The organism is Lentzea kristufekii (assembly GCF_033949925.1).
In the GTDB taxonomy this organism is placed as follows: domain Bacteria; phylum Actinomycetota; class Actinomycetes; order Mycobacteriales; family Pseudonocardiaceae; genus Lentzea; species Lentzea kristufekii.
Map to the genome: position 1 here is coordinate 1 of NZ_JAXAVV010000030.1, position 57,671 is coordinate 57,671.

Below are 57,671 nucleotides of genomic sequence, written 5' to 3' on the forward strand. Positions count from 1 at the left end.
TCACCGGTTCCAATCTCCGTTTCCGGAGACTTTCTCTCGGGGCTTGTGTTGAAAGCTTAGCTCGTTCGTTTTCGCTTTGTCAAATCGGCCGTTTCGGCTTCTTTAGCTCGGCGCAAACTCGCTTCGCATTCAGTTTTTCGCTTGGTTCAGAAGTTATCTGAGTGGCTTTCCCGGTGTCAAATCGGGGTCATTCTCAGATCCCGGACAGCACGTTAGGCCGTTCATTTACTTCTGGGGGTTTGACGCCGTGAGACTCTACTCGGCCCGATCCGCGGTGTCAACCGCTCGTTCCGTGGTCTCGCTTGCGACCTGGAGAAAGTTACTCACGGGGACGATCGATGTCAAATCGCCTGGTCAGCGGGCTGCTTGATCGGCACGGACGGCGAAGGAGCAGCCGGCTTGGCCCCGACGGGACGCGGTCGCAGCCACAGGGTGATGGAACGAAGTCCCTCCATCGCCCGCACGATCTGGTCCGGCGCGGCGGGCTGACGCGTCGCCACCGGTACCAGGTCGTAGCCCCAGACGCCGAACTCCTTGAGCACCGTCACCGGATCGTCACCGAAGTCCGCCGTCGCGGTCGCGGAGAACTCGAGGAACACGTGCGGCCTGTCGCGACGCAACAGCCGGACGAGTCCCGCAAGAGCGCGATGTCCGCGTCCCGGCGTGTCCACCTTTACGACGGAAAGCTTCATGCCCTGCACCAAGGCGATCTCTTCGAGTGCCTTGTCCAGGCGCACCGCCTTCACGCGCGCGACCTCGGCGGGGGCATCGGCGGCCAGCGGCGACACGGACACACCACCGGTCAGCGTCGGCGACACCGCCAACTCCCCCGCGCTCTCCCAGGCCGCACCCTCGACCACGGTCATCCGGTCGGCGACGGCGGCGGGCAGGTTCGCCGAGACGTTGTGCCTCAGCAGAGCGGCTGCGGACGCGTCCGGCTCCACGGCGACAACAGCGCCCATCAGCCCGAGCCGCGACAACACCCGAATCGAGTGGTAGCCGACGTACGCGCCGACGTCGAGGAAGATCCCGTCCGGCTCCAGCACGGAGTCGAGCAGTTCCGCGAGCTCCGGTTCCCACACGCCGTTGGACGACAACAGCGGAAGCATGAACGCGTCGTCGGAGGGCAGCCGCATCATGCCCGCGTCGCACAACACCAGCGACGAACGCACCGCAGGCGCGTCACCGGCGTTCTCGTGCTGACGAACGACCACGCGCCGCAACGCGTCCGCGGTCTGTTGTGCCTGGTGAGCGGTGCGAAGTGCGGCGTCCAGGCGCGAGTCGCGCTCGCGGAAGACCTCGACGACCTTGGACTCCAGGGTGTCGATCCGGTCCAGCGTGCGATCGAGCGCGACGGTCAGCTTGTCGATCCGCTCGGCGAGCACCTCGTCCGACTTCGCGCGCTTGGCCGCCTCGGCGACGACCGCGTCCTCGACGTCGCGCTGCCGGCGGCCCTGACCCGCCATGTCCGCGCGCACGCGCACGACCCCGTCGTCGACGCCGACCAACTGGTCGACGAAGTGCGACTGCCGTTGCGCGACCTGCTCGATCTCGGCGCGGAGAAGTTCCAGTTCACCGGCACCGACGCCGGCTTTCAGCGCGTCCTGCCGGTTGACCAGCTCGGACACCGTGCGCTCGACCCCGTCGATCAGGGTGTGCAGCACCTGGCGCATGTGGTTGTCGTAGTGGTCCAACGCGCGCAGCACGACCTTGCGCAGCGCGGGTGCCATCGGCGTCCGATGAGGGCCGTCCACGGTCGGTTGGCGCAGTAAAGCGTGCTTGGCCGACTGCAGGGCGAGCATCGGGTCGACTTCGGTCTTCTGCTTCGGCCTGCGCGCCCGCCATCCGCGGTACGCGTGCTCGACGCGCTCACGGAGAACTTCGGCGACTCGTGCGACCGACCGCACGGACAGCACGTGCTGACGTCCGGCCGCACCGAGGGCCGCGGCCGTGGGCAGGTCATCGGCCAATGAACGCAGCAGCTTCGCGGCGGCCTGCACGTCCGGTTCGGCGCCTTGGTGACACGGCACGAGAACGGCCGTCTTGCCGAACAGCTCGGCAACGGCACCGTGGTCCGACGCGACGACGGGGACTCCCCGCACGGCGAGCTCGGCCAGGCGCAGCGCGATCCGGTCGTCCGCCCCGCCGCGGTGCAGCGACACCACGGCGTCGGCGGTCGCGGCCACGTCGAGGTCGTCCACCAGCGAGATCCGCGGGTCGGAGGACGTGGCCAGGCGCAGTCGCTCGGCCGCCTCCGGATGTTCGAGCGCACCGGACACCGCGATCTTGAGCTCGACGTCCGTCCGGTCCGGGAACGCGGTCAAGAAGGCGGACACGGCACCCAGCACGTTGCCGGGCCTGTCGAGGTCGTGGTCCGCGAGCGCCGCGAACACCACCACTTCGCCGGACTCGTGGTCACGCGCACCAACGTCCGGCACGGGTACGGGCACCACACGCACGATGGGCCCGCCGATGCGTTCGGCGGCGGCACGCGACACCTCAGAGGAAAGCCACAGTTCGTTCACGCCCGCGCGGTCGTCCGCAGCCGTGGCGTCCAATGCGACATCGACGACGAACCGTCCGGAGGGCACCTCGGCCGAAGAAGAGGCGCGCACCACGACGGGATATCCGGCGGCGGCCGACACCGGCAGCCCGGACGCACGCGCGGCGGCGAGCATCCGTTCCGCCAGCGGCCCTGAGCCGATGACGGACACGCCGAGCTGGTCGAGCAGCGCAGGACCCTCCGAACGGGGCTGCGGCACGGCGGGCGCGGGCAACCGCCCGGAGGCGACACCGACTCCGGCACACCACTCGCGCCAGGCGTCCGCGTCCGCACCGAAGGGCGCCGGGAACTGCTGTTGCAGCGAGGTGTCCGCACGCCACACGGCGTCGGCCCATCGCGTGCCACCGGCCTCGGTCTGCTCGCACGCCCACATGAGGAACCCGCCGCCACCGTCCTCACCGAACGCCGGCGGCGGCGTCGGCTCGGAGGCCCGGTAGTCGGCGCGCAGCTCGGACGGGATCTGCGTCCCGTCGATCAGGGAGTCGAACCGGTACGGCACAGGCGCCACGGACCAGCCGTTTCGCACCAGCTCCGCGCGATAGGCCTGGCAGAGCTCGGCGACCTCCGCGTGCTCCGAGAGCAGCACACGGGGACGTTCGGCGAAATCGGCGGACAGCAACCAGGGCCGACGCGGGTCGAACCCGCGGAAGTGCACGGTCAGCAGGTCCTGGCCGACCACGGCCAACGAACCGGACTCGGTGCGGTGCAACGGCCGGTCCGCGACGTTCCACACGGACAAACCGATCCGTGCGTCGCGCACGACGTGGTGCGGCACGATCGCGGGCATGTCCAAAGAGGTCAGGTAGGGCTCGGAGCCCGGTCCGACGGCGATGAACCCGGGGTCGAAGGCACCTTGGTCGTGCAGGTCGGCGGGACCGGGCTGCAGACCGTCGGACGCCAACGGCCGCAACGTGCGCGGCAGCATCACGACCGGTGCGGTGCGCAACGCCTCCAGCACGACCTTCGTGAGCGACCCGAACACTCGCACCCACGGGTCGAGGTACAGCACGGGCATGCCCTGCGGCAGCAACGCCTCCAGCAGCCGCGGCATCATCGCGGCCTTCAGACCGGCGGCGTCCAGCGACGTCGCGAGGACGTGCAGCTCGGCCTCGGGGATGCCGATGTCCACCGGCGTCATCAGCCCCGGCCCCGCGTGCTCCGGCTGCGCGTCGACGACCAGCGCGACGAACCGGCCCTCGGGGTGCTCCGCGAGGAACGAGCTGGACAGGACCTTGACCGCGGGCAGCTCCGCCGCCGTGGCGACGGTGCAGGCGCAGATCGTCGGCTGGAACTCGGGTACCTCAGTCACGGAGAGCACGTATCTGCCTCACAGCATGGGGAGAAGTGTGCGCAACTCGTACGGGGTGACGCTACGACGGTACGCGTCCCACTCCGTCCTCTTGTTGCGCAGGAAGAAGTCGTAGACGTGCTCGCCCAGGGCCTCGGGGAGCAGCTCCGAGTTCTCCATCTCGGTGAGCGCCTCGCCGAGGTTCTGCGGCAGGTTCGCGTACCCCGCCGCGCGCCGTTCGCGGTCCGTCAGCGACCACACGTCGTCCTCGGCGGGCGGCGGCAGTTCGTAGCCCTTCTCGATGCCCCGCAGGCCGGCGGCCAGGATCACCGAGTAGGCCAGGTACGGGTTGCACGCGGAGTCCAGCGAACGGACCTCGACGCGGCGCGACGACGACTTGCCGGGCGAGTACATCGGCACGCGGACCAGTGCGGAGCGGTTCGCGTGACCCCAGCACACGGCCGTGGGGGCCTCACCGCCGACGATCAGGCGCTTGTACGAGTTCACCCACTGGTTCGTGACGCCGGAGATCTCGCGCGCGTGCTTGAGGATGCCCGCGACGAACTGCTTGCCGATGTCGGAGAGCTGGTACGGGTCTTCCTCGTCGTAGAAGGCGTTGCGGTCGCCCTCGAACAGCGAGAAGTGGGTGTGCATGCCCGACCCCGGCTGGTCGGAGAACGGCTTGGGCATGAACGAGGCGCGCACGCCCTGCGTGATCGCGACCTCCTTCACCAGGTAGCGGAACGTCATGACGTTGTCCGCCATGGTCAGCGCGTCGGCGTAGCGCAGGTCGATCTCCTGCTGGCCGGGAGCGCCCTCGTGGTGGCTGAACTCGACGGAGATGCCCATCGCCTCGAGCGCCTCGATGGCGTGGCGGCGGAAGTGCGTCGCGGTCTCGTGCGAGGTCTGGTCGAAGAAGCCGCCGTTGTCCGCGGGCTCGGGCTCGCTGCCGTCGCCGGGCAGGCCCTTGAGCAGGAAGAACTCGATCTCGGGGTGGACGTAGCAGGTGAACCCGGCCTCGCTGGCCTTCGACAGCGTGCGGCGCAGCACGTGGCGCGGGTCGGCCCACGACGGGGAACCGTCCGGCATGGTGATGTCGCAGTACATGCGTGCCGAGTAGTTGCTGCCGTCCGGTGTCTGCCAGGGCAGCACCTGGAACGTCGAGGGGTCCGGCTTCGCGACCATGTCCGACTCGTAGACGCGGGCGAAGCCCTCGATCGCCGAGCCGTCGAACCCGATGCCCTCGCTGAAGGCGCCTTCGAGCTCGGCCGGTGCGACCGCCACGGACTTCAAGAAGCCCAGGACGTCCGTGAACCAGAGCCGGACGAACCGGATGTCGCGTTCCTCTAGCGTGCGGAGCACGAACTCCTGCTGGCGGTCCATAGGGCGCAGCTTAAGGGCTGGGGACTCTCTACGATCAACGCATGTCCGCCCGTTGGTTGTTGGTTTGCGCACTCGCCCTGCTCACGAGCTGCACGTCCGGGGGAGATCTCCCCGATGGTGCGACCTTGCTCTCGAAATCGGCCGAGTCGATGCGCTCGGTCAAGAGCGTCCACTTCACCATCAAGGTCGACGGTGAGCTGCCGGACGTGCCGGTGAAGGAGGCCGACGGCGACCTCACCTCGGCCGGTGACTCGAAGGGCACCGCGAAGGTGACCTTCGGCGGGCAGCTGCTGTCCATCGAGTACGTCCTGACCGGCGGAAACCTGCACTTCAAGGGCCCGACCGGCGGGTTCACCAAGCTGCCGGCGGCGTTCGCGGGCCAGGTGTACGACCCCTCGGCGATCCTGAACCCGGACAAGGGCGTCGCGAAGGTCCTGGCCAGCTCCAAGGACGCGAAGACCAAGTCGTCCGGTGACGTGTCGGTGGTCGAGGCGACGGTGCCGAAGGACGTGGCGGCCGGGCTGGTGCCGGGCATCTCCGCGGACGTGAAGGCGACGTTCTCGATCGACAAGGACAACAAGCTCAAGAGCGCGCTGTTCGAGCTTCCCGGTGGTCAGAAGGTCGACATCGGCCTCACGGACTTCGACAAGCCCGTCACGGTCACGGCACCCGCGTAGATGAGGAAGGTCGCTCTCGCCGCGTCCGGCGCGGCCGTGCTGCTGGGGGCGCTCGACGCGTACGTCGTCGTCGGTGTCCTGACGGACATGGTGCGTGACCTGGGCATCGCGGTGAACGAGCTGGAGCAGGCGACGCCGATCGTCACCGGGTACCTGCTCGGGTACGTGGCGGGCATGCCGTTGCTCGGGCAGCTGTCGGACCGGCTCGGGCGGCGGTTCGTGCTGCAGGTCTCGCTGCTCGGGTTCCTGGTGGGCTCGGTGATCACGGCCCTGGCCGCGGACGTGCCGTTGCTCGTGGCCGGGCGCGTCGTGCAGGGCCTGGCCGGTGGCGCGTTGCTGCCGGTGACGATGGCGCTGGTGGCGGACCTGTGGGAGGAGCAACGGCGGTCGGCCGCTCTCGGGACCGTGGGTGCTGCTCAGGAGCTCGGGTCTGTCCTCGGCACGCTGTACGGCATCGCGGTGGCCTCGCTGTTCAACGCGTGGCCGTTGTTCGAGGCGTGGGAGCCGCAGAGCTGGCGGTGGATTTTCTGGGTGAACATCCCGTTGGCGGTCATCGCGATGGTGGTCGTGCAGCGCACCGTGCCGAACACACGGCGCGAGGTGCGCATCGACGTCGTGGGCGGGGTGTTGCTGGCAGCAGCGTTGTCGTTGCTGGTCGTGGCGCTCTACAACCCGACGCCCGCCGAGGCCGTGCTGCCGTCGTGGGGCTGGCCGACGCTGATCGCGGCGTTCGTCGTGCTGGGCGGCTTCTTCTTGTGGGAACGCCGTAGTGCCGTGCGGCTCATCGACCCTGATGGCGTGCAGTGGCGGCCGTTCTGGGCCGTGCTCGGGGTGTCGCTGGCCGCCGGTGCCGCGTTGATGGTGACGCTGGTCGACGTGGAGTTGTTCGCGCAGACCGTGCTGCGGCGCGACTCGGCGTCCGCGGCGACGCTGCTCACCCGGTTCCTGGTCGCGTTGCCGGTCGGCGCCGTCCTGGGCGGGTTCCTCGCGTCACGGATCGGCGACCGCTGGGTGTCCTTCGGCGGGCTCGCGATGGCATCGGTGTCGTACGTGTTCATCGCGCAGTGGCCCGCTGACGTCAGTGGCCTCGTGCTCACGCGTGACCTGGCCATCGCCGGTTTTGGGCTGGGACTGGTCATCGCGCCGTTGTCCGGTGCTGTGCTGCGTGTGGTGCCGCCCGTCCGGCACGGCGTGGCGTCGGCGTTCGTCGTCGTCGCGCGCATGACGGGCATGCTCGTCGGTGTGGCGGCGTTGTCCGCGTGGGGACTCCACCGGTTCCGCGAGCTCACGGCAGGCCTGAACACACCGCTGCCGTTCGGCGTCGAACCCGCTGAGTTCCAGCGGCGGATGGCCGAGTACCAGCGCGGGCTCACCGAGGCGCTGCTCACCGAGTACCACGAGATCTTCCTGATCACGGCGGTGATTTGCGCACTTGGAGCGCTGGGCTCGATCCTATTGCCTGGGAGACGTCAGCAGACTGCGTCCGTTTCGGGCAGTCTCAAGTCCACCAGGTAGTTCGTGCCCACGCCGTCCACGCAGTTGATGCCCGCGAGGAACGCCGTGTGCTGGTTTCCGTTGTACGTCAGCAAACGCGCCCCTAGTGCCTGCGCGAGGTCCACGCCGGACTGGTAGGGCGTCGCCGGGTCACCGGTCGTCGACACCACCAGCACCTGAGGCAGCCCGTTCACGTTGGGCGGATGCGGTTCCGACGTGTGCGGGGCCGGCCAGAACGCGCACGGGCCGAGCGCGGTCTCGTCGGTCGGAATCGTGTCGTTGCCCAGCAGTTCCAACAGCCTCCGACGGTTGGACTCCAGGGTGGCCCGGTCCTTGATCGGCGGTTCGTCGACGCAGCGGATGGCCACGAACGCGTCCTGGATTCGGCTGTAGGTGCCGTCCTGGGCGCGGCCGAGGTACTGGTCGGCGAGCTGCAGCAGGGTGGTGCCCTTGTTCTGCCGCAGTTCCTGGAGACCCTTCAGCGCGGTCTCCCACAGCCGGTCCGTGTACATCGCCTGGATGATGGCGGTGTTCGCGTCCGAGTGGGACAGCTTGCGGTCGCCGACCTGCAGCGGGGTCTTCTTGAGCGGCTCGATCATCTGCCGGAACTTGGACTCCGCCGCGCTCGTGTCCCTACCGATGGGACAGTCGCGTTGCGCGCACCAGCCCGCGAACCGCTGGAACGACTCCTCGAAGCCCTGCGCCTGGCGTGCCGACGCGGCCACCTTGTCGCTGTTGGTCTCCACCGCGCCGTCGAGCACCATCGCGCGCACGTTGCGAGGGAACATCTCGGCGTACAACGTGCCGATGCGCGTGCCGTAGGAGTAGCCGAGGTAGGTCAGCTTGTTCTCCCGCAACGCGCCGCGCAGCACGTCGACGTCGCGTACGACGTCACGGGTGCCGACGTTGCGCAGCAGGTCGATGCCACTGCGTTCGGCACAGCGGTCGACGAAGAACTTGTTCTCCTGCTCGGTCTGGTTCGCGCTCTCGCCCTTGGGCCGCAGCCGTTGCGCGTCGCGTTCGGCGTCGGTCAGGCACTGGACGCGGGGCTGGCTCGCCCCCACGCCACGCGGGTCGAAGCCCACCACGTCGAACCGCTTGCCGACCGGGTTGCCCGGCTGCATGTTCGCCACGTGCGACATGCCCGAACCGCCCGGACCGCCCGGGTTCACCACCAGAGAACCGACCCTCCGGTCCTTCTCCGCGGCGGGGCGGCGCAGCAGTCCGACGGTGATCGTCCCCGCGTCCGGGTTCTCGTAGTTGAGCGGGACGTACAGCCGAGCGCACTGGATGCCCTCGCGCTCGTACAGGCCCTTGCTCTTCGCGTCGGTCGCGTAGGGCTGGCACGCACCCCACGCCAACGTCTGCTCGTAGAAGCGCGCCAGGCCCTTGCGTGCGGCGACGGGTGAGCCGTCGATGCGCGCGTAGGACGTGGACGTGCCGAGCAGAACGATCAAGGCGAACAAGGCGGCTGTGACTCGGGATCGCCTCTTCGTCATTAGGCGCACCGGGTTCCGTCAGCGGGCAAGGTCTGGTCGATCAGGTACTTCACGCCCGCGTTGTCGACGCACTGGTCGCCCTGCAGGAAGACCGTGTGCTGGACGCCTTCGTAGGTGAGCAGCCGCGAGTTGAGCGCTTTGGCCAGGTTCACGCCCGCCTCATAGGGCGTGGCCGGGTCGCCGGTCGTGGAGATGACCAGCAGCGGCGGGATGCCTTCGGCCTTGGGCGGGCCCGTGCGCGCGGTGACCGGGGCCGGCCAGAACGCGCACGAGTCGAGGGCCGCACCGGCCGGGTTGCCGTCGTCGAGGAACGGTGCCGCCTCCTTGTACTTCTTCTGGGTCTCGAGCAGCGCGTTCTTGTCCGTCAGCCGTGGGTCGTCAACGCAGTGCACCGCGTTGAACGCATCCGTGATGGTCGAGTACTGGCCCTGTTCGTCGCGGTCGAAGTACGCGTCGGCGAGGCGCAGCATCGTGGCGCCCTTGCCGCTCTTCAGCTCCTGGAGGCCGTCGAGCAGCAGCGGCCAGAGCTGTTCCGAGTACATCGCCTGGATCGCCGCGGTGATGGCGTCGTTGTAGGACAGCTTGCGACCACCGACGTCGACCGGCTTCTGGATCAACGGTGTGGTGAGCTGCCGGAAGCTCAGGTTGGCGTCAGCACCGAGCGGGCACTCCTTCTTCTCTCGGCACCACTTCACGAACTCGTCGAAGGCCTTCTGGAAGCCGGCCGCCTGTGCGACCAGCGACGCGAGCTGGTCCTGGGTCGGGTCGACGGCACCGTCGAGGATGAGCGCGCGCACGTTCTGGGGGAAGGTCTCGGCGTATTCAGTGCCTATGCGGGTGCCGTACGAGTACCCGACGTAGCTCAGCTTCGCGTCGCCGAGCGCAGAGCGGAGGACATCCATGTCCTTAACTACGTCCCGCGTGCCCAAATTGGCGAGCATTGATGCCCCGAATTTTGTACCGGCGGCACACTTCTCGGCATACGCCTTGTTCTCTTGCTCCGTTTGGGCGATTCCGGCCGGACTTGTGTCCGTGTCGAGGTCCAAACGCTCCGCGTCGCGCTCCGGTCCGGTGAGGCAACTGACCGCCGGCTCGCTCGCACCGATGCCCCTCGGGTCGAATCCGATGAGGTCGAACTTCGCCGCGAGCTCGGTCTTGCGGTAGGCCGGGACCATGCCCGCGGCCGACGCCATGCCGGACGCGCCGGGACCGCCGGGGTTGGTCAGCAACGAGCCGATCTTCTGCCCGGTGGCCTTGTACCGGAGCACGCCGATGGTGATCGTGTCGCCGGTTGGCTTGCTGTAGTCGAGGGGAACCCTCAGACGTGTGCACTCGACGTCGCGCCTCTTGCCGTACGCGTCGCGACTCGACCCCGTCGTGGCGTACGGCTCGCAGTTCTCCCAGGCCAGCTGCTGGCCGTAGAACTCCTCCAAACCGGCCGGAACGACGCCTGCCGGACCGACCTTCTCCAAGGTCACGCCCGGTTTGGCGGTCCCTTCGACGATCGACGTGCAGGACGCGAGCAGGGGAATGACGAGCAACACGCTCAAGAGACGGACCACAGCCCGATGGTATGGGAGATGATGAGGGCATGCCGCAGCTTCGGATCGCGCTGGCCCAGGTCAACGCCACTGTTGGTGATCTCCAGGGCAACGCGTCGCTGGTCGTGGAGTGGACGCGCAAGGCCCGTGAGGGTGGCGCGCACGTCGCCGTGTTCCCCGAGATGGTGCTGACCGGCTACCCGGTCGAGGACCTGGCGATCCGCACGTCGTTCGCGCGGGCGTCCGCGGAGGCGCTGGAGGCGCTGGCCGGCTCGCTGGAGGCCTCGGGCCTCGGTGACGTCGCCGCGGTCGTCGGCTACCTGGAGCACGACTCGGTCGGCCCGCGCAACGCCGTCGCCGTGCTGCACGGCGGGCGTGTCGTCGCGCGGCAGTGCAAGCACCACCTGCCGAACTACGGCGTGTTCGACGAGCGCCGCTACTTCAAGCCGGGTTCGTCGCTGGACATCGTGCGGATCAACGGTGTCGAGGTCGGCATGGTGATCTGCGAGGACCTGTGGCAGGACGGCGGCCCGATCACCGCTCTCGGTGACGCCGGCGTCGACCTCGTGGTCTCGCCCAACGCCTCGCCGTACGAGCGCAACAAGGACGACCAGCGGCTGCCTCTGGTCGCGCGCCGTGCCGCCGAGGCCCACGCTCCCCTCGCCTACTGCAACCTGGTCGGCGGCCAGGACGAGCTGGTGTTCGACGGCGACTCGCTCGTCGTCTCCGCCGACGGCCAGCTGGTCGGGCGGGCACCGCAGTTCGTCGAGCACCTGATGTTCGTCGACTTCGACGTGCCGGGCGGCCGCGAGTACGAGCAGGGCCAGATCGGCGACTTCTACGTGCGCCGTGTGTTCCTCTCCGACGCGATCCCGGCGTACGAGCCGTTGCCCGCGCCACGCGTGTTCGAGCCGCTGTCCGACGAGGCAGAGGTGTGGCACGCGCTGGTGACCGGTCTGCGCGACTACGTGCACAAGAACGGCTTCCGGTCCGTGGTGCTCGGTCTGTCCGGTGGCATCGACTCGGCCGTGGTGGCTTCTCTGGCCGTGGACGCTCTAGGCGCCGACGCGGTCTACGGCGTCTCGATGCCGTCCTCCTACTCGTCCGAGCACTCGCGTTCGGACGCCTCCGACATGGCTCAGCGCACCGGCCTGCACTTCACCACCGAGCCGATCGGCGAGATGGTGTCGACGTACGTCTCGCAGCTGAAGCTGACCGGCCTGGCCGAGGAGAACATCCAGGCCCGGTGCCGCGGCATGCTGCTGATGGCGTTGTCGAACCAGCACGGTCACCTGGTGCTCGCGACGGGCAACAAGTCCGAGCTCGCGGTCGGCTACTCGACCATCTACGGCGACGCGGTCGGCGGCTACGCCCCGATCAAGGACGTGCTGAAGACCCTGGTCTGGGACCTCGCCCGGTGGCGCAACGCCGAGGCCGAGAAGCGCGGCGAGACCCCGCCCATCCCGGAGAACTCGATCTCCAAGCCGCCGTCGGCCGAGCTGCGGCCCGGCCAGGTCGACACCGACTCGCTGCCGGACTACGAGATCCTCGACGCGCTGCTGGACGACTACGTCCACGACGACAAGGGCTACGACGCGCTGCTGGCCGCCGGGCACTCGCCGGAGCTGGTGGACCGGGTGCTGCGGATGGTCGACAAGGCCGAGTACAAGCGTCGTCAGTACCCGCCGGGCACGAAGATCTCGAACAAGGCGTTCGGGCGCGACCGGCGGCTGCCGATCACGAACGGATGGCGCGAGGGCTAGATCCCTCAGCTGATTCCTTCGAAGATCCGGGTCACCCGCAGGCGCGGTGCGTCGAAGAGGCGGGCTTGGCCGTCGTGCATGGCGACGAGAGCGTGGTGCGCGAGCGCCAAGGCCGCCACCCAGCAGGAGTGGAGTCTGCTCTACCGCGCGCTCCGGGCCCGTACGGATACGTTTCTCCACATGAAACGGATCTGGGCGGCGCTCGCCTACCTGGCGACCGGTCTGCTGACGGCCATCGCGGCGTGGCTCGCCATCGGCGTGCTGCTGCTGTCCCTGGTCGTGCTGCCGTTGCTGCCGATCACCGCGCCTTGGATCCGGCGGATCGTGGACTTCGACCGCCTGCGCCTGGCGCGCTTCGCCGGCGTCGAGATCCCGTCGCCGCCGCCGCTCGACGGGCCGTGGCTGCATCGGGCGCAGCGGGTGCTGGCCGATCCGGACAGCCGCCGGGACGGGATGTGGGTGGTTTTGCACGCCCTGTTCGGCACGCTCTTCGGGGCGGTCGCCATCGGCGTCTTCGGTGCGCTGGTGCAGCAGCCGGTGGCGGCTTCGCTCTGGTGGCTGGTCCCGGGCGGGATGGAGAACTCGTTCGGGCTGCGCGTCGACTCGTGGGCGAAGGCGGCGCTGAGCGTGCCGATCGCGATCGGGCTGGCGTTGGTCCTGACCCGGTTGCCGCGTCTGGCCGAGCTGGACGCGAAGTGGGCGCGCAAGTTGCTGGCACCGCCGAAGGCCTCGCTGGAGAAGCGGCTGGCCGAGGTCGTGGCGACCAGGGCGGCGGCGTTGCAGGCGCACGGGGCCGAACTGCGGCGCATCGAGCGGAACCTGCACGACGGGACGCAGAACAAGCTGGTCGGCGTGGTCATGATGCTCGGCATCGCGGAGCGGACGCTCAAGCAGAACCCGGACAACGCGTTGCAGGCGCTGCTCAGGGCTCAGGACGCGGCGGGCGACGCGCTCGAGGAGCTCCGCAACGTCGTGCGCAGCATTCATCCGCCGGTGCTGGATGATCTGGGACTGGACGGGGCGATCCAGGCGCTGGCGGCGCGCTGCCCGGTGCCGTGCGTGCTGCAGGCCGACCACCTCGGCCGGTTGCCCGCGGCGGTGGAGGCGGCGGCGTACTTCGCGGTGGCCGAGGCGCTCACCAACGTGGCCAAGCACAGCGGCGCCCGGCACGCGTGGGTCAGCCTGGGCATCAACGAGGACCAGCTCACCGTCGTCGTGCACGACGACGGCAAGGGTGGCGCGGACGAGAAGCAGGGGACGGGCTTGGAAGGCATTCGCGGCAGGGTGGCGGCGTTGGACGGCAACGCGGAACTGAGCAGTCCCGAGGGCGGGCCCACCGTGCTCACCGTCGTGCTGCCGACGGGGAGGTGACCCATGCGCATCGTGATCGCCGAAGACGACGCGCTGCTCCGCGAGGGGCTGACGTTGTTGCTGCGCAACGAAGGGCTGGAGGTCGCGGCGGCCGCGGACAACCCGGCCGACTTCCTCCTGGCCGTCGCCGAGCACGAACCGGACATCGCCGTGGTCGACGTGCGGATGCCGCCGACGTTCACCGACGAGGGCCTGCGGGCCGCGGTGGAGGCACGCCGGCGGTACCCGAAGCTGGCCGTGCTGGTCCTGTCCGCGTGGGTCGAACAGAGCTACGCGCACGAACTGCTCGCCGGCTCCGGCAGCGGCGGTGTCGGCTACCTGCTCAAGGAACGCGTCGGCAAGGTCGCGGACTTCCTCGACTCGCTGCACCGCGTCGCGAACGGCGGCACGGCGCTCGACCCCGAGGTGGTGTCGCAGCTGCTCGTACGGCGCAAGGCGGACGACGCGCTCGGTGTGCTGTCACCGCGTGAGCGCGAGGTCCTCGGGCTGATGGCGGAAGGTCTGTCGAACGCCGCCATCGGCGAGAAGCTCGTCATCAGCGCGGGAGCCGTGCACAAGCACATCGGCAACGTCTTCCTGAAGCTCGGCCTCAACAGCGAGGACGGCTCAGGAGACCGGCGCGTTCAGGCCGTGCTCGCGTACCTCGATCACTGAGCCGGATCACTGGGGACGGACGAACGGGAAGAGCACGGTCTGCCGGATCGACGTGCCGGTCAGCATCATCAGCAACCGGTCGACGCCCATGCCGAGCCCGCCGGTCGGCGGCATGCCGTGCTCCAGCGCCCGCAGGAAGTCCTCGTCCAGCTCCATCGCCTCGACGTCACCGGACGCGGCCTTCAGCGACTGCGCCTCCAGCCGCCGCCGCTGCTCCAGCGGGTCGGTCAGCTCCGAGTAGGCCGTGCCGATCTCCGCGCCGAACGCCACCAGGTCCCACCGCTCGGCCAGGCGCGGGTCGGCGCGGTGCTGGCGGGTCAGCGGCGACACCGACGTCGGGAAGTCGATGTAGAAGGTCGGGCCGACGGTCGAGGCCTCCACGAACGAGTCGTAGGCCTCCTGCACGAGCTGGCCGTGGTCCCAGTCCTCGTTGATCTCCACGCCCCGTGCGGACAGCAGTGACCGCAGCTCCGAGACGGACGTGTCCGGAGTGATCGACGCGTTCAGTGCGCCGGAAACTGCCGTGTAGACCGGAATCACCGGCCACTCCCCCGACAGGTCGAACGTGCCGTCCGGCCGGTGCGCGACCTCGGAACCGAACGCCTCGCGCGCCGCGTGCTGGATCAGCGTGCGCACCAGGTCGAGCATGACCCGGTAGTCCGCATAGGACTGGTAGGCCTCCAGCATCGTGAACTCGGGGTTGTGGGTGGCGTCCGCGCCCTCGTTGCGGAAGTTGCGGTTCAGCTCGAACACCCGGTCCACGCCCGCGACGCAGAGCCGTTTCAGGTACAGCTCCGGCGCGATCCGCAGGTACATCCGCATGTCGTAGGCGTTGATGTGGGTGACGAACGGCCGTGCGTTCGCGCCGCCGTGCACCGCCTGCAGCATCGGCGTCTCGACTTCGAGGTACTCCTGGGAGTGCAGGAACTCGCGCACGCTGCGGATGACGTCGCTGCGCAGCTTCAGCAGGTGCGCCGAGTCCTGGTTCACGACCAGGTCGAGGTAGCGCTGGCGGACGCGGGCCTCCGGGTCGGTGAAGCCCTTCCGCTTGTCCGGCAACGGGTGCAGGCACTTCGCGGTCATCGTCCACGACGACGCCAGCACCGAGATCTCACCGTGGTCGGACTTGATCACCTTGCCCGTGACGCCGACGTGGTCGCCGAGGTCGACGTCCGACTTCCACGACGCCAGGGCCTCACCCAGTGCGTCGACGGTCAGCATCAGCTGGATCTCGCCGCTGAAGTCCCGCACCCGCGCGAAGCAGAGCTTGCCCATCTCCCGCAACGCCACCACGCGCCCGGTGACCGAGACCTCCTCGCCGAAGCGCTCGCGTGCCCCTGCGAGTAGATCGGTGCGCGCGAACCCGACCGGATACGGGTCGACGCCCTGCGAGACCAGCCGTTCGACCTTCGCGATCCGCACCCGGACCTGCTCCGGCCTGCGCACGGACTTCGGTTCGACCCGGATCGCGTCGATCTCGGCCACCCGCGCCGCGAACTCGTCGCTGACGTCCGTCTTCTGCAACGCCCGCTTGCGCAGGGATCGCAGCGACGGCACGAAACCCTCGGCGACACCGGCGGCGATGCTGACCCGCGGCAACGACCGCGACCGCTGGTAGCAGAGGAACCTCGGCTCCCACTCCGGCAGGTACTTGGCGTTCGACCGGTACAGCGACTCCAGCTGGAAGAACCGCGACGCGAGCGACAGCACCCGCCGCCACGCCCGCAGCACCGGACCGGCGCCGATCTTCTCGCCCTCCTCGAACACCGCGCGGAACATCGCGAAGTTCAGCGAGATCCGCTGCACGCCGAGGTGTCCGGCGGCGGCCGCGAGCTGGGCGACCATGTACTCGTTGAGGCCGTTCTCCGCCGCACGGTCGCGGCGCATCAGGTCGAGCGACACGCCCCGGCGGCCCCACGGCACGAACGACAGCAGGCCGCGCAACGCACCTGACGCGTCGTAGGCCTCCACCATCACGCACCGGCCGTCGCTCGGATCCCCCAGGCGCCCCAGCGCCATCGAGAAGCCGCGCTCGGTCTCGGCGCCGCGCCAGGCCTCCGCGAGGTCCAGGATGGACGCCATCTCGTCCGGCGCGATCTCGCTGTGCCGGCGGACGCGGGTGGTGTACCCGGCGCGTTCGACGCGGGACACCGCCTGGCGCAGCCCGCGCCGTTCCGGACCGGCGAGGACGAACCGGCGGACGTCCAGGATCGCCTCGTCACCGATCTCCAGCGCCTTGAGCCCGGCGCCGGCGTAGACCTGCGCACCTCGTTCGGACGCGCCGAGCACGCCCGGCGTCCAGCCGTACGTGCGCGCCTCGGACAGCCACGCCCGCACGGCCTCCGGCCAGTGCTCCTCGTCGCCGATCGGGTCGGCGGAGGCCAGCGTCACGCCGCCGATCACCCGGTACGTCAAGGCTGCCCGGCCGGACGTCGCGAACACCACGCTCTTGTCGCGCCTGGTCGCGAAGTACCCCAGCGAGTCGGGCTCGCCGTCGGCCGCCAGCAGCCGGCGCACGTCGAGCTCCTGGTCGCCGGTGATCATGCTCTGGCTGCGGACACCGCGGAAGAACAGGTACATCGCCCGGATCGCGACCAGCACGCCGAACAGGCCCAGCACCACGCTCAGCCACTGCGGGCCCTCGGGGATGTCGAGCCGGCCGAGCCGGACGACCTCACCCGTGGCCTGGTTGGCCGCCCACGCGAGCTTGTCGGTCTGCGCGACCAGCCTGCCGGGGAAGATCTCGGTGAGGCCCCAGCCGACCACGATCAGCGCGATCATGCCCAGCACGAACGACGCGAGCGCCCGCCGCCACGCGCCGCGGGCCAGCCGGGCGGGGAACGCCTCGCGCACCACGAACAGCAGCGCCACGAACAGCACCGAGGTCGTGGCGCCGACACCGAGGAACACCCAGTGCGGTTCCTCGCCCGCATCCAGTACTTCTTCAGGTGCCAGGGCCAGGATGACCATGATGGAACCGACCAGCAGCAGGCCGATGACCTGGAACAGCAGCAGCGTCCACAGCGCCGCTCGCTTGTGCCTGCGCAGGGCGGCCCCGAGCACGAAGAACACCATGGCGATGAACAGGTTGCCGTCGATGGGCAGACCGAAGAAGTACCCGATGCCGTCGGCGAGGTCGGTGAACCAGCCGTCCTCCGGCAGAATCACCCTGAGCAGCGACAACACCCCGGCCAGCTGCACGATCGTCGCGATCGCGCCCGCGGTCTTCCACTTCCACGCCGGTGCCACTACCACTCCCGAGGTCAGCCGATGACCGTCATGATCCCGTCTTCGGCCGGAAGGGTGCATGTCGCCGCCTCCGGGCGTGTCGAGGGGCCCGTCGTCGTGCTCAGCTCAGGCCTGGGCGGGGCGTGGTTCGACTGGGACCGGACCGTGCGGCTGCTGGCACCGCTCGCCAGGGTGGTCGTGTTCGACCGGCCCGGACTGGGGTTGAGCGGCCCTGCCCGGCGCGGACCGTCGCTGGCACGGGAGGTGGCGGTGCTCGACGCGGTGCTGCGCGGGGTGCCGCGGGCGGTCCTGGTCGGGCACTCGATGGCGTCGATGCACGTCGAGGCCTACGCGCGGCTGCGGCCGCACCGGGTCGACGGCGTGGTGCTGCTCGACCCGGACGCCGAGACGCCGGGTTCCGGAGCCCCGTTCGACGTGTCGGCGGTGGTCGCACAGGGCGTGCGGGCCATCGGCAGCCGCTGGCTCGGCGCCCGGATCACCCAGCGGTACGGGCACTCGTTCCGCAACCTGCTGACCGCTGTCTCGACGCTCGGCGTGACCGACCCGGCGCCCTCCGACCTGGTCGAACTCGTCTACCGGCGTCCCGGCGTCGGACGGGCGGTGCTGTGGGAGCTCGCGTCGTACCCCGGCCAGGTGGCGACGCTCGAACGGCTGCGGAAGCGCCGGCCGTTGCCGCGCGTGCCCTGGTTGGTGCTCACGGCCGGTCGGAAGGTGTGGCCGGAGCACCGCTCGTTGGCGGCCCTCGTGCCGTGGGGACGCAACGTGCCTGTTCCCGGCAGTCGTCACATGATCCAGATGGACCGGCCGGACGCCGTGGTGATGGCCGTCCGGGAGGCGCTCAAGGGGTTGCCCGACGAGTGATTCGAGGGGCCAGGCATGTGACGGTAACCGCATCTGTGTTCCGTTTGTCGCCAACGGTGCCACTCTGGTTCTCGGCAACCGTGCACAAAGCGCCCGGGGACCCACTCAGGTGGGCTTCGAGGAAAGGAACGGTCGACGATGACCACTGCCGAAGTTTCCGCGCCCTACGGCTCCGGAGCGGGCCAGAAGCCCCCGGCCAAGCGGGTTCGCGTTCACCACCTGCGTGAGATGAAGGAACGCGGCGAGCCGTGGCCCATGCTCACCTCGTACGACACCTTCACCGCCTCGATCTTCGACGAGGCCGGCATCCCCGTCCTGCTGGTCGGCGACTCGGCCTCGAACACCGTCTACGGCAACGACACCTCACTGCCGGTCACCGTGGACGAGCTCGTACCGCTCGTGCGCGCGGTGACGCGTTCGGTCAAGCGCTCTCTCGTGGTCGCTGACCTGCCGTTCGGCTCCTACCAGGTGTCGGTCGAACAGGCCGTGGCGACGGCGGTCCGGTTCATGAAGGAAGGCCAGGCGCACGCGGTCAAGCTGGAGGGCGGCGCCTACTTCGCGCCGCACATCCGCGCGATCACCGCCGCGGGCATCCCGGTCATGGCGCACATCGGCTTCACCCCGCAGTCCGAGCACCAGCTCGGCGGCTACCGCGTGCAGGGTCGTCACGAGAACCACGACGTGGTGCTCCAGGACGCGATCGCGGTGCAGGAGGCGGGCGCGTTCGCGGTCGTGCTGGAGATGGTGACCGCCGAGGTCGCGAAGCAGATCACGCACGACCTGGTCATCCCGACCGTGGGCATCGGTGCCGGTCCGGACACCGACGCGCAGGTGCTGGTGTGGCAGGACATGATGGGCCTGAACCGCGGCAAGACACCCCGGTTCGTCAAGCGCTACGCCGACATCGGCAGCATCATGCTGGGCGCTGCCGCGGAGTTCGCCAACGAGGTGCGCGGGCAGCAGTTCCCCGGCCCCGAGCACACCTTCCACTGATCGCTTGCCACTAACGGGTCCAGACCTCCGGGTCTGGGCCCGCCGGCACGATGCCGCTCGGATTGATGTCGTGGTGCGTCACGTAGTAGTGGCGCTTGATGTGGTCCCAGTTCACGGTGTCCCTGAACTGGGCGTAGAGGCGTTTCGCGTACGCCCACAGGTTCGGCATCTCGGTCAGCTTGGTGCGGTTGCACTTGAAGTGGCCGTGGTAGACCGCGTCGAACCTGACCAGCGTGGTCCAGAGCCTGATGTCGGCCTCGGTCAGCTGCTCGCCGACCAGATGCGTGCGGGTGGCGAGGTGGGCCTCGATGCGGTCCAGTTCGGCGAACAGGTTCGTGTAGGCCTGCTCGTAGGCCTCCTGTGACGTGGCGAAACCGGCCTTGTAGACCCCGTTGTTGACGTTGTGGAAGATCGGCTCGATCCAGGCGTCGATCTCCTCGCGCAGGTGCTCCGGGTAGAGCGTGCTCTCCGGGCGCCACTTGAGGCTGAAGTCCAGGGTGATCTGTGGGTAGTCGTTGGTGACGACCTTCTTCGTGGTCGTGTCGACCAGGGCCGGGACGGTGACGCGGCCCTCGTAGCCCGGATCGGCGTTGTCGTAGGCCTGCTTGAGGTAGTCGATGCCCAGGACCGGGTCCGTTTCGGCGAAACGCCAGCCCTTCTCGTCGCGGATCGGGTCGACGACCGCCAGCGAGATGGCGTCTTCGAGGCCGAGGACCTTGCGGACGATGACCGCGCGGTGCGCCCACGGACAGGCGAGGCTGACCACGAGCCGGTAGCGGCCCGGCTCGGGCTCCGGCCGTGCGGTGAAGCGGTTCGGCTGCCTGACGAACGCCCCCGTGGTGGAGGTCTCCTGCGAGAACTGCGCCATGTGTTCGACGATAGGCCCATGTACCCGGAGATCGAGCCCCACGCGTCAGGCCACCTGGAGACCGGCGACGGCAACCTCGTTTACTGGGAGGAGTGCGGCAACCCGTCCGGCAAGCCCGTGGTCTTCCTGCACGGTGGTCCCGGCGGCGGCTGTTCGCCCTCGCACCGGCGCCTCTTCGACCCGTCCGCCTACCGCATCGTCCTGTTCGACCAGCGCGGTTGCGGACGTTCGGTGCCGCACGCCTCCGTGTCCGGCGACCTGTCGCTGAACACGACCTGGCACCTCGTGGCCGACATGGAGAAGCTGCGCTCGTCGCTGGGGATCGACCGCTGGCAGGTCTTCGGCGGTTCCTGGGGCTCGACGCTGGCGCTGGCGTACGCAGAGACGCATCCCTCGCGCGTGTCGGAGCTGGTGCTCCGCGGCATCTTCACGCTGCGGTCGTCCGAAGTGGACTGGTACTACCGCGGCGGGGCGGCGAACCTCTTCCCTGACCTGTGGGAGAAGTTCACGGAGCCGCTGGCCGGTCTGTCCGGCGATCCCGTCGAGCTGTACACGAAGCTGCTGGCCTCCGAGGACCCCGAGGTGCACGGGCCCGCCGCCGTCGCGTGGAGCACGTGGGAGGGCGCGACGGTGACGCTGCTGCCGCGGCCGGAGCTGGTGGCGGAGTTCGCCGTGCCGGAGTACGCGCTGGCGTTCGCGCGGATCGAGAACCACTACTTCGTGCACCGCGGGTGGTTCGAGGAGGGTCAGCTGATCCGGGACGCGGTGCGGCTCAAGGACATCCCGGGCGTGATCGTGCAGGGGCGGTACGACATCGCGACTCCGGCGGTGTCGGCGTGGGACCTGCACAAGGCCTGGCCCGAGTCGGAACTGGTGCTGGTGCCGGATGCCGGGCACGCGTACGACGAGCCCGGCATCCTGTCCGCGCTGCTGGAGGCGACGGACCGGTTCCGCGGCTAGTGGTGTGACCCGGAAGGTTGCCGGGCGAGTTCGCGGTCAGACGGGTGCATCGGGGTGCCGCCCCCACGTCCTCATACTGGATGTATGGGGGCGGTGCCGCGAGGCGCCCTGCTGAGCGTGAACTCGGCCGCCAACGGGCCGGGTCACGCCACTAACGGAGGCCGTTCCACTTCGAGCTGGAGGTGCTGCAGGTCGCGACCGTCACCTGCGCGGTGAGGCACTTGCCGGTGCCGACGTTGCGGAACTGGAACGAGCTCCCCGTCGGCACCCGGCGCCACCGCTGGCCGGCGCTCGAGGTGCAGGCCTGGCCGACCACGTCACCGGCGGCGGTCGCACCGAGACACCTGTCGGTGGCGATGTTGTGCGGCCAGTCGACCCCACCGCTGATCGGGACGAGCCAGCGCTGGTCGTCGGAGAGTTCGTTGCACGGCTTCAGAACGACGTCGGTGCGCACGTCGGCGAGGCAGCGGGTGCTGCCGGCGAGCTGGTAGACGACGACGGGGTCGGCGCTGGCAGGGACGGCGGTGAGCGTGACGGTGGCGGCGGCTGTCGCGATGATCGCGGCTAGTTTCCCCATGGCCGAGAATCCTGGCAGCGCACGGGGTTCCGCGAATCCACCCGTGGTTGTCAACCCTGGCCGTAGTCCAGTGACCTCTCCAGGGCAGGCTTTGCTTCTACGAGCGAAGGCCCGTACCAGGTCAGGTGTCTGCCGTTGACGAGCGCGTAGGGCAGGCCCGGGAAGCTCTCCGGGCCGTCCTCGTGGGTGAACACGTACGGCTCGTCGGGCAGGATCACCAGGTCGGGGCGCTTGTCGTTGAGCTCGTCGAGGCTCGGACGCGGGTAGCGCTCGTCGTGCGTCGCGTAGACGTTCTCGATTCCCAGGCGCCGCAACACATCGGTGGCGAAGGTATCGCGGCCGACGACCACCCACGGGCGGCGCCAGACCGGGATCAACGCGGTGAGCTTCGCGGGTTTCGTGTCGCGCCACAGCTCTTCGGCCTCGGTCAGCCACTCGGGCACGAGGTCCCAGCCGAGCGCGAAGAGCCTTCTGAGCGACTCCAACGCCATCGGGACCGTCTTCGGCGCCTCGGTCACCCAGACGTTGACGCCGTTGGCGCGCAACCGGTCGACGTCCTCGGCGCGGTTCTCCTCGGAGTTCGCGATCACGAGGTCTGGTTGCAGCGCCAGGACCTCGTCGACGTCCGGGTACTTCGAACCACCGACGCGGGCCACGTCGAGATCAGCCGGGTGGGTGCAGTAGTCCGTTGCGCCGACCAGGGATCCGGGCACGGTCGCCGCGACGGCCTCGGTGATCGACGGCACCAGGCTGACCACCCGTCGAGGCTGGTCCAGCGCCACCGGCTCACCGAGGTCGTCGACGGGGAGCATCAGACTCCCGTGATCTTCAGGCCGGCGTGGGTCTTGTACCGGCGGTTGACCGCGATGAGGTTCGCGGTGAACGCCTCGACCTGGTGGGCGTTGCGCAGCCTGCCGCCGTAGACGCCGCGGAAGCCGGGCACGAGCTCGGCCAGTTCCCGGACGGTGTCGGTGGCCTCGCGGTCGTCGCCCAGCACCAGGACGTCCATGTCCACTTCGGGCACGGTCAGGTCGGCGAGCAGCACGGCGGACACGTGGTGGAACGCGGCGGTGACCCTGGACTCCGGCAGGAGGAGCTCGGCCTGCTGCGCCGCGCTGCCCTCGGTGACCGGCAGCGCGAACGGACCCTGCTTGTCGAAGCCGAGGGGGTTCACGCAGTCGATGACGATCTTCCCGGCCAGCTGGTCGCGCAGGCTGGCGAGCAGGTCTCCGTGCCCGTCCCACGGCACCGCGACCAGCACGACGTCGGAGTCGGCTGCGCAGTCGGTGTTGTCCGCGCCCCGGACGTCGCCGCCCGCGATCTCGACGATCTCCTTGGCCGCCAGCTCGGCCCGGTCGGCGCTGCGGGAGCCGATGATCACCTTGAGGCCCGCCTTGGCCCAGCGGATGGCGAGGCCCTTGCCCTGGGCTCCGGTGCCGCCCAGGACGCCGACGGTGAGGTCACGAATGTCTGTCACCCCTGCATCTTCACACGACCTGCCGGACGCGGGCTGCCCAACGTGACCTTCGCCCGCTTCTCAGCGCGCGTGCTCGAAGCGCACCCGGCGTTCGACCGGGTCCGCCTCGGTCAGGCGCACGCGGATCCGTTCGCCTTCCGGGAGCCGCTTTCCCGCGCACTTGGCGAGGATCGGCGGCGCGGACACGAACACCTCGGCCTCGTTGTCACCGGACCGCAGCACGACGGCGTCGAACTCCTGGCCGACGCGTCCGGCCAGCACCCACGCCTCGGCCTGGTCCAGTGACGCCCGCTCCACCTTCGAGGCGAGGGAGTCGGACGACCCCATCAGCGACGGCAGCTGCGGCAGGGCCTCGGCCAGCCAGGACGGCAGCTCCTGCCCGGCCGTGACCGCCAGGCAGACCTCGGTGGCGAAGCGGTCGACCAGGCGGCGCAGGGGTGCGGTGACGTGGGTGTACGGGGCCGCCACACCCGCGTGCGTCACGAGTTCGGGAACGGACCCGTTGAACGCCGAGTAGCCCGCACCGCGCAGCAGCCGCGTGGCGTCGGTGAACAACGCCAGCGACTCCGGCCGGGAAGCGTCCAGACCGGCCAGGAACGCACCCGGCGACAGGTCCGCGGGCCACGCCACCTTCAGCGCCGCCGCGGACTTGCGCAGGGTGGCCACGGCAGCGGCGTCCGGGTCGGGCAGCGTGCGCAGGACGCCCACGCGGGCCTCCAGCATGATCGACGCGGCGGCCATGCCGGTCATCAGCGAGATCTCCGCGTTCCACGAGTCCACCTCGGCACGTGGCCGGGTGACCAGCTGCCAGCCCTCGCCGTCGGACTCGATCTCCTGCTCGGGCAGCTGCAGCTCGATCGCACCTCGCTGAAGAGCCAGTGCCCGCCGCAACGGCCCGAACTCGGCCAGCGCCGCCACCGACGGGTGCGGATCACCCGCGTCGAACGACTTCTGCACCGACTCGTAGTCGAACTGGGCCGTCGACCGCACCATCGCCCGGCGCACCTCGACAGCCGCGGGAACGCCGTCGGCGCCGCAGGTGAACGTCCACAGCACCGCGGGACGCACGACGCCGGGCAGCAGCGACGCCGCACCCTCGGAGAGCACGGTGGGGTGCAGCGGCACGTTGCCGTCGGGCAGGTAGAGGGTCTGACCGCGACGCCGGACCTCCAGGTCCAGCGGGCCGCCGGGCGTCACGAACAGGCCCAGGTCGGCGATCGCGTAGTGCACGACGAAGCCGTCACCGGACTTCAGGACGCACAGCGCCTGGTCCAGGTCCTTGGCGCCGGGCGGGTCGATCGTCACCAGGGGCAGCGAGGTGAGGTCGGGGCGGTCTCCCGGGGAACGGGAGACCGCCGCCTCTGCCTCGGCGAGCACGGCCGCGTCGAAGGAAGAGGGCAGACCGAACTCGGTGCGGATGCCGTCGAAGGACACGTCCGCACGGCCCGTGCGGATCACCAGGGAAGCCACCCGCACAGACTAAGTACCGAGAACTCAGTCCTCGTCGTCGCCGCGCCACTTCTTGTCGGACTCGTCCGCTGCCTTGGTCCGTTCGCGGGCGATCTCCAGTGCACGAGCCGCGGTGGCCTCGTCCGGGTACGGGCCCATCCGGTCCGGGCCCTTGCAGCCCTTGCCGTGCTCCACCGTCTGGTGGGTCAGGCAGAAGTACCAACCGCTGCTGTCACTCATACGCGTTCGCCTCCCAAAGGCGCCGGGAATCCCCGCGGCGGCGTGGACTGGTTGGCGTTGGCGTACTCCGACGGGATCGGGTCCAAACACGAGACCAGCACCGTGCGGTCCTCGGCGTTCTCGATCTTACGTCCGGAACGGTCCCGGTAGACGAGAGAGCCGTCGGAGTCGATCTCCATGATGGCGCCGACCTCGGCCAGCTGTTCCTCGTCGAGGTCGGCGAGCTTCTCGTAGCGCGACGGCACCACCCGGTACACCGGCCACTTCAGGTGGCCGTAGGTGCGGTGGAAGTCCGCGAGCAGGTGCACGAGGTGCTGCTGGAACGGCAGCGGCATGGCCTCGGCCAGAGCCCGTGGGATCACCACGTAGTCGGCAGAGACCCCCGGTGCTCCGGCCGCCATGTAGTCACGCACTGGTGTGCTCGACGCGGGCGGTCCGGAGGGCCTCGGGATGGGGTCGTGGTTGAACATGGAGCGCCTCCCCGCGATCTACACGCCCGGCCGGACGGCCAGCGGCATCAACTCGTAATAGTCCCAGTTGACCTTGCTGATCTTCACGACATCACCCGTCTGGGGGGCGTGGATGTACTCGTCGCCACCGAGGTACATGGCCACGTGGTGCACCGTACGGGGATTCGACGTGTCGGTCGCCCAGAAGATCAGGTCGCCTGCCTGGGCGTCGCGCACCGGGAGGTGGGCGCCGCCCTTCTCGTACTGGTCGTTCGCGACGCGCGGGATGCTCACACCGGCCGCGCCGAACGCCTTCACCAGGATGCCGGAGCAGTCCCACGCGTCCGGGCCGTTGCCGCCCCACAGGTACGGCTCGCCCAGCTGTTCCTTGGTGAACCCGATCGCGATGCCCGCCGCGTTCGACGCCAGCAGGAACTCCCCCGCGCCCGAGCCGCAGCCCGCCGGGTCGGTGATCGCGCCCAGCTCGCCGAGCAGGAACGCCGCCATGGACTCCCAGTTGTGGTACCGGTCCGGGTACGCCGACCGCTCCACCGCCTGCGCCGAGTCACCGGGACGCCTGTTCTCCCAGTCCGGCACCTTGAGCAGCACGTCGTAGAACTTGTTGATCGCGTACGTCGGGTCGATCACCTGGGCCTCGGTGCCCCAGCCCATCGACGGACGCATCTGGAAGATGCCGAGCGAGTCGCGGTCGCCGTAGTCCAGCGGGCGCAGGCCCGACTCGGTCATGCCGGCCTGGATCGCGATCTGCCACGCGAGCGGGGGCAGCTTGCGCTCCTGGCCGATGGAGATGATGCGCGCGACGATGTTGCGCTGCTCCTCGTTGAGGCGCGACGCGTCGTGGCGGCCCTTGTCACCGTTGCCCGAGTCCCACGGGCCGATGGCCGCGTTGCAGCTCAGCCGCATCATGTTCGCGCCGGCAGCGGGGTTCGTGGAATTGCTGACGACCTGCGACACGCCTGACGTCGTGACCGCGATCACTACGATCATCGCCAGCGCCCCGATCAGCAACATCACGCGCATGGCTCAGTCCACCTTCGTGTAGCTGTTCACTCGCCACTTGCCGTCCGGTGCCTTGACCAGCGTGATGCGCACCTTGCCGAGGTCCGTGGGGACCTCGAAGTCGATCGACGACGTCGTCGACTTCACCGCCTTGACCTTGTCGGTGAGCTTGTCCGGCACGTTCCGCGGGTCGATCGTGGCCATCTGAGCGAGGAACTCGGGGGTCGTGTACTCCTCGAGCTGCTTGAGCCACTTGTTGACGTCGTTGTTCGGCGGCGGCTTGACCCAGGTCTCGGCCCACAGCTCGGCGATCAGCTGCGCGTCGGCGGCAGGTGGCGCCGCCTTCGCGGAGTTGCTCGGCGGCGGCAGCTTGGTCGGCAGCGAGGCACCGCTGCCCGGCAGCTGGCCGACCTGGGTGCCCTGCGACGACGTCGACGGCTGACCGGCCGCCGACGGATCCACGGGCTTGCGGTCGAGCACCCTCGGGATGATCACACCGAGCGCGACGACGAGTGCCACGAAGATGATGATCGAGGCGGCCAGGTGCCGCGGGGAACGCAGCGGCCATCCCCACAGCCTGCGGTAGACCGCGGCGCGGCCGCGGTTGGTACGGATCGGCACCTACGCCTCCCTTCAGTTGTCCCTGACTTCGAAGCCGCGCGACGGCCGGTAGATCACGTGCACTGGACGCCCTGCCACCACTTCTGTCTCTGCTCTGCGAGGTTCCTGCACCGGCGCGGAGTAGGCGCCCGACCGCGACGGCACGAGCACCGCGTCGTCGACCCTGTCCCACTGCCTGTCGGTGACCGTGGGGCTGTCCACCACGCGCGACCGGGCGGCCGGCAACGCCGCCGGACCCGATCCCGCGGGCAGCGCGCCCGCCCGCACCGACGAGGAGTCGCCACCGCTGACGATCTGGCCCGGCACGGAGTCGCGGTCGAGCCGCTGCGCCGTCGCCATGACCGGGTTGGACGCCTCCGGGCGCACCCGGCCGCGGCCGCGCTGCGGCACCTCGTCGCCGTCGGTCTCGTTCTCCCGCACGGACTCCCAGAACTCGTCCTGCGGCGTCGGGCCCGCCTGCTTCTTGCGGCCCGTCATCTTCGACCAGACGCCGCCGCTCATCGGCAGGACGTTGCTCGCCGAGCCGACGGACATCTCGACCATCTGCCACATGCGGCGCAACGGTTTGCCGATCACGAAGCACACGAGTGTCAGCATCAGGCCGAGCAACGTGCGCGTCAGCAACGAGAGCCCGGTCGCGTTGAAGATCGCCTGCAGCAGCAACGCGTGCACACCCGCGAGGACCGCGAGGATCAGCACGTTGAAGATCGTCACGGCGGCCGCGCGCGCGACCTTGCGCAGCAGGTCGTGGTGCAGCAACGCGACCAGGCCGATCAGCGGCCCGGCGAGCGTCAGGATGCGCAGCAGCAGCTGGGCGAGCAGCACCGCGGCCTTCGCGAACAGCTGGAACAGCGAGAACGCGATGGACTGCAGCAGAGCCAGGAAACCGGCGCCGGTGCGGCTGCCGTCGACACCGTCGAAGTAGCCCTTGGCGGTACCGAGCTGGGCTTCGAGGGCCTTCCACTCGGCCTTCTTGGCGTCCAGGGCGGCCTGGTCGGCGTCCTTGCCCTCGGCGATCTCGGCCGTGGTCCACGCCTGCGCCTTGAGGATCCGCGGGCCGTACTCGGCGGCCTGCGGTGCCTCGGGCGTGCCGAACGCGCCGCGCAGCCAGCTCTGGTAGACGACGGCGTCGTGCAGTTTCGTCGGTAGTACGTGGAGCGTGCCTTGTTCTTCAGGCGCCTCGATGAACCCCGCCTGGATCTCCGAGGTCTTGGAGACCAGTGTGTTGTCGAGGAGGTTGTAGAACTGCGGCAAGGCCAATGTGGACGTTGCCAGCCACATGGCCGCGAGCGCCCAGAGCCCGCGTTTGGAGATCGCGGCGAAGTCGCCGGTCCAGATCTGCCGGAACATCAGGATCGCGAGGAGCAACGCCACCAGGCCGAACCAGCGCAGGTAGACGTTGTCGTAGACCTTCTGCACGCCGTTCTTCACGGCGTCGTCCAGCGGAACCAGCAGACCGCGGCCCATCACCGTGTAGTGCAACGCGTTCGTGGCACCGACGATGTTCTTGCCGATGCTGAAGAGCTCGTTGCCCGCCCACGTGTCGAGCGTGGCGTTGGCGTCCGGCAGGACACCGCACTTGGCCTGGTAGTTGTGCCAGACCATGCCCGCGTAGCCGTAGTCGAGGTACGGCGAGCCGGGCAGGCCGTTGCCGACGGGCGGGTCGAGCGCGCCGACCATGCCGGCGCCGGGCCGTTCCGGGTTCGGTGCCTCGCCACAGGATTGGGCGTGCGCCATCGGGGCACCCATGACCACCTGCAACGCCAGGATGGCCGCGACGAGGCCGACCGACCTGGTGCGTGCTGACGCGCGCAGCGCGAACCGCCGCCTTGCCCAGAGCAAGGCGGCGATCGCGAGCACGATCGTCAGCGCCGTCATGCGCCGCCGTCCCGGTGGCGGTTGGTGCCGTCACCGTGGCCCACCAGCTGGGCCTCTTCCTCCGTCAGGCCTAGTTCCATGTCCGCCGCCAGTTCGTCGTCGATCTCGTCGGGCACGTAGGCGGGCGACATCGGGGCCTCGTCGTCCGTCGGCACGAGTTCGCCCTTGCCGTTGTCGCGCTTGGCATCGGGGGTCGTGTCGAGGGCGTTGCGCAGGTGTTCCAGGTGCGGGCCGCTGAAGTCGATGCGGATCCGCTCCACGCCACCGGCGCCGTCGCCGAAGATGAACTGCCGCGGCGCGCGGTCGCGTTCGGTCGCGTTGCGCTCGCCACCGGGGCGGCGGCCGAGCGAGGCGATGACCTGCTCGTACCCGGCGCCGATCGGCACCTTGAGCAGCCGCAGCGCGTCCGCCTGCGCCGAGTCGTCGTCGAGCCGCCCGACGAAGACCGAGTCGAGCAGCGTCACGAAGCCCTGGATCTTCAGGAAGTCGGCGGGGATCTGCGACGACAGCAGCACGCGGACGTTCCACTTTCGCGAGTCACGCGCGAAGCGGTTCATCAGCACGCGGCCGGTCGGGACCTCGGAGAGGAAGAACGCCTCGTCGATCCAGACGCCCTTGCGCTGGTCCTTCGGCTTCTCGTAGATCGAGCGCTGGGTGAGCCAGGCTGCGAGGTTCAGCATCTCGACGCCGAGCGACTCCGCGTCCGTCCAGTGCTCGCGGCCGACGCCGTCCTTGGGCAGGTTGAGGCCCGCCATGGTGAGGACGGTGAGGCGGTCGTCGCGCACCTCGTTGTACGGGTCGAGGTTCTCCTCGGGGATCAGCAACGACATGCGCTCGCGCATCTCGTCGAGGAAGTCCGCGACGACGACGGCGTGCTCGTGGTGCTCGGACGCGTCCCGGCGCAGCGCCTCGAAGACGAGACCGGGGTGGGCGTCGAAGCGGCCACCGACCGTGCGGACCGCACGCAGCAGCACGATGCGCGTCTGCGGCAGGCGCGCGACCTCGTACGGCAGCAGGCCGGTGAGCACGTCCAGCACCAGACGGCGGCGGGTGGCGGCCGCGAGGGCCTTCTCCCGGCGCCAGGCCCGTTCCGGGTCGTCCTCGTCGAGGAAGTGCTCGATCAGCGGCTCGGCGACCACCCGGTACGGGTTGAGGATGCCGGGCTGGGCGTTGAGCAGGTTGATCGGACGCGCGTAGGGCCGCAGCTCCGGCAGTTCGCACAGCGCGGACAGCGGACCGGACGGGTCGAGCAGCGTCCAGTGCGCGCCGGCCCGCAGGGTCTTGTAGACCATGCCGCCGCCGAGGAACGACTTGCCGGCACCCAGGCCCGCGACCATCGCCGTCAGGCCCGATGCGTCACGGAGCTCCTGCGCCATCCACGGGTCCCACGCGACCGGGCGGCGGGTGGCCGTGACGGTCTCGCCCAGCAGGATTCCGCGCCGGTCGCCGACCTCGGCCGTGGCCGTGGGGACGGCGGACGCTGCCCACAGCACGCTGCCGCGCCGCAGGTACGCGCCGCTGGACAGCGGCTCGCCCGGGATGAACTCGCGGGCGATCGCGTACTGGGCCTCGGGGTGCTCGATCGCGACCTTCGGCTTGTACAGCTCCAGCAGCGACTGGGCCAGGCGCAGGGCCTCGCGCTCGGTCGGGCCGGAGACGGCGAGGCGCCACCACGAGCGGACCCGGGTGCCGAGCGCGGTGAAGCCCGACGTCATCTCGTCGTCGATCTCCAGCACGCGGCCGGCCTGGCGGGCCAGCGACTGCGGCGGTTCCAGCTCGTGCTCGTCGGTGTAGTGGCGGACCTGCGAGCGGACCTTGCTCATCTGCCGCGACAGCTCACCCGAGACCTCTTCGGGTTTGCGCACGTAGATGCGGGCGGACCACTCGACGGAGGCCGGCAGCCGGTCCGCGCGCTGCACCCACGGGTCGTCGACCTCGGGGATCTGCAGGCCGTGCATGAGGCCGACCGTCAGGACCGCGACGTGCCGCTTGATGCCCGCGTTGGAGCCGGTGCGGCCGCGCACGGTCACCGTCGGCGAGTAGGGCTCCTGGTGGAAGTCCGCGGCGTCGGTGAACGACGCCAGGTCCTCCGGTTCCCACGCGGCACCGGGCACGGCGGGCATGTTGCGCGGCGCGGGCAGGCCCAGCGAGCACGACCTGTGCATCAGCCAGGACATCTCCTCGGCCGTCGCGGGACGCCCTTCGAGACCGGCGGACCCGATGACCTGGTCGAGGTGCTCGACCTCGGAGTCGAGCGCCACGAGCTCGGCGTCGACGGCGTCCGGGAAGACCTTGCGCAGCACGGGGGCCGCGCGTTCGACCGCGCGGTCCATCATGTTGCGGGTCTGCACCTGAACGCCCAGGTAGACCTCTTTCTCCGCCATCGAGCGACCCATGAGCTGCTGCTGCTCGCCGACCATGTAGTCGTCGAACGACAGCGTGCCGGGGGTGTCCGGCAGGCGCTTGACGGCGTTGTGCACGTGCGCCTCGGCCCACATGCGGATGGGGTACGGCCGCGTGGTCACCCGCAGGTGCATCCAGCGGCCCTGCAGCTCGGCGTACTGCCCGGCGATGGCGGCGATCAGGTCCTGGCGCTGCGAGTCGCTGCGGAACGACCAGCGCTGCGGCGCGAGCCGGTACCAGGCGTAGACCTCCTGGCCGGTGCGCAGCAGGTGACCGTCGATGCTCCTGGCGGAGATCGACGGCGTGTAGCTCGGCACGGCCTGCTCGCCGGGCAGGCGGCGGCCACGCTTCGAATAGGCGGCCCGGTCGCGGTCGCGGGGGTCGGCCGCGGCGTGCTGGGCGATGTGCTGGGCGGAGCGACGGTCACGGTCTCGCCGGCGTCCGAACACCGCGAACCTCCTTCTTACGGCTGTCTGACGTCCGGCGGGGCTGGGCCTGCTGTCTCGCCCGTCGTTGTTGTTTCTTGGTCAACTTGGGACGAGGCCGCTGCGGACTGACCCGGATCCGGGCGGCGCTGGCCGCCCCGCCGGTGCTGGCCGTGCGCTCTCGAGGTGCGGTGAGCTCGCGGACCCACATCGACATGACGGCCGTGAGGGGCCGTTCATGGCTGATCCGCTGGGTGATGAACCGGGTGAGGATGATCGTCGCGACGAGGGCCCACGCGGTCGAGAAGAACCCGAACCCGATGCCCATCTGGCGCTCGATCGTGAGTACGACGAGGAAGACGACGATCCCGACGCCCCACGCGACGTATCGCGCGCGCCAGGGAAAAGTCGCTTTGGGCGGACCGAGCCAGACGGCGTCGACCCGGTAGACCTCGTCGTCGGTGCGGACCCGCACGGATCAGCCTCCGACGAACAAGCCGGCGAGCCACTTGCCGATGTTCGCCCCCGCGTCTGTCGTGACCGCGAGACCGATGATGGCCAGTGCGACGATCACACCACCGAGGCGGCGCATGACGCCCGCGTTGTCGCCTTTGCCTCCGCCGAGCCAGAGCAGCAGGAGTGCGACCGTCAGCAGCAGCAGTGGAACGATGTTGCCCAGGATCCAGTCACGGACGTTGCTTGTGCCCGGCACCGTCGGCTGCTGCTGAGCGAGTGTCACCAGGTCCATGGCGGTCATTTCTTACTCCAGAGTGCGCTGGGGCTTGCGCTACGAGTAGAACACGAGTTCGTCACGACGTGTGGGGCTGTTGCTGCGGGGTGTAGATCATCTGGCCGTTCCCCCTGGGAGGAATTACGTCTAATCTGGCCGACACATCATCACTGAGGAGACGTCAGTGGGGAACACCGGGCTCGAGATTCTCTCCGTCGCTGGCAAGGTTCACCCGACTGCGAACGCCCTGGTCACCCACAGTGCGTGCGTCTTAAACATGCGCACGTGTACAACCATGTGAATGCGCTGACCGGCCGGTTCGCGACCCGTTCGACCAGCACTGCGGGCGTGGTCCGGAGCGACGACTCCGAGGAGATTCGCCCATGCTCGAACCTGACCTCGTGCCGGACGGAAGTGTGGACGGAATCACAGCCTCCCCTAGTGCTCCAGGCGTGGACGAGCCTACCGGGCAGAGCACGCAATCCCGGCGCCGGGTCCAAAGGACGATCAACTTCGACAGGTCGGTGCTGGAGCGGGCACGTGCGGCGGCGACCTACCTCGCCTCCTACGAGCCCCAGGCCGGGGTGCGATCGCTGGCCGACATCGTGAATCCCGCGGTGCTGGCCTACGTCACCGAGTTGGAGGATCTCTACAACGACGGGGAGCCGTTCCGGCCGGTGCTGCGGATGCCTTCGGGGCGCCCGGCGAACCGGTGAAGCCCGGCGACCGCGAGGTCACCGGGCTTCGTCGAGGGTTCGGCTGCTGCTAGGAGGCGCCGGAGATCCGCCAGAACAGGCCGGTCGAGGCGTAGTCGGAGCCGACGGAGCCCTTGCCCCAGAAGTAGTCGTTGTAGTTGCCGAGCGCACCCGTCGAGGTGACGGGGCCCATGCTCGCCCAGCGGACGGACGCCGGCTGGGTGTCGATGCTGGCCTGCGCCCACGCGTCGCGGACCTTCATCGGGTTGTTCCACCACAGGAACGGCGAGCGCCACATGTAGTGACCGAACTTGCCGCCGTGGTTGGCCGAGTTGTAGCTGACGGTCGTGAAGCTGTTGATCTGGTGCAGGCCGCGGAAGGCCTGGCCCCAGCGCTGCGCCCAGCTCTGGCCGCCGGTGCTGTCCTCGAGGACGAGGCAGGTGAACAGGCTCATCCACTCGACGTCGTTCTGACCCCAGCGCGCGTCGGTGTTCGCGAGCTTGTTGTCGGTGTGGTTGGAGCAGCCGGTGAAGTAGAAGCCGGTGCCGGAGCCGTGGCCCTGCCAGTAGGTGAGGTCGACGTCGTCGGCCCAGTTCGTGTCGTCACCGCCGGCGAACATCGGGTCCTTGAAGTCGCTCTCCCACGCGTTGCCGTCGAGCCAGCTGAAGTCGCGGGTGATGCCGTGGTTGCTCGCCTCGGTGTTGAACGTGCCGATGTTGGCGGCGGTGTTCGGCAGGCCGGAGCAGTTGCCGGTCCCCTCGCTGCCGACCTGGGTACCGATCCCCTGGCTCCCCAACTGGGTGTCCGGGCGGGGCTCCTGGCCCGGTCCCGGCTGCGGCAGCTCGGCGCCGACCGCGGCGGGCAGGGTGATGGCCTGCGGTGCGCCACCGTCGTCGTTGCGACCGGCGCAGCGGAACGAAGGCTCGATCCTGTCGACCTTGTCCTCCAGCGGCGGGGCCACGTAGACGTAGCTCACCTCGGGCTTGACCGAGGCGCCCAGGTACTTCTGGCACAGCTCGGCGCCGTACGCGAGGTCGTTCACCTTGACCGTGCCGGCCTTGTCGTAGGTACGGGCCGCGTGGCTGACGGCCGTCACGCCCTGCGCGTCGAACGAGACGCGGATGTTCGCGCCCTCGCCCTCCAGCGGAAGACCGTCGAGCTGGAACGTGTACGAGACGCTCGTGTCGAGGTTCGCCGTGAGTGCGTTGCGCCCGTTGACGTCTGATAGCTCGAACGTCGTGTGCTGCGCGCTGGGCGTTGCGTTGCCCGGCAGCACACCCGCTGCCCTCAGGCCTTCCTGCGCGCGCTTGGCGGCCTCTTCGACGGGGATGGTCTTGATGCGCTTGATCGCCTCGGTGTCGAGAGCGGTCTGTGTGGTGGCGTTGCCGTCCTCGTCCGGCCTGCCCTGTCCTTTGTCGACGGTGGGCAGGTACTGGTAGCGCTGCTCGTCCGCGAAGGACACCGCGCCGGACTCGGATCTCTGGACGTCCTTGAGGCCGAACGCCCGTTGCAGCTTCTGCGCCTGCTCCTGGTCGAGACCGGAGCTCTTCACGCCGTAGACGGGTAACTCCGCGGTGTCCGCGGTCGCGACCCCGACGGCTCCAGCGGTGACGAGGCTGGACAGGGCCAGCACCACCGTCAGCTTGCGTTGCATGTCTCTTCCCTCCCTTGGGGACGGCCGGCTGCAGGGGCCGGCCGTCTGACAGGAGGATCTGGCGTCGTTCGCGGTGATACCGAGGGTGGCCAGTTCCGGCGGGCGCGCCACTCGAACGGCCGAAATTCTGTAACACCCTTGGGGCAGTGCGGGATCTAGAGGCGGACAGTTGGGTACTTGATGCCCGCTCCGGTGTTCAGCACGACCACTTCGTCGTCCGCCGAAAGCCAGCCGTCCTCGCGCAACGCCCGGACCGCACTGATCGTCGCGGCACCTTCCGGGCAGAGGAACACGCCTTCGAGACGGGCGCATTCGGCGCGGTCGGCGGCGATCTGCTCGTCGGTCACCGCCAGTGCCGTACCGCCGGTCTCCCTGATGGCCCGCAGGATGATGAAGTCCCCCAGCGGTTTCGGCACGTTGATGCCGAACGCGCTGGTGTAGGCATCGTGCCAGAAGGCCGATTCCGCCTCCCCCGCCTCGAACGCCCGGACGATCGGCGCGCACCCGGTGGACTGGACGGCGACGAGCCGCGGCAGGTCGCCGGAGATCCAGCCGAGCTCGCGCATCTCCAGCAGTGCCTTGTGAATCCCGATCAGACCGACCCCGCCGCCGGTCGGGTAGACGATCACGTCGGGGACGCGCCAGCCGAGCTGCTCGACGATCTCGTAGCCCATCGTCTTCTTGCCCTCGATGCGGTACGGCTCGCGGAGCGTGGAGGCGTCGAAGAGGTCGACGTCCGCGATGGCCTTGCCGGCGTCGGCGATGGTGCCCGGCACGATCCGCAGTTCGGCGCCGCTCGCCTCGACCTCCTCGCGGGTGATCAGCGGGGCGTCCTCGGGCATCGCGATGACGCTGCGGATGCCGGCGCGGGCCGCGTACAGGGCCCAGGCCGCGCCCGCGTTGCCGTTGGTCGGCATCTTGATGCCCTCGATGCCGAGCTCCTTCGCCCTCGCCACGCCGACGGCCGCGCCTCGGGCCTTGAAGGAGCCGGTCGGGATGAGCGACTCGTCCTTCATCAGCACGGTCGCGTCCAGCGCCCGGCTCAGCGCGGGCAACGGCACGAGCGGCGTCATGCCCTCGCCGAGGCTGAACGCCGGGTCCGGGTCGCGGACCGGGAGGACGTCGCGATAGCGCCACAGCGAGTTCTCGGTCGTCGGGCGGGCTACGCGCGTGAGGTCGTAGCGGGCCAGCAACGGCGAGGCGCACTCGTGGCAGAGGTTCTGGACCGCGTCGGCGTCGTGTTCGCGGCCGCAGCGGGCGCATTCCAGATGCGAGAGCATGACTTCATGCATACAGGCGGATGAGCCGGCATGTAAGCCGGATCCTGTTCATGGGACCGAGGTCCCAGTCGGCGGCCATCCATCTGGGCCTGCCGTTGCCGACAGGCTCTAGCGGCCTACCCGCGAGCATCGGGCGGGCAGCCCTCGAACGCTCGCGCAGCACCTTCACTTGCGATCCGGTGCCCTCTTGGCCTTGCTCCGGGTGGGGTTTACCTAGCCGCCCCAGTCACCTGGGGCGCTGGTGGTCTCTTACACCACCGTTTCACCCTTACCGCGGCTTTCGCCTCGGCGGTCTGTTCTCTGTGGCACTGTCCCGAGGGTCGCCCCTGGTTGCCGTTAACAACCACCCTGCCCTGTGGAGTCCGGACTTTCCTCGACAGTCTCCTGCCGCGGCCGCCCTGCCGACTCATCCGCTCTCCGAGGATATCCCAGCCGCTGGAACCGGTTGTCCACCGGTGCGGACGTTGGTTGACTTCAGCCATGACACGACGTCGCCACGTCGACTACGGCCGCGTGGCAGCAAGCCTGTGTTGCCGCCTCTGAGTGCGTTCTTCGTAGCCGCGAACTCAGGGAGTGCCTTGTCATGTCCGATCTGCTGATCATCTCCGGTGCACCGTCCCACTCCGCGCCGACCGGTGTCGTCGTGTCGTTCGTGGAGGAACAGCTGCGGGCCGCCGGGCACCGCGTGTCGTTGCTCGACGTGCGCTCCCTGCCCACGTTGTCGCTGCTCACCGAGGACCTGCGGGACCCGGAGATCGCCGCGGCCGTGAGCGGCGTGCTGGCCGCGGACGGCCTCGTGGTCGCCTCGCCGGTGTACCGCGCGGCGTACAGCGGGCTGGTGAAGGCGCTGCTCGACCTGCTGCCGAAGAAGGCGTTGCGCGGGCGTGCGGTGCTGCCGCTGGCGACGGGCGGCAGCCAGGGCTTCCTGGTGGCGATGGACTACGCGCTGCACCCGTTGCTCGCGGCCAAGGGCGCGGACCAGGTCGTGTGCGGTGAGTTCGTGCTGGACCAGAACGTCGGCACACCTTCCTCGGCTGCGGCTCTGGAAGCCGCGACCGACCGGTTCACCACGGCGCTGACGCCTCGGCTGCGCAAGGTCAGCTGACACTTGCTCCTCCCTGGGACGCTGCTCCGGGGAAGACCGATGGTGAGACCGCTCCACATCGCGCTGACCTCAGCCGAGGTGCGAGGTGTCGTTGACGAGCTTCACCGACGCGTGCCCGTCCGGGTAGAACTCGGCGATCGACACCCCGGTCAGGTCGAGGTGCATCCGGAACAGGAACTGCGGCCCGACGTCCAGCGCCTGGCGGAGCAACGTCTTGATCGGCGTGACGTGGCTGACCAGCACCAGCGTCTTGCCGCCGTACCGCGCGATGATGTCCGTGCGCGCCTTGCGAACCCGCGCGTGCACCTCGTCGAAGCTCTCGCCGTTCGGCGGCTTCACGGACGTGTCGCCCAGCCACCTGCGGTGCACCTCGGGGTCCTGCTTGCTCGCCTCGGCGAACGTCAGCCCCTCCCACGCGCCGAAGTCCGTCTCGATGAGCCCTTGGTGCGTGACGACCTCGAGCCCGATCTTGTCCGCGAGTTTCCGGGCGGTCTGCTGCGCCCTCTGCAGCGGTGACGAGATGACGCCCGCGATGCCGTCCATCTTGGACAGTCGCGCCGCGGCCTTCTCTGCCTGCTCCAGCCCGAGGTCCGTCAGCGGGTGGTCGCCCCGCCCCGAGTAACGCCGGTCGACCGACAGCTTCGTCTGCCCGTGCCGCAGCAGGATCAGCCGCGTGGGCTCGCCCGCCGCACCACTCCAGTGCGGCTGCTTGGCACCTTCGGCCTCTTGGGGCTCCTGGTTCGCTTGGGGTTTGGCCTCGTCGTCCATGGCCTCGTTCGCGAGCCTGTCCGCCTGCCGGTTGCGCTCACGCGGGATCCACTCGTACGTGATCTTCTGGAAGTCGCGCGCGACCTCCTGCGCCTCCCTGGCGAGGGGCTGCATCGAGGGGTGCTTGATCTTCCAGCGCCCGGACATCTGCTCGACGACGAGCTTGGAGTCCATCCGCACGTCGACGGTCTCGGCGTTCAGCTCCCTGGCCGCCCTGAGCCCGGCGATGAGCCCCTGGTACTCGGCCACGTTGTTGGTGGCGACGCCGATGAAACCCTTGCGCTCGGCCAGCGTCTCACCGCTGAGCTTGTCGCGCACGACCGCGCCGTACCCGGCCGGACCGGGGTTGCCCCGGGAGCCGCCATCAGCCTCGACGATCACCTTCACGGGGCCGATCGTAGCCCCGCGTTCAGGCCCCTCCGGACGCCCTGTATTCTGTTCACATCAGTCTGGGTGGCGGAATGGCAGACGCGCTAGCTTGAGGTGCTAGTGCCCGAAAGGGCGTGGGGGTTCAAGTCCCCCCTCGGACACTGAAGATGATCAAGCAAATGAGGTCACCGACAAGGTGGCCTCATTTGCTTTGTCGTACGTCCGCTCGATCCGAGTGCACCCGCTGACCTGCGCGGAGCGGACGATCCACAGTGGACGTGCACGCCTCCACCCGGACAGCGCAGACTTGGCATGAGACGAATAGTCGTTCAGGATGCCGCGCGTGCAGAGTGCGGCGAGGTTCGGCGACAGCGGTGAGATCCCCGGTGTCGCGTGGTCGATGCGCCGCGCGAGCCCAGGAAACTCCTCCGGGGAAACGGTCCTCGCGGCAGCGCGCCGAGGTGACGAGGACGCCTTCCGCGCCCTCTACCGGGACATCCAGCCGAAGCTGCTGCGGTACCTCCAGGTGCTGGTCGGAGCCGATGCCGAGGACGTGGCGTCCGATGCCTGGCTGCAGATCGCGCGGGACCTGGGATCGTTCCGCGGGGACCTCGACGGGTTCCGCGGCTGGGCGACCACGATCGCCCGCAACCGCGCGATGGACCACCTCCGCCGTCAGCAGCGCCGGCCGGTCGTGCACGGGACCGTCGAGGACGTCGCCGAGCCCGCTGGGCCGGAGGACACGGCTCAGGCGGCGCTGGACTCCGCGGCGACCGACGCCGCGCTGGCCATGATCGCCAGGCTGCCGCGGGACCAGGCCGAGGCCGTGCTGTTGCGGGTGGTCGTCGGGCTGGACGCGAAGGCCGCGGCCAAGGTGCTCGGCAAGCGGGCCGGTGCCGTGCGCACCGCGGCGCACCGTGGCCTGCGGGCGCTGGCCGAGCACCTCGCTACAACGCCCCCACCAGGGCCGACATCGTCGGAGTGACAAAAAACCGGGCCCTGACGCTGAAGGACATGAGATGAGCACCCACCGTTCCCGTCGCATCGACCGGCGCACCGCGGAGCAGCTGCTGCGCAACGCGCCCGGACGGCAGCCGGTCGCCGGACGCGACCGGCTGAGCGACCTGCTCGCGGCGGCGGGTGCGCCTGCCCGCGACCAGGAGCTGGCCGGTGAGCAGGCCGCCATGGCGGCGTTCCGCGACGCTCGTCTCGCTACCGCCCCTCAGCGATGGAGACCCCGGATGCTCAAGGCCGCACTGGCGAACCTGCTCGCTGTGAAGATCGCCGGTGTCACGGTGCTGGCCGCCGGCGGCATCGCGCTGGCCGCCGCGGCGGGCACGCTGCCCGGTCAGCAGCGCGAGGAACCGACCATGCCCGCCGGTACGAACGTCGTCAGCACGACGTCCGCCACCACCACGGCCGCGAAGCCGAAGGGGCCGGAGCAGAAGCCGGACAACAGCGCCTCTCCCTCACCGTCGCTCAAGGGCCTGTGCCAGGCCTACACGGCGGGCGCGGGCTCGGAACACGGCAAGTCGCACGACAACCCGGCGTTCAGCGCCTTGATCACGGCCGCGGGCGGCGCCGAACGGGTGCCCGGCTTCTGCGCCGACCTGCTCGGCGAGAAGCCCGGCAAGTCCGACCACGCGCCTGGCAAACCCACTCGCTCGAACCGCTGACGCGCCACGACATCCGGGCGACCTGACTGCCCCCTCACCGGGTCGCCCGTTCCGGACGGGCGGCGGCCTGTGCCCCACGCCGCCGCTCGTCCACCCTTTTCCGCCGCCCAGAAGTGGAGGAGCCCGTGACCGACGCCTGTCCGCACGCTTTGTCCGCCGGCAGCTACCTCCTCGGCCTGCTCACCGCCGAGGAGACCCAAGAGTTCCGGCAACACAGCACGAGGTGCTCGCACTGCCAGGGGGAGCTCGTGGACTTGATGCCCGGCGCCCTTTACCTCCAGGAGCTCAGAGCGGACATCCTCGCGGCCGGGCGGCGCCCGTGCACGGACCGGCCCTTCCTCTCCACGGTCGTGGCACGCGAACCGAGATGGATTGCCGGCTGCGGCACGTACTGACCTCGGCTGACGCGCCGGAAGTCGCGTCCGGGGTCACACTGGTTGCCGCCCAGCTGGGGGGAATCCCTTCGGCCGAAAGGCAGACCGCCATGCGTGCAGTTCGTTTCCACGAGTTCGGCGACCCGCACGTCCTCACCGTCGAGGACGCCCCCGCTCCGCACGCCGGGCCCGGAGAGATCCGGATCAGGGTCCAGGCCGCAAGTGTGAACCCGATCGACTGGAAGATCCGGGCCGGCTACATGTCCGAGATCATGCCGACCACGTTCCCCGCCATCACCGGGAGCGACGCGACCGGCGTCGTCGACGAGATCGGCGAGGGCGTCACCGGTGTCAAGTCCGGTGACCGGGTGTTCGGCCTGGGGCAGGGCACCACCGCTGAACACGCGGTGCTCGCCGCCTGGGCTCCCGTGCCCAGCACCTGGACGGTGGAGCAGGCCGCCGCGGCGGGCCTCGTCTCCGCCACCGCCATCGCCGCCCTCAACGCCCTCGGTGACCTCGCCGGCAAGACCGTGCTCGTCGAGGGTGCCGCCGGCGGTGTCGGTTCCGCCGCGGTGCAGATCGCCGCCGCCCGCGGCGCCACGGTGATCGGCACCGCGAGCAAGGCCAACCACGACTTCCTCCGCGAACTCGGCGCGACACCCGTCACCTACGGCGAAGGCCTGGCCGAGCGGGTCACCGCGGTCGCCCCGGCCGGGGTCGACGCCGCGCTGGACACCGCCGGCTCCGGCTCGCTCGCCGACATCGTCGCCCTCGTCGGCGACGCCTCTCGCGTCGTGACCGTGGCCGACTTCGGCGCCGCCGCCCTCGGCGTCGCGATCATCGCGGGCAACACGAACGCCGCCGTCAACCTCGCGGACGCCTTCCGGCTCGGGGAGGCCAGGGCTTACACCCCGCGGGTGCAGGCCGGCTACCCGCTGGAGAAGGCCACCGACGCACACACCTACGTCCAGGGCGGTCACACCCAAGGCAAGGTCCTCATCACTCTGTGACAGGCCTGTGCGGACCACGCGGGCGAATAGTGCGCGACTTCGTGCTTGGACACGGACAACGCCGAAAGGGCGGATGCTCACGCCGAGCATCCGCCCTTCGCGTTGCAGGTCCCGACATGATCAAGGCGGCCCCGGACCTGCTGGAGATCACCTCCGCGACACTCCCCGGCGCACGGCTGGACGACGCCTTCGCCACGGCCGACGCGCAGCCAGTCACCAGGTCAGTCGTGGTCGGCGGCCATCGCCGAGGCGATAGTGCACTCCTTGTTCCAACGGTCGTTCGCGAAGCTGTTCCCGCTTGCAGTCAGCCGTTTGTGATTGTCCTGTCTGTTCTGCAGGTGTAACGATCACCACTCCCTGCATCGAATAGCTGTGTACGTGGCGTGAGCAAGAGGCTCGCCGCGCGTCAGCATCGAGGGGACGCATGGCTCACATCGTCGGTATCCACGGCATCTGGAATAACCGATCTGCGCGCGCGCAAATGCACGAGGAGTGGCTTGCTGCGATCACCAGGGGCTTGAAGAACGTCCGCAGTGCGCACACCGACACTCTCACGTTCGAGAGCGCCTTCTACGGCCACGAGTACAACGACGGCAAGGCGAGCGACGACCCCCACTACACCGAGGCCGATCTCGACGAGGGATTCGAAACCGAGTTCGCCGAGGCGATGGCGGCGACGCTGCCGGACGAGACCGATGGGCACAAGGGCGGTCGGGACGCCCTCATCCGGCTGGTCAACTGCGACCTGGCCGAAGGCGTGATGTCGAGACTCGTCGGTTTCATCAAGCAGGTTCGCCGTTACCTGGAAGACGACGAATTCCGCAGGCTGGTGCACGCCGAGGTCAGCAACGCCATGGAGACCCGTCCGCAAGTCGTCATCGGTCACTCGCTCGGCTCGGTCATCGCCTACGACTGGTTGCAGCGCAACCGGCCTGACGAGCCGCCGGCGCTGATCACGATCGGCTCACCACTCGGGTACGAGACCATCCGCAAGCAGTTGCACCAGCCGATGGACCGCTCGCGCTGGCCCGACGGAGCACGTACCTGGACGAACATCGCCGCCGGCTTGGACCCGGTCGCCCTCGTGAAGGACCTGGCACCACTGTTCCACCCGGACATCGAGGACCTGCCGTGCACCAACCGGCTCCCCAATCCGCATTCGGCTCTCCAGTACCTGGACAACGTCTGGACCTCCAAACGCATTGACAAGGCGCTGTCGTGACCGGTGCGTACTTCTGTCTGTCCGGCGTCGCGAACTACGATCACGTCACCGATCTCAAGAACCTCACCAAGGTCCCACACGAACTTCGCACAATGCGCGCCGCGTTGGCATCACTGGGACTGGAGGAACTCTTTCCTTTCGACAGTGACGAGCACTGCCACGACGACCTTCTCTCGGAACTGGACGGATGGGCGAACCAGCCGTCCTCGGGTTCGAACGAAACACTCGTCATCTACTGCACCGGCCACGGCAGGGCAAGCCCGCCTTATGCGCTCGTGACGTCAGGCCAATCGCGAATCTCGGCTCTGCAACCACGCCTTTTCCTGGACGTCCTCAACGAACGCAAAAGCCTCAGACAGGTCATTCTGATCGTGGACGCGTGCTACTCCCAGAACGGGATCGAGGGCGCCGCACAGGCCATGCTGCAACCGGGCAGCGCGAACGCGGACAAGGAGTTCTGGCTGATCGCCGCCAGCAGGCGGCGCGAGCGCGCACAGCAGGGCAGATTCGCGGACGCTTTCGCCAAGTGGTTGACACGTCACTCGGCACCGTCGTGGACGTCGGCTCATTTCGAGCCGTCCATCATGGTCAACGACATCACCACGGAGCTCAGGGCGACGCAGAGCGCTCGTCTGCTCACCGGCTCCGAGCTGGGATGCCGCGCCCTGCCGAACCCGCAGTACCAGAACCCCGCACCGCCGGCCGCCAAGGAGTTGCCCATAACCGTGCCGTGGGCCGCCCACGCCCGCGGCGTCTCGAGTTCGACACAACCGGGCTATTTCTTCACCGGGCGCACCTTGGCCATGATGGTGATCCGGCAGCACGCGACGGCTCGAACACCGGAGACACTGCTCGTCACGGGCGTACCGAAGTCCGGCAAGAGCGCGGTGCTCGGCCACTTCATGATCACCACGGCGGCGCCGCAGCTGCTCCCAGCTGAGCAAAGGCTGCTCTGGCCCTCGCAGAAAGTGCGCGCCGTGGCGGCGACCGGCACGCGCACCGCGGTGATCAACCGTCTCGCGGAAGAGTTCGGAGTGGCCAGTCGCGACTTCGACGCTCTTGTCACCGCGTTGCAAACGACGGACGGCCTGGTCGTCGTGCTCGACCAGCTGCATGAGAAGGACGACTGGACCGACCTGCTCGGCGCGCTGACCGGTGCGCCCGGTGTCCGGCTGGTGGTCGGCCTGCCGAACGACACCATCGTCGAGGTGCCCGGTGCCACGCGGAATTGCGACCTCGATCGGTTCGGCGGGTACCCCGATCAGGACGTCCACGACTACGTGCTCCGGCGGCTCGCGCTGAGCGAACCGCCGGAGAGGGGTTCTAGCGCGGCCAAGCTCGCGGTCAGGTGGGGAATCAGCTTCGCGGTCGCGGTCGCGGCGATGAGCGCGTACCAGGCAGAAGACGGCCGCGCGGGCAATGCGAAGGCTCGCGGAGACCGCCACGGGGCCAAGGCGGCCCAGCGGCTGTGCATCGAGGTCCTCTCGGCGCAGTTCGACGAGGACATCGCGCAGGCACTCGTGGAATCGTTGTGGGGGCTGTGTTCCTACGACGAGTCGATCGCGCTGACCGCGACCACCTGGGCCGTCGTCGCCACGCAGGAGAACGGTGAGCCGGTGGACGCCGACGCGCTGGCCGCGTGCGCGGAGAGGCTTCGTCCCCTGGTGGTGAACATGCCGGGTCAGGACGGAAGCGCGCGCTGGCGTCCGACCTTGTCCTTCGCCCCGGAGGAACGTGAACGCACGCGCACCGCGGGCATCAGCACCAGATCAAGATTTCTCGCCCGGCTGCCCGAACTGGCCGCCCCTGACGAGGTCGATTGGGAAACGATCGATCCCGCCGTGCGTGTGCTGGTCGCACACGGCGCCAAGGAGCAGACTGCACATGGCCGGCTGATCGACCAGCCCGGCTTCCTGCTCGACGCGGCGCCCGCCGTCGTGCAGATGGCGGTCCGGCTGCTGGAACGCGATGAACTGGCTCGCCGCTCGCGGGTCATGCGAGTGCTCGCGGTGAGGGCGCCCCGCGACGATCGGGCACTGTTGCTGGAGATCGCCGCACGCCGCTTCAAGGTACCGGTGCTGGCTGGGAGGACCAGCCGAGCACCGGAGGTCGAGTGGGTTCAGCCGGACAGGCCGCACCTCGAACGACTGACCCATCTCGCCGCGTACTGCGGATCGGTCGTGGTGACCATGAACGCGGAGGACGCGCTGGAGTTCTTCCTGATCACCAGCGGTGCTCCCGCCCGGTCGAAGCTGGAAATGACAGACGCGGTGCCGAAATCCCTCAGCGCCGCCACCGTCGACGATGAGGACGTCGTACTGGTCACGACCACCAACGGCGAACTGTGGCTCGTGCGCTGCGGGCAGGACGGCCCTGCGGAGCGACTCCCCCTCGACATGAAGCCGGACTCCGCCGAACTTCACGACTCCGGTCTGATGGTGCTGACGCTGGGCAACGAGGTCTGGACCGCACCGCTGCGCTCCTCCCACGCCAGACGATTCACCACATTGGACTCGGACGTGCGCTCGACGCACCTGACCGGCTCGCTCGAGCAGCCGATCTGCTGGTGCGTCACCGTGAACGGCCGGGTGCGCCGGCTGCGGCTGCATGATCAGGACGGGACGGACGTCTCCACGCTTCCGGTGCGCAAGGCGCTCCGCCAGACGGCGGCATCCCCCGACGGACAGCGGTTCCTGGCGGTCGACACGGCGAACATCCTGCATCTGCGCAACGCGAACCAAAAACGAGACCTGCCGCACGGCAAAGCCGTGCATGGTGTGCGCGCGGCCGCGCTTGACCACCGGGGCGCGGTCATCGGCTGCGCTTCCGGAGACGTCAAAGGCAAGCTCGTCCAGTACTCGTTCACCGGTGGCGAGGCACCGGTCGAGGTCGTGCTCGACGACGAACCCATCTGGGTGGCGCTCACCGCTTCGTCCAGCGTGCTGGTGGCCAGGCCGTCAGGCCTGTTGTCACTGAAGCCACCTGCTCCGCTCCAGCCCGACGAGAGGTAATGACCCATGAGCGCGGCACCTGAACGCGACCACATCACGGCCGGTCTCGAACTGGCGCGCGCTGTTCTCTCCGGTGCTGTCGGCGCCGCCGGCGCCGTGGAACCGATTCGCGAGTTCCACGCCGCGGTCGTGCGCTCCCTTCTCGACGGGACGGCCGCGGACCAGGCGGACCTGCTCTCCTGGGCACGTGTTCAGGACGGGGCGACCCTTCTCACCGACTTGGCAGCCCTCGACGGCGCCGAGTGGGCCGCCCTTGAAGAAGCGCAGCCGGACCTGCTCTCCCTCGCGCAACAGGTGGCGGCGACCGGCGCCGCACCCGCGAAGTCCACACAGGACGGACCGAGGATCGCCGTGCGGGCGCCGGGCGGGCGGTGGACGACGCTGACGGCGCACACCGCGAACGAAGTCCTGTGGGACACCCAGGTCGTGAAGACCGCACAGGTGGAGAAAGCGCTGCATTCGGTCCTGGGCGAGTTCTCCCTGATGTGGCCGGAAGTCTGGGAAGAAGAGATCAAACCGACCCACGTGTGCTGGCCGGCCGGCGTCGAGCTGGACACGACCGGGGCGACGCTGCCGGTCGCGTTGTGGCACCTCGGCCGCATCACCGGTCTGGGCGCACCGCCTGTGCTCTTCTTCGGTGAGATGGGCGACGGACGCTACTTGCGCGACAGCGCCACCCTGTTCGGCAAGAAGCAGGAGGAACCGGGGCTCACCGCACTCGTCGACGCGATGAAGGCCGAGCGAAGAGAACTCCTCATACCGGGCAACAACAGGTGGCGGTGGATTCGCCCGGAGCATCCGGACACCAAGAACCAGGACATCACCGTCGCTCGACCGGTAACCCTCGACGCCGCTGCGCAGGAGCTCTGGGGCACGGCGTGGGACCAGTGGAAGGTCGAGCGCCACCTCGCTGAGCTCAAGGCGACGGAGTGGGACTTCGTCGACGGTTCCGCTCCGCCCGAACAGCCGCTGCCCGACATCGACACGACACAGAGCTTCCAGCTCGGCCGGCTGTTCATCGAAACGAGCCGCAACGTCACCGCAGTTCTCGGCGGGACCCCTTCCTCCGGCAAGAGCTGCATCATTCGATGTGCCGTGAGGACGCTGCGCGAGTGCGGACAGGACTGGGCCGTCGTCGTCTTGTCCAACCCGGACGCGAAGCTCCCGGACAACGCCACGGCGGCTTTCGTCGCGAAGCACGCGCTCGGTGCTTCCGGAAGCACCGCGACGAGACGGCTCGTCGTCTTCGAAGGCCTGAAACCGCATGACAACATCGAGAGCCACGTGAGCGCGATGCTTCGGCACGTGGCCATCGAAGCCAACACGTGTGTCCTCACCGTCCTGGAGTACAACGACAACTCCCGCGCGGAATGGGACATCAGCGGTACGACGGTCATCACCGCACCGGTCGGGAAAGGTCCCCGAGAGCGGTTCATCGAAGACCTCGTCCGCAACGAACCCACGCTCAAACCGGGTGAAGAGCGAGCCCACGAAGCCGCGTCGGTCGTCACGGACCTGCGCCAGCTCACCCAGCTGCTCAACTCCGGCGATGACCCGTTCGCACGGATCAAAGCGCGGTTCACGGAGATGGCCAACAGCGAGCGTGAAGCCGTGCTGCTGGTCGCGGCGATGAGTCTCTGCGACGGCGCGGTGGCCGACAGCAGTCTGAACGCACTGCAGGAGACCGACTACGAGATCTTCGGGGTGATACCGGGCAGATGGCCCGGCACCTCGGCGTTGACCGGATTCCGCGACTGCCTGAGCCTGATCGACCTGCACGTGGCCGAACGGACGGTACCGGGAGCGGGCCGCGCGACCGAGCGGTCCGCATTGCGCCACGAAGTGCTCGTCGAACTCCTCGAGCCGACGTTGCACGACCTGCTCAAGTCCGAAGAGCGCGTGCTCGCACCACGGGTGCCCACCCTGTTCAACGGAATCTGGTTGTTCAACCAGAAGCTGGCGAAGGACCTGGCCGCACGAGCGGTAGACGGCGGACCGCTGACGTCCTGGGCGGCGTCGATGGCCCCGACACAGGCCGTGAACGATCTGCTAGCCGTCAAACACCTCTTCGACGACGACGCGACACGGACGTTGGCCCAGACACTCGTGAACCGGCTCCGGCTCCCCGGCGAACCGATGTGGCGTTCCAGCGCGCTCATGAAGCTGATCCGCGTTGTCAAGAACATCGACTCCGACCTGACGGACCGCACCCTTCGGGACATCGCCGAGTGGCTGAAGGAACAGGTCGAGGACCTCCTCAACCAGCAGGAGGGCACACCTGAGGAGCTCGTCGTACTGCTCGAGGCACTCGCCCGCTACGACTGGAAGAACGAAGAGATCAAGCCGTTCGTCGCGGATCGCACTCTCGACGTGCTGCGCGGTGTTCGCCACGACCGGCTCGGGGACTACCGGGTGGTGCGCAAGGTCGTCGACCTGATGCGGCTGCTGCGGGCACGCGAGAGCATCGACCTCTCCGCGCTCCTCGTGGAGAACGAGTACGACGTGAAGGCCATGCTCGAGCGGGAGCCGGTCGAACACGACGGCATCCAGGTGCTCTTCGCTTCGATCGACCTGCGGCAGAGCTTCCACTGGATGGAGTACGAACTCAGGTTCCAGCCCTACCACATGCCCATGCTGGCAGCGCTCAGCAACGCCTCCGCGACGGAGTTGGCCACCGCGATCAACGATCTGCGCGCCTCGAACCCGCGCCTGGCCACGGCGTTGATCGGCCCTGTTTGGCCGGAGTTTCCCGCGGCCGTCCGCCGGCTTCTGGACGCGGCATGGCCGGTCGAAGCCGCCACGCTCATCCGCGCGATCTCGACCACGAACTCCCTGCTGCTCCCCGAGATCCTCTTCAAGAACGGCCAGGTGGACCAGCGATTGCTCTGGCGGCTGGCCGACAAGATCACGAAGCTGCGGGACACGAGCAGCACCGGGATGCTTCTGTCCGCACTGCATTTCGCCGACAACCTCTTTCACCGCGGTCACGAACTCGCTTCCACCGAACTCGCCGAGAAGATCGGCAAGAGCACCGTGGACATGCTGATCAAACAAGACCCTCGCATGTCCTCGCTCTACTACCTCATCAAGGGCATTTGGGACGCGGAAGCCAGTTATCGGGAGGAAGTTCTCGACGACGTGCTCGAGATCGTCGCCAACCACGTCAAGCGCCGACGGCAGCACTGGGGACCGCTGGCCGCGTTGAGGCTCCTCTCCGACACCGAGATGGGACAGCTCGCGCTGCAGGGCCTCCGCGAACACCTGACCCCCGCTGATCTGGTGGAGGGCATGTACTCCGCGAACACCACGCAGGCCCGTGCCGCTCTGCATCGGCTGGGGCGCGTCCTGTACCCGACCGTGGCAACGATGTACCGGGACAGGTGGGACGAGGTCTCCTTCACCGACGGGCTTCGGACGAGAACCTCGGCACTCGAGGTCTGCGCCGAGGCGGCCAGGACTCTCGTCGAAGCCGACGTTCCAGACGCGGGCAGGACGATGCTCGCCGCGACCGGAGGTGTGGACGAGTGGGCCGCCAGGTTGCGCACAGGCGGCTGGCCGAACCTGCTGGCAACCCGGATCGGCGATCTGAGCACGCTGGATCGAGGCAGCGCCCGGCAGGTGCTGGACAAACTGCGCACCGAGCCGACCAACACCAAAGTTCACGGGCAGGCCGTGTGCTCCCTCGCTGCCTGGCTGCGCAAGGCAATGCTGATCGACGCCTCGACGACGGCCGCGGTCATCAATGCCTACGAGAACGTCAAACCCGGCCTGAGCAAGGAAGTGCTGGCGGAACTCGCAAAGGACGGCTACGCCGCCCACTCGCTGCGTTGGAGCGCCGCATACGACCAGAACCCCATCTCACAGGCCCACACGGCCAGAGCCCTCGTGCGCGCCGGCCTGACACCCAACGACCCTCAAGGCAGCTGGATCAAAGCCGTGCACGAAGCCCGCACGGACACGCTGAACAAGTTCACCAACCCGCAGGCCTGCGCGGCGATCCTGCACATGTTCGCCGGTTGGAAAGAGCAGTGGGCCGCTGACGCCGCAAAGAGTTTCGACGTCACCCGCATGGCGCGACGGGTCAAGCAGGGCCGGATAACCGATCTTCCCGGCATAATCGATCTGATCCGCACGCTTGATGTTTGTGGTGGTACCGCGACTGCGCGGCTTCTGGCGGAGTACCTGTACGAGACCGACCTGAGCTCGATCGGGCGGCAACTCGACCTGGAGAACCTCTGCAGGCTGGCCGACGTGATGGAGGTCGTGTTGCCGGACGCGGTACCGAAAGTGCTGGTGAGCACACAGGTGGCGGTTGATGCCGCCATTACGAACACCGTCGTGCTCGACGAGAGCAAGGTGTGGCGCCATGTGGCGCGCGCGTGTGCGACCGCGCGAAGGCTCCGCAGCAGCCTTGGTCCGTTCACCGACCCGGAGGTGCGTCCCAACATCGTGCACGCGCCCGCTGTGGCCTGGGCGGCAGCAGAGCTCGGTGATCCGGCTTGGGGTGCCAATGCCGCGGAACGCGTGCGAGCACGACTGAACGAACGCGACTTCCCCAGCCCTGCCGACCAGGGGTACCTGCTGTTCGCCACCAAGAGCGGCTGGGCTCCGGAATTGCGTCCGGTCAACGAGGAATTGGTGGCTCACGCACCGATGTGGCTGCTGCGGATGCTCAGTCAGGAGTCGTCCAGCGATCCCTACTTGATCACTGTGCTGAAGTCTGCCGCTCCGGCGATCCGCAAAAGGATGGCAGATCCCACGCGCAGGTCCGACTGGGACGCAAGGGCCCTCAGTGGCGTCATCAACACCTTGGCGCCAAAGCAATCCATACAAGACGTTGTCAGAACCATGCGAACACCGAAAGCCTCACAAAATCAGTGAGGCACGCGCACCGACCTACAAACCAGATGTGGCATGTGTTGGCGGGCAAGATCGTCCTCGGTCATGGTCAGGGCCTGCTGGCGTCCACCGGGGCACCTCACGATCACACGGTGATGACGACCTTCGCGCGGGCGTGTTCGGTTTCCACGTAGCGGACGGCGTCGGGCACCTCGTCCAGCGAGTAGGTGCGGTCGATGACCGGCGTGAAGCCTCCCGACTCGGCGAGGTGCCGCAGCGCCGTGAGGATCTCCCGGTCGAGCGTCGTGGTGAGCACCAGCAACCGGTCGCGGACGAACGGGGCCAGCAGCTTCGCCCTGATCATCAGCCACATGGGCCCGACGACGCTGCCGCCGCCGAACACTCCCCCACCGGACAGCACGATCGTCCCGCCGGGGGTGAGCGCGCGCCGCAACCCGGTCAGCGAGTGGTTGCCGACCAGGTCGAGGACGAGGTCGTAGCGCGTGCCGTTCCTGGTGAAGTCGTCCGCGGTGTAGTCGATGACGTGGTCCGCGCCGAGTGACGCCACCAGCTCGACGTTCCTCGTGCTGCACACGCCGGTCACGGTGGCGCCCAAAGACTTCGCGATCTGCACGGCGAACGTGCCCACGCCTCCGGACGCTCCGTTGACGAGGACGTGCTGTCCCGGCTGGAGGTTTCCGACGTCCCGCAGTCCCTTCAACGCGGTGTGCCCGGCCAGTGGGACCGCGGCGGCCTGCTCGAACGTCAGGGTGGCGGGCTTGGTCTCGACGAGGTCCTCGGACACGCACACGTACTCGGCGAACGCTCCGTCGGCGGCACCGAGGTCGCCGTACACCTCGTCACCGGGCCGGAAGCGCCGCACGTCCCTGCCCACCGCCTCCACCCTGCCCGCGAAGTCGCGACCGCGGATCTTCCTCCTGGGAGCGGCGACTCCGATCCCGGTGAGCCTGGCCAGGTAGGGGTCTCCGCGCATCATGTGCCAGTCGTACGCGTTGACCGAGGCCGCGTGCACCCGCACGAGCACCTCGTTGCCGGAGGCCGCCGGCGGCTCCACGTCGCGGAACTCCAGCACGTCCGGCGATCCGTACCGGTCCTGGACGACTGCCTTCATCGAGTCTCCTCGAGAGCGAGTCCGGCGCGGACCGGACGAGTCGGCGACGCCGGGCGGCGGATGATCCATTCCGCGACGGCGAGGTTGATGAGCCAGGCGGCGAGCATCAGCACCGCGTTGCTGAGCCGGTCGGGCTCGCCGACGGCCACGAGCCACGCGGTCAGCGTCACGGCTTGGGTGCCGGCGCCGAGCCCGATCGCGAAACCGCGGATCATCCAGGCGCGGTGCCCGGCGACGTCCCGGCGGCGGATGGCGGCGACCCCGAGGACGATGAACACCGCCCACGCCGTGCCGAACACCAGCCGGGTGCCGGTGAGCAGAGCGCCCACATCAGCGGGTTTGGGGTAGAACACGGTCATCCACAGACCTGACAGCGCGCCCAGAAGTCCACAAAGGACCAGAAGTCTTCCTGCCGCCCGGTGCCATCCCCGTCTGCGACGGCGGAAGCCGGGAGCGAACTGGAACGCACCGAGGATCGAGTACACGCTGACGGTGACGGCGTGCAGCACCACGGGCACGGGTGAGGCGAAGAACCGAGCGTTGTCCGGTGTGATCTCCGCGCCGCCGCCCAGTTCGGCCAGCCGGAGGGCTCCACCGAGCACCGGGATGACGCTGAACAGGATGATCGCGGCCGGGATGAGCTTGTCCAGCTTGGCGGAGGAGGTCATGCACAAGATCGTGGCCCGTGCGGCGGTGTCACCTCATCGGCACAAGGGCCGCGATCGTCTCGGCCGATGGTCCGACCCGCTCGTCGTACTTTCGGCTACTGACGCCGGGGTCCGCTCCGGACGCGCTTGGTCTCGTAGGCCCAGATCGCGATCTCGACGCGGTTCCTGGCACCGATCTTGGCCATGAGGCTGGCGATGTGGCTCTTGACGGTGCTGAGCGCGATGTGGAGGTCCTTGGCGACCTCGCTGTTGGTGCGCCCGCCCGCGACGGCGGCGAGGACCTGCTCCTCCCGTTCGGTGAGCGGATCGATCAGCTGCCCGGCGCGGCCGGCGGGCCCGGTGTCCGCGAAGGCCTCGATCAACCGAGCGGTGACGCTGGGGGCGATCAGGGCGTCGCCGGAGGCCGCGGCGTGGACGGCCTGGGTGAGCAGGGCGGTGCCGGCGTCCTTGAGCAGGAAACCCCTGGCGCCCGCACGCAGTGCGGCGTAGACGTACTCGTCGAGGTCGAACGTGGTGATCACGACGACGGCGATCGGGTCGGCGACGCCGGGCCCGGCAAGCAGGCGAGTGGCCTCGATGCCGTCGATTCCGGGCATGCGGATGTCGAAGAGGCACACGTCCGGCCGCAGCCGGCGGGCCAGTTCCACGGCCTGTGTTCCGTCCTGTGCCTGGCCGACGACCTCCACGTCCGGCTGGGCGTCGAGGATCATCGAGAGTCCTGTGCGGACGATCTCCTGGTCGTCGGCGACGACGACGCGGACGCTCATGCGGCTGACCCGGTGAGCGGCAGCACGGCGGTCACGGTCCAGCCGCGGCCGGGGTTCGGGCCCGCCTCGCAGCTGCCGCCGAGCAGGCCGGCGCGTTCCGTCATGCCGATCAGCCCGTGCCCCTGCGCCGAGGCGCCGCGGAGGTTGCCGGTGTCGCCGTCGTCGCTCACCCGGAGGCGGACGGACGAGTCGCCGACGGTGACCCGCACCTCGATGCGGGTGGCGTGCCGGGCGTGCCGCCGGGCGTTGGTGACCGATTCCTGGGTGAGCCGGTAGATCGCGGTTCCCACCGACTTCGGGATGTCGTCGACGGCCCCGTCGATCCGCACGTCGACCTCGGGTCCTGGCCGGCCGGGGCTCGCGAGCCGTTCGATGTCGGCGACGGTCGGGCTGGGCGCCAGGTCCGCGGGCTCGTCGTGGCGCAGGGCTCGCACCATCGTGCGCATCTCGGTGAGCGCACGCGACGCCTCCGACTCGATCAGGCCGAGCGCCTCGATCGCCGCCTCCGGCCGCGACGCCGCCGTCGCGAGTCCCGCCTGGGCGCGGATCGCCATCGCCGACACGTGGTGCGCCACCGTGTCGTGCAGGTCCCGTGCCAGCCGCTCCCGTTCCAGCAGCTTGACCTGGTCGAGTTCCCTCGCCCTCGCCCGCGCCCGGTATCGCACCGCGGCACCGAGGGCGCACGCCGTCCCGAGAACAGCGCTGCCGCCCACCGCCTCCCCCACGCTGAGGAAGCCGAGCGCCGCCGACAGCCCGACCTTGCCGAGCATGATCGCCAGCCCGATCACCGCCTCACGCCCCGAACCCCACCGGAACAGCGAGAACGGGAAGAGCACCATGTAGACCATCACGGTGAGTTCGGGCTCGCCCCCGAAGACCAGCGAGGCGACCGCGGCCACGCCGAACGCGACGGCGACCACGAACAGCGGCCTGCTCCGGCGCAGCAACAACAGCGGCAGCAGCCCCACCGCCAGCACCAGCGAGCCGGCCCGCCAGCTCAGGTCCGGCCGCAGCACCACCTCGAGCACCGCAACCGGCAGGAGCAGGGCGACCAGCACCCAGTCCCACCACAGCCGCGCCGCCGCACGCACCGGCCGGGGCTCATCCCACACCGACCGCAGAAGGGCGAACACGTCGTCATCGTACGAGAGCCGGCACCAGGACAGATCCGTCCGAAGTACTAGACCCCGGCCCGGTCGAGCGGGCTGCAACGCCGAAGAGTTCCAGCCCGCTCCCCCGTCACGCCTTCGCCCGGGATCACCGCTTGGCGTAGTCGTCCATGCCCTGCCAGTCGACTATGACGCAGGCTTCCTCACCGACCGTCCACGCGTCGTGGCCTGGCGCGGCCATCATGAAGTCACCCGAGCCGATCTCGGCCTCCTCGCCGTCGTCCATGACGATCTTCATCCGGCCGGACACGACGTAGCCCTTGTGGGCCACCTGGCAGCTGTCGGTGCCGGCGATGGGCTTCACGTGCTCGGCCCAGTGCCATCCTGGTTCGAACACCGCGCGGCCGACGGCGCCGGCCTCGGAGTTGATCAGGTCGAGATGACCCGTGCTCTGCTCGAAGGGACGGGTCTCCTCGGGCTTGTCGAAACTCTTGACCAGCAGACCGGACATGACGAACCTCCTGAAATCGCCGATCAGCCAGCGGAACACGTCTGCGACGACCGCGCTCGCCGCAGACGACCCGAACCACCGGGCCGAAATACCTGAACTCGGACGGTCAGGTATCGGGCACGCGTGGTGGTCACCCGCTCGGCCAGGCACGACATCGGCTGATCGACGGCCGAGCACCCGTCGGTTCAGAGCTCTGGATCTCCGGTCGGCAGCTTGTCGAGCCATCCCGGTGCCAGGCGGAGCCGCGCCGCGCACGCCGACAGGTCCTCCGGGTAGCGCGGACCGAACCGGCGCCAGAAGTCGACGAACACCCACGGCGAGTCCAACTCGAACTCGTCGTCGGGGAAGGCCTTCACCCCGGCGGGCTCGACGTCGTCATCGCTGTCCTCGTCCTCCCCGACGCGCACGAGGTAAGGGGCGAGCTGCTCGACCGGGCTGCCGGTGGCATCGGCGATCACCTCAGGCCGGCCTGCGTACTCGGCGCTGAGGCGGGCGACCTCGTCCACGTCGTCGGTGAAGTAGTCCGGCATCGAGGCGAACCGGTCGAGCGTCACGCCGTCGCGCAGCAGCGAGTGGGTCCAGTAGTCGCCGTCGTAGATGCGTGCCGTGCCGACCAGGACGGACAGGGCACGGCTCATGTGTTCCGCGGCTGCCACCTCTGTGAAGTGACTCGGCCAGAGGACGACCGTCCAGCCGTTCGTCGCCGGGAAGACCCGCACCTCATCTGCGGTCGCCGGCTCCGCGTCCTCGACGGGCACAGCGGGCCAGGAGTGCGCCGCGGCGAAGCCGCCGACCGCGGCCAGCACGGCGGCCGTGTCCTCGGTCTGGAATGCCGAAGCCGCCACGAACTCGCCCATGTGAAGCTCCTCTGCGATCAGTTGTAGGTTCCGGACATGATCAAGGCTGCCCCGGACCTGCTGGAGATCGCGTCCGCCCTGCTGCCCGGCACAAGTCTGGACGACGCCTTCGCGGCACCCGACGGCAACATCCACCGCGTGCTGCTGATCCCAGGTGCAGCCGCCGTCCGGGTCAGCAGGAGGCCACTGGCCGCCGCGTCCATGCCCCGCCGCGTGGAAGTGTTGCGGTACCTGGCTTCCGCTGGCCTGCCGTTCCAGGTGCCGGAGCCGCTCACGCCCGTGACCACGTTCGGCGACCAGGCCGCCGTCGCCGTGTCGTGGATCGACGGCGCCGCCCTGCCCGAGGGGGCCGGTGACCCGTCGCAGGTGGCAGAAGTGCTGGAGGCCGTGCGCTCCGTGCCACTAGATGGCGCGTTGCTGGCGGTCTTGGACGACCGGGCACAGGGTCCGTCGTGGTCGGAGATCATCGCCGATGAGGTCATCCCGCGTCTGCCCACTCGCTGGCAGTCCGAGAGCCGGCGGCGCCTGGACGCCTGCCTGGCCCTGGAACCCGTGCCAGATGCCTTGGTGCACGGCGATCTCAGCGGCTCCAACGTGCACTGGTCGGCCGGCGGGAAGCTGCTCGGCATCCTCGACTGGGACATGGCGATGCCCGGCGACCCGGCCGTCGACGCCGCCCAGATGGCCTGGCACGGCTGGGACAACGTCCGTCTTGCCGTCTCCGCCGACGTCTACCGGCGGGCCCGAACCTGGGACGCGCTGTTCGGCGTCGAGCACCTGATCGCCACCATGAACGGCCGCCCCATGACGAGCCCGGACGGCTTCATCTCCGCGATCGTGCCCTGGCTGGAGGCCAACGTCCCGATGAGCCGCTGATGCCGTGCGGCCGCAAGTTCACTCGGGCTGAGAGCAGAGGAGAAGGCGCCCTTCGGATTCCCGGACCACACCGATGTTCCCCAGTTCTCAGGTGATTCAGCCGCGCGCTCGGAGAATGCCTTCCACCGCTTCGAGGAGCGTGTCGCCGATCGGGCCCGGGTCCGAGAGGCAGCCTGCCGCCATCGCGCCGTCGCGCAGCATCACGAAGTGCCTGCCGTCGCGCTCCGCAGGAGCATCGCCGACGCGGGCGAGCAGGGCTGTGACGGTGTCGAGAAACCATTGGCGGTGCGCCAGAACCGCCTTGTGCACGGGATGGTCTGGATCGGCGTACTCCGCTGCGGCGTTGAGGAAGGCGCAGCCGCGGAACTCCTCCAGGCGGATGTGCGCGGCGATGCCCCTCGCGACGGAACGCACGGCGTCCGCGTCGTCCGCCGCCGCTGCCACGCCCGCCTCGACGTTGTGGCGGGTCGCCTTGTCGGCCTCGGCCAGGTAGGCGAGGACGAGGTCCTCCTTGCCGGCGAAGTGGCGGTACATCGTGGCACGGGTCACCTTCGCCTCGGCGAGGATGCGGTCGACTCCGACGGAGTGCAGGCCCTCCGAGTAGAACAGCCGGCTGGCCGTTCCCAGCAGGCGGTTCCTGGCGTCGGACACGGTGCGGGTCACCCTTCCGACGGTAGCAGAGAGAACGTTCGGTCTTGACAGGTGCGAGGTCGGCTGACAGTGTCGAAGCAGAAAGAACGTTCTCCCTACTTCAAGGACACCTCGTGAGCATCGCCGCAGCGTCACCCGCAGGTCTCGCCCCCGCCCTCCGCACGCTCTACCTCGTCCGCTTCGGGTTCGCGGTCGTGTGGGCGGTGCTGCTGTTCCTCACCGCGACGGAGATCGGGCCGGTCAGCGGCACGTTGCTGGTGCTCTACCCGCTCTTCGACGTGGCCGCGATCGTCGTCGACAGCCGTGCGGCACGTGCTGGGCGGGCCTCCGCGGCCCTTTACGCCAACATCGTGGTCAGCACGCTCGCGGCGGCGGGTCTGGCGTTCGCGGTGACGTCCGGCATCCCGGCTGTCCTGCAGGTGTGGGGTGTGTGGGCCGTCGTGTCCGGAGTGGCGCAGCTCGCCGCCGCTCTCGTGCGCCGCAGCCTCGGCGGGCAGTGGCCGATGATCATCAGTGGTGCTATCTCGACGCTTGCCGGGACGTCGTTCGTCCTGCAGGCGGGTGCTGCGGACGCGACGTTGCGCAACCTCGCGGGTTATGCGGCGATCGGTGGTGTGTTCTTCCTCGTCTCGGCGCTGCGGCTGCGGCGCGGTGGCGAGTGAGG

48 protein-coding genes, 1 tRNA gene and 1 other RNA gene are annotated in these 57,671 nt (G+C 69.1%); 21 read left to right on the forward strand and 29 right to left on the reverse strand.

Annotated elements, in window-relative coordinates; genetic code table 11:
* Nucleotides 1-341: 341 nt before the first annotated feature.
* Complete coding sequence (locus SK571_RS39885) at nt 342-3,872, reverse strand: FkbM family methyltransferase (protein ID WP_319989307.1); 3,531 nt, start codon at nt 3,870-3,872, stop codon at nt 342-344.
* A gap of 18 nt (nt 3,873-3,890) precedes the next feature.
* Nucleotides 3,891-5,234 (reverse strand): type I glutamate--ammonia ligase, encoded by a 1,344-nt coding sequence (gene glnA / locus SK571_RS39890; RefSeq protein ID WP_319989308.1) that lies wholly within the window; start codon nt 5,232-5,234, stop codon nt 3,891-3,893.
* 41 nt (nt 5,235-5,275) lie between these two features.
* Here glnA and SK571_RS39895 point away from each other — a divergent pair, with 41 nt between their 5' ends.
* Together SK571_RS39895 and SK571_RS39900 are read left to right on the forward strand one after the other, a co-directional pair.
* A complete protein-coding gene (locus tag SK571_RS39895) occupies nt 5,276-5,911 on the forward strand; it encodes an LppX_LprAFG lipoprotein (protein ID WP_319989309.1) in 636 nt (211 codons plus the stop codon).
* Complete coding sequence (locus tag SK571_RS39900; RefSeq protein WP_319989310.1) at nt 5,912-7,426, forward strand: MFS transporter; 1,515 nt, start codon at nt 5,912-5,914, stop codon at nt 7,424-7,426.
* On the opposite strand, the gene SK571_RS39905 is transcribed toward SK571_RS39900, so the two are convergent.
* Entirely contained in the window at nt 7,381-8,862 is a 1,482-nt protein-coding gene (locus SK571_RS39905) for an alpha/beta hydrolase (protein WP_319989311.1), read from the reverse strand. The genes SK571_RS39900 and SK571_RS39905 overlap by 46 nt on opposite strands.
* 41 nt (nt 8,863-8,903) lie before the next feature.
* Nucleotides 8,904-10,466: an alpha/beta hydrolase gene (locus SK571_RS39910; protein WP_319989312.1), complete on the reverse strand. Its 1,563-nt coding sequence runs from the start codon at nt 10,464-10,466 to the stop codon at nt 8,904-8,906.
* Nucleotides 10,467-10,495: 29 nt separating this feature from the next.
* Between SK571_RS39910 and SK571_RS39915 the strand changes: the two genes are divergently transcribed.
* The 3 genes from SK571_RS39915 to SK571_RS39925 all read left to right on the forward strand — a co-directional run bounded on the left by SK571_RS39915 (nt 10,496) and on the right by SK571_RS39925 (nt 14,233).
* Nucleotides 10,496-12,208, forward strand: a complete 1,713-nt coding sequence (locus SK571_RS39915) for an NAD+ synthase (RefSeq protein WP_319989313.1) — start codon at nt 10,496-10,498, stop codon at nt 12,206-12,208.
* A gap of 180 nt (nt 12,209-12,388) precedes the next feature.
* Nucleotides 12,389-13,579: a sensor histidine kinase gene (locus SK571_RS39920; RefSeq protein ID WP_319989314.1), complete on the forward strand. Its 1,191-nt coding sequence runs from the start codon at nt 12,389-12,391 to the stop codon at nt 13,577-13,579.
* Between the two features lie 3 nt (nt 13,580-13,582).
* Nucleotides 13,583-14,233: a response regulator transcription factor gene (locus tag SK571_RS39925; RefSeq protein WP_319989315.1), complete on the forward strand. Its 651-nt coding sequence runs from the start codon at nt 13,583-13,585 to the stop codon at nt 14,231-14,233.
* Nucleotides 14,234-14,239: 6 nt separating this feature from the next.
* Here SK571_RS39925 and lysX read toward each other — a convergent pair whose 3' ends face one another.
* Nucleotides 14,240-17,542, reverse strand: coding sequence for a bifunctional lysylphosphatidylglycerol synthetase/lysine--tRNA ligase LysX (gene lysX, locus SK571_RS39930; RefSeq protein ID WP_319989316.1), 3,303 nt, complete (start codon nt 17,540-17,542; stop codon nt 14,240-14,242).
* Here lysX and SK571_RS39935 point away from each other — a divergent pair.
* Entirely contained in the window at nt 17,504-18,343 is an 840-nt protein-coding gene (locus tag SK571_RS39935; RefSeq protein WP_319989317.1) for an alpha/beta fold hydrolase, read from the forward strand. The two genes, lysX and SK571_RS39935, sit on opposite strands and share 39 nt — an antisense overlap.
* Nucleotides 18,344-18,481: 138 nt before the next feature.
* Nucleotides 18,482-19,336, forward strand: coding sequence for a 3-methyl-2-oxobutanoate hydroxymethyltransferase (panB, locus tag SK571_RS39940; protein ID WP_319989318.1), 855 nt, complete (start codon nt 18,482-18,484; stop codon nt 19,334-19,336).
* A gap of 10 nt (nt 19,337-19,346) precedes the next feature.
* Here the strand turns inward: panB and SK571_RS39945 are convergent, their stop codons facing one another.
* Nucleotides 19,347-20,204, reverse strand: a complete 858-nt coding sequence (locus tag SK571_RS39945) for a glutathione S-transferase family protein (RefSeq protein ID WP_319989319.1) — start codon at nt 20,202-20,204, stop codon at nt 19,347-19,349.
* An 18-nt stretch (nt 20,205-20,222) separates the two neighbouring features.
* Here SK571_RS39945 and pip point away from each other — a divergent pair, with 18 nt between their 5' ends.
* A complete protein-coding gene (gene pip / locus SK571_RS39950; RefSeq protein ID WP_319989320.1) occupies nt 20,223-21,164 on the forward strand; it encodes a prolyl aminopeptidase in 942 nt (313 codons plus the stop codon).
* Between the two features lie 151 nt (nt 21,165-21,315).
* On the opposite strand, the gene SK571_RS39955 is transcribed toward pip, so the two are convergent.
* From SK571_RS39955 to SK571_RS40010, 12 genes are read right to left on the reverse strand one after another with little or no spacing between them, the layout of a single operon-like run.
* Nucleotides 21,316-21,741 carry an RICIN domain-containing protein gene (locus tag SK571_RS39955; protein WP_319989321.1) on the reverse strand — a complete coding sequence of 142 codons (426 nt, stop codon included), beginning with the start codon at nt 21,739-21,741 and terminating at the stop codon, nt 21,316-21,318.
* Nucleotides 21,742-21,791: 50 nt separating this feature from the next.
* Nucleotides 21,792-22,553 (reverse strand): helical backbone metal receptor, encoded by a 762-nt coding sequence (locus SK571_RS39960; RefSeq protein WP_319989322.1) that lies wholly within the window; start codon nt 22,551-22,553, stop codon nt 21,792-21,794.
* Nucleotides 22,553-23,218 carry an NADPH-dependent F420 reductase gene (gene npdG, locus SK571_RS39965; RefSeq protein WP_319989323.1) on the reverse strand — a complete coding sequence of 222 codons (666 nt, stop codon included), beginning with the start codon at nt 23,216-23,218 and terminating at the stop codon, nt 22,553-22,555. The genes SK571_RS39960 and npdG overlap by 1 nt, the downstream gene beginning before the upstream one ends.
* A gap of 60 nt (nt 23,219-23,278) precedes the next feature.
* The gene (locus SK571_RS39970; protein ID WP_319989324.1) at nt 23,279-24,688 is read right to left on the reverse strand and encodes an RNB domain-containing ribonuclease; all 1,410 of its coding nucleotides are present in this window, start codon (nt 24,686-24,688) and stop codon (nt 23,279-23,281) included.
* 24 nt (nt 24,689-24,712) lie between these two features.
* Nucleotides 24,713-24,907 carry a hypothetical protein gene (locus SK571_RS39975; protein ID WP_253321378.1) on the reverse strand — a complete coding sequence of 65 codons (195 nt, stop codon included), beginning with the start codon at nt 24,905-24,907 and terminating at the stop codon, nt 24,713-24,715.
* Nucleotides 24,904-25,377 (reverse strand): hypothetical protein, encoded by a 474-nt coding sequence (locus SK571_RS39980; protein ID WP_266041036.1) that lies wholly within the window; start codon nt 25,375-25,377, stop codon nt 24,904-24,906. The genes SK571_RS39975 and SK571_RS39980 overlap by 4 nt, the downstream gene beginning before the upstream one ends.
* 18 nt (nt 25,378-25,395) lie before the next feature.
* Nucleotides 25,396-26,397 carry a C40 family peptidase gene (locus SK571_RS39985; RefSeq protein ID WP_319989325.1) on the reverse strand — a complete coding sequence of 334 codons (1,002 nt, stop codon included), beginning with the start codon at nt 26,395-26,397 and terminating at the stop codon, nt 25,396-25,398.
* A gap of 3 nt (nt 26,398-26,400) precedes the next feature.
* Nucleotides 26,401-26,997 (reverse strand): hypothetical protein, encoded by a 597-nt coding sequence (locus SK571_RS39990; RefSeq protein ID WP_319989326.1) that lies wholly within the window; start codon nt 26,995-26,997, stop codon nt 26,401-26,403.
* Between the two features lie 12 nt (nt 26,998-27,009).
* Nucleotides 27,010-28,875: a hypothetical protein gene (locus SK571_RS39995; RefSeq protein WP_319989327.1), complete on the reverse strand. Its 1,866-nt coding sequence runs from the start codon at nt 28,873-28,875 to the stop codon at nt 27,010-27,012.
* Nucleotides 28,872-31,727, reverse strand: coding sequence for an ATP-binding protein (locus SK571_RS40000; protein ID WP_406602102.1), 2,856 nt, complete (start codon nt 31,725-31,727; stop codon nt 28,872-28,874). The genes SK571_RS39995 and SK571_RS40000 overlap by 4 nt, the downstream gene beginning before the upstream one ends.
* Nucleotides 31,702-32,178, reverse strand: coding sequence for a hypothetical protein (locus SK571_RS40005; protein WP_319989328.1), 477 nt, complete (start codon nt 32,176-32,178; stop codon nt 31,702-31,704). Before SK571_RS40005 ends, SK571_RS40000 begins: the two co-directional genes overlap by 26 nt.
* A gap of 3 nt (nt 32,179-32,181) precedes the next feature.
* On the reverse strand, nt 32,182-32,460 hold the full coding sequence (locus SK571_RS40010) for a hypothetical protein (RefSeq protein ID WP_053739245.1): 279 nt from the start codon (nt 32,458-32,460) through the stop codon (nt 32,182-32,184).
* A gap of 425 nt (nt 32,461-32,885) precedes the next feature.
* On the opposite strand from SK571_RS40010, the gene SK571_RS40015 reads away from it, so the two are divergent.
* Nucleotides 32,886-33,149, forward strand: a complete 264-nt coding sequence (locus tag SK571_RS40015) for a hypothetical protein (protein WP_266041030.1) — start codon at nt 32,886-32,888, stop codon at nt 33,147-33,149.
* 49 nt (nt 33,150-33,198) lie between these two features.
* Here the strand turns inward: SK571_RS40015 and SK571_RS40020 are convergent, their stop codons facing one another.
* From SK571_RS40020 to rnpB, 3 genes are all read right to left on the reverse strand, one after another.
* Complete coding sequence (locus SK571_RS40020) at nt 33,199-34,782, reverse strand: DUF6345 domain-containing protein (RefSeq protein WP_319989329.1); 1,584 nt, start codon at nt 34,780-34,782, stop codon at nt 33,199-33,201.
* 155 nt (nt 34,783-34,937) lie between these two features.
* Nucleotides 34,938-36,062 carry a threonine synthase gene (locus SK571_RS40025; protein WP_319989330.1) on the reverse strand — a complete coding sequence of 375 codons (1,125 nt, stop codon included), beginning with the start codon at nt 36,060-36,062 and terminating at the stop codon, nt 34,938-34,940.
* A 17-nt stretch (nt 36,063-36,079) separates the two neighbouring features.
* Nucleotides 36,080-36,471, reverse strand: an RNA gene (rnpB, locus tag SK571_RS40030) — RNase P RNA component class A.
* Nucleotides 36,472-36,645: 174 nt separating this feature from the next.
* On the opposite strand from rnpB, the gene SK571_RS40035 reads away from it, so the two are divergent.
* Nucleotides 36,646-37,167: an NAD(P)H-dependent oxidoreductase gene (locus SK571_RS40035; RefSeq protein WP_319989331.1), complete on the forward strand. Its 522-nt coding sequence runs from the start codon at nt 36,646-36,648 to the stop codon at nt 37,165-37,167.
* A gap of 69 nt (nt 37,168-37,236) precedes the next feature.
* Here the strand turns inward: SK571_RS40035 and SK571_RS40040 are convergent, their stop codons facing one another.
* Nucleotides 37,237-38,316, reverse strand: a complete 1,080-nt coding sequence (locus SK571_RS40040; RefSeq protein ID WP_319989384.1) for a bifunctional RNase H/acid phosphatase — start codon at nt 38,314-38,316, stop codon at nt 37,237-37,239.
* A gap of 66 nt (nt 38,317-38,382) precedes the next feature.
* Here SK571_RS40040 and SK571_RS40045 point away from each other — a divergent pair.
* From SK571_RS40045 to SK571_RS40085, 9 genes are all read left to right on the forward strand, one after another.
* Nucleotides 38,383-38,465 (forward strand) — tRNA-Leu (locus tag SK571_RS40045).
* A 182-nt stretch (nt 38,466-38,647) separates the two neighbouring features.
* Nucleotides 38,648-39,289 carry an RNA polymerase sigma factor gene (locus SK571_RS40050; RefSeq protein ID WP_319989332.1) on the forward strand — a complete coding sequence of 214 codons (642 nt, stop codon included), beginning with the start codon at nt 38,648-38,650 and terminating at the stop codon, nt 39,287-39,289.
* A gap of 34 nt (nt 39,290-39,323) precedes the next feature.
* Entirely contained in the window at nt 39,324-39,980 is a 657-nt protein-coding gene (locus SK571_RS40055; RefSeq protein WP_319989333.1) for a hypothetical protein, read from the forward strand.
* Between the two features lie 125 nt (nt 39,981-40,105).
* Nucleotides 40,106-40,375, forward strand: coding sequence for a hypothetical protein (locus tag SK571_RS40060; RefSeq protein WP_319989334.1), 270 nt, complete (start codon nt 40,106-40,108; stop codon nt 40,373-40,375).
* A gap of 89 nt (nt 40,376-40,464) precedes the next feature.
* On the forward strand, nt 40,465-41,364 hold the full coding sequence (locus SK571_RS40065; RefSeq protein WP_319989335.1) for an NADP-dependent oxidoreductase: 900 nt from the start codon (nt 40,465-40,467) through the stop codon (nt 41,362-41,364).
* 116 nt (nt 41,365-41,480) lie between these two features.
* Nucleotides 41,481-41,708: a hypothetical protein gene (locus SK571_RS40070; RefSeq protein WP_319989336.1), complete on the forward strand. Its 228-nt coding sequence runs from the start codon at nt 41,481-41,483 to the stop codon at nt 41,706-41,708.
* An 80-nt stretch (nt 41,709-41,788) separates the two neighbouring features.
* Nucleotides 41,789-42,586 (forward strand): alpha/beta fold hydrolase, encoded by a 798-nt coding sequence (locus SK571_RS40075; RefSeq protein ID WP_319989337.1) that lies wholly within the window; start codon nt 41,789-41,791, stop codon nt 42,584-42,586.
* Nucleotides 42,587-42,957: 371 nt separating this feature from the next.
* Nucleotides 42,958-45,597 carry a hypothetical protein gene (locus SK571_RS40080; protein ID WP_319989338.1) on the forward strand — a complete coding sequence of 880 codons (2,640 nt, stop codon included), beginning with the start codon at nt 42,958-42,960 and terminating at the stop codon, nt 45,595-45,597.
* Nucleotides 45,598-45,603: 6 nt separating this feature from the next.
* Nucleotides 45,604-50,478: a hypothetical protein gene (locus SK571_RS40085; RefSeq protein WP_319989339.1), complete on the forward strand. Its 4,875-nt coding sequence runs from the start codon at nt 45,604-45,606 to the stop codon at nt 50,476-50,478.
* A gap of 103 nt (nt 50,479-50,581) precedes the next feature.
* On the opposite strand, the gene SK571_RS40090 is transcribed toward SK571_RS40085, so the two are convergent.
* From SK571_RS40090 to SK571_RS40115, 6 genes are all read right to left on the reverse strand, one after another.
* Complete coding sequence (locus SK571_RS40090) at nt 50,582-51,568, reverse strand: NAD(P)-dependent alcohol dehydrogenase (RefSeq protein WP_319989340.1); 987 nt, start codon at nt 51,566-51,568, stop codon at nt 50,582-50,584.
* Nucleotides 51,565-52,236 (reverse strand): DUF2306 domain-containing protein, encoded by a 672-nt coding sequence (locus SK571_RS40095; RefSeq protein ID WP_319989341.1) that lies wholly within the window; start codon nt 52,234-52,236, stop codon nt 51,565-51,567. The genes SK571_RS40090 and SK571_RS40095 overlap by 4 nt, the downstream gene beginning before the upstream one ends.
* A 95-nt stretch (nt 52,237-52,331) precedes the next feature.
* Entirely contained in the window at nt 52,332-53,003 is a 672-nt protein-coding gene (locus SK571_RS40100; protein ID WP_319989342.1) for a response regulator transcription factor, read from the reverse strand.
* Complete coding sequence (locus tag SK571_RS40105) at nt 53,000-54,136, reverse strand: sensor histidine kinase (RefSeq protein ID WP_319989343.1); 1,137 nt, start codon at nt 54,134-54,136, stop codon at nt 53,000-53,002. Before SK571_RS40105 ends, SK571_RS40100 begins: the two co-directional genes overlap by 4 nt.
* Before the next feature lie 124 nt (nt 54,137-54,260).
* Nucleotides 54,261-54,623 (reverse strand): cupin domain-containing protein, encoded by a 363-nt coding sequence (locus SK571_RS40110; protein ID WP_319989344.1) that lies wholly within the window; start codon nt 54,621-54,623, stop codon nt 54,261-54,263.
* 185 nt (nt 54,624-54,808) lie between these two features.
* Nucleotides 54,809-55,480, reverse strand: a complete 672-nt coding sequence (locus SK571_RS40115) for a hypothetical protein (RefSeq protein ID WP_319989345.1) — start codon at nt 55,478-55,480, stop codon at nt 54,809-54,811.
* 36 nt (nt 55,481-55,516) lie between these two features.
* Between SK571_RS40115 and SK571_RS40120 the strand changes: the two genes are divergently transcribed.
* Entirely contained in the window at nt 55,517-56,356 is an 840-nt protein-coding gene (locus SK571_RS40120; RefSeq protein WP_319989346.1) for a phosphotransferase family protein, read from the forward strand.
* 96 nt (nt 56,357-56,452) lie between these two features.
* On the opposite strand, the gene SK571_RS40125 is transcribed toward SK571_RS40120, so the two are convergent.
* Nucleotides 56,453-57,007: a TetR/AcrR family transcriptional regulator gene (locus SK571_RS40125; RefSeq protein WP_319989385.1), complete on the reverse strand. Its 555-nt coding sequence runs from the start codon at nt 57,005-57,007 to the stop codon at nt 56,453-56,455.
* 113 nt (nt 57,008-57,120) lie between these two features.
* Here SK571_RS40125 and SK571_RS40130 point away from each other — a divergent pair, with 113 nt between their 5' ends.
* Nucleotides 57,121-57,669, forward strand: a complete 549-nt coding sequence (locus SK571_RS40130) for a hypothetical protein (protein WP_319989347.1) — start codon at nt 57,121-57,123, stop codon at nt 57,667-57,669.
* Nucleotides 57,670-57,671: the final 2 nt, after the last annotated feature.

Excerpts from the sequence above, each read along its gene's own strand:
- SK571_RS39975 (WP_253321378.1), bottom strand. The coding sequence starts at position 24,907 with ATGAGTGACAGCAGCGGTTGGTACTTCTGCCTGACCCACCAGACGGTG.
- SK571_RS40010 (WP_053739245.1), bottom strand. The coding sequence starts at position 32,460 with ATGACCGCCATGGACCTGGTGACACTCGCTCAGCAGCAGCCGACGGTG.
- SK571_RS39980 (WP_266041036.1), bottom strand. The coding sequence starts at position 25,377 with ATGTTCAACCACGACCCCATCCCGAGGCCCTCCGGACCGCCCGCGTCG.
- SK571_RS39960 (WP_319989322.1), bottom strand. The coding sequence starts at position 22,553 with ATGCTCCCCGTCGACGACCTCGGTGAGCCGGTGGCGCTGGACCAGCCT.
- SK571_RS39895 (WP_319989309.1), top strand. The coding sequence starts at position 5,276 with ATGTCCGCCCGTTGGTTGTTGGTTTGCGCACTCGCCCTGCTCACGAGC.
- SK571_RS40100 (WP_319989342.1), bottom strand. The coding sequence starts at position 53,003 with ATGAGCGTCCGCGTCGTCGTCGCCGACGACCAGGAGATCGTCCGCACA.
- SK571_RS40110 (WP_319989344.1), bottom strand. The coding sequence starts at position 54,623 with ATGTCCGGTCTGCTGGTCAAGAGTTTCGACAAGCCCGAGGAGACCCGT.
- SK571_RS39995 (WP_319989327.1), bottom strand. The coding sequence starts at position 28,875 with ATGACGGCGCTGACGATCGTGCTCGCGATCGCCGCCTTGCTCTGGGCA.
- SK571_RS40090 (WP_319989340.1), bottom strand. The coding sequence starts at position 51,568 with ATGAAGGCAGTCGTCCAGGACCGGTACGGATCGCCGGACGTGCTGGAG.
- SK571_RS39935 (WP_319989317.1), top strand. The coding sequence starts at position 17,504 with ATGACCGTCATGATCCCGTCTTCGGCCGGAAGGGTGCATGTCGCCGCC.
- SK571_RS40020 (WP_319989329.1), bottom strand. The coding sequence starts at position 34,782 with ATGCAACGCAAGCTGACGGTGGTGCTGGCCCTGTCCAGCCTCGTCACC.
- glnA (WP_319989308.1), bottom strand. The coding sequence starts at position 5,234 with ATGGACCGCCAGCAGGAGTTCGTGCTCCGCACGCTAGAGGAACGCGAC.
- SK571_RS40065 (WP_319989335.1), top strand. The coding sequence starts at position 40,465 with ATGCGTGCAGTTCGTTTCCACGAGTTCGGCGACCCGCACGTCCTCACC.
- lysX (WP_319989316.1), bottom strand. The coding sequence starts at position 17,542 with ATGCACCCTTCCGGCCGAAGACGGGATCATGACGGTCATCGGCTGACC.
- SK571_RS39925 (WP_319989315.1), top strand. The coding sequence starts at position 13,583 with ATGCGCATCGTGATCGCCGAAGACGACGCGCTGCTCCGCGAGGGGCTG.
- SK571_RS39945 (WP_319989319.1), bottom strand. The coding sequence starts at position 20,204 with ATGGCGCAGTTCTCGCAGGAGACCTCCACCACGGGGGCGTTCGTCAGG.
- SK571_RS40025 (WP_319989330.1), bottom strand. The coding sequence starts at position 36,062 with ATGCTCTCGCATCTGGAATGCGCCCGCTGCGGCCGCGAACACGACGCC.
- SK571_RS40085 (WP_319989339.1), top strand. The coding sequence starts at position 45,604 with ATGAGCGCGGCACCTGAACGCGACCACATCACGGCCGGTCTCGAACTG.
- SK571_RS40070 (WP_319989336.1), top strand. The coding sequence starts at position 41,481 with ATGATCAAGGCGGCCCCGGACCTGCTGGAGATCACCTCCGCGACACTC.
- SK571_RS39915 (WP_319989313.1), top strand. The coding sequence starts at position 10,496 with ATGCCGCAGCTTCGGATCGCGCTGGCCCAGGTCAACGCCACTGTTGGT.
- SK571_RS40035 (WP_319989331.1), top strand. The coding sequence starts at position 36,646 with ATGTCCGATCTGCTGATCATCTCCGGTGCACCGTCCCACTCCGCGCCG.
- SK571_RS40120 (WP_319989346.1), top strand. The coding sequence starts at position 55,517 with ATGATCAAGGCTGCCCCGGACCTGCTGGAGATCGCGTCCGCCCTGCTG.
- SK571_RS39920 (WP_319989314.1), top strand. The coding sequence starts at position 12,389 with ATGAAACGGATCTGGGCGGCGCTCGCCTACCTGGCGACCGGTCTGCTG.
- SK571_RS39900 (WP_319989310.1), top strand. The coding sequence starts at position 5,912 with ATGAGGAAGGTCGCTCTCGCCGCGTCCGGCGCGGCCGTGCTGCTGGGG.
- SK571_RS40055 (WP_319989333.1), top strand. The coding sequence starts at position 39,324 with ATGAGCACCCACCGTTCCCGTCGCATCGACCGGCGCACCGCGGAGCAG.
- SK571_RS40075 (WP_319989337.1), top strand. The coding sequence starts at position 41,789 with ATGGCTCACATCGTCGGTATCCACGGCATCTGGAATAACCGATCTGCG.
- SK571_RS39985 (WP_319989325.1), bottom strand. The coding sequence starts at position 26,397 with ATGCGCGTGATGTTGCTGATCGGGGCGCTGGCGATGATCGTAGTGATC.
- pip (WP_319989320.1), top strand. The coding sequence starts at position 20,223 with ATGTACCCGGAGATCGAGCCCCACGCGTCAGGCCACCTGGAGACCGGC.
- panB (WP_319989318.1), top strand. The coding sequence starts at position 18,482 with ATGACCACTGCCGAAGTTTCCGCGCCCTACGGCTCCGGAGCGGGCCAG.
- SK571_RS40095 (WP_319989341.1), bottom strand. The coding sequence starts at position 52,236 with ATGACCTCCTCCGCCAAGCTGGACAAGCTCATCCCGGCCGCGATCATC.
- SK571_RS39955 (WP_319989321.1), bottom strand. The coding sequence starts at position 21,741 with ATGGGGAAACTAGCCGCGATCATCGCGACAGCCGCCGCCACCGTCACG.
- SK571_RS40115 (WP_319989345.1), bottom strand. The coding sequence starts at position 55,480 with ATGGGCGAGTTCGTGGCGGCTTCGGCATTCCAGACCGAGGACACGGCC.